General features: G+C 68.4%; 45 protein-coding genes, 2 tRNA genes and 3 pseudogenes (1 of these 50 cut by a window edge). 28 read left to right on the top strand and 22 right to left on the bottom strand.

Annotation, left to right across the window (positions count from 1 at the left end):
* Positions 1-43, top strand: partial view of a LacI family DNA-binding transcriptional regulator gene (locus RV045_RS09490; RefSeq protein WP_423235543.1) — the 3' portion only. It extends 1,010 nt beyond the left edge of the window; only the last 43 of its 1,053 coding nucleotides appear in the window; its start codon lies beyond the left edge, outside the window; it ends in the stop codon at positions 41-43.
* 15 nt (positions 44-58) lie between these two features.
* On the opposite strand, the gene RV045_RS09485 is transcribed toward RV045_RS09490, so the two are convergent.
* On the bottom strand, positions 59-667 hold the full coding sequence (locus RV045_RS09485) for a YceD family protein (RefSeq protein WP_423235542.1): 609 nt from the start codon (positions 665-667) through the stop codon (positions 59-61).
* A gap of 20 nt (positions 668-687) precedes the next feature.
* Between RV045_RS09485 and RV045_RS09480 the strand changes: the two genes are divergently transcribed.
* On the top strand, positions 688-2,232 hold the full coding sequence (locus RV045_RS09480) for a Maf family protein (RefSeq protein WP_423235541.1): 1,545 nt from the start codon (positions 688-690) through the stop codon (positions 2,230-2,232).
* Here RV045_RS09480 and RV045_RS09475 read toward each other — a convergent pair.
* A complete protein-coding gene (locus RV045_RS09475) occupies positions 2,209-3,747 on the bottom strand; it encodes a DEAD/DEAH box helicase (protein ID WP_423235540.1) in 1,539 nt (512 codons plus the stop codon). The genes RV045_RS09480 and RV045_RS09475 overlap by 24 nt on opposite strands.
* Positions 3,748-3,914: 167 nt before the next feature.
* Between RV045_RS09475 and RV045_RS09470 the strand changes: the two genes are divergently transcribed.
* From RV045_RS09470 to RV045_RS09445, 6 genes are read left to right on the top strand one after another with little or no spacing between them, the layout of a single operon-like run.
* Positions 3,915-5,933, top strand: coding sequence for an SLBB domain-containing protein (locus RV045_RS09470; RefSeq protein WP_423235539.1), 2,019 nt, complete (start codon positions 3,915-3,917; stop codon positions 5,931-5,933).
* Between the two features lie 9 nt (positions 5,934-5,942).
* Positions 5,943-6,788, top strand: a complete 846-nt coding sequence (locus RV045_RS09465) for an AAA family ATPase (protein WP_423235538.1) — start codon at positions 5,943-5,945, stop codon at positions 6,786-6,788.
* Between the two features lie 3 nt (positions 6,789-6,791).
* Positions 6,792-7,616, top strand: coding sequence for a metallophosphoesterase family protein (locus tag RV045_RS09460; RefSeq protein WP_423235537.1), 825 nt, complete (start codon positions 6,792-6,794; stop codon positions 7,614-7,616).
* Between the two features lie 37 nt (positions 7,617-7,653).
* Entirely contained in the window at positions 7,654-8,853 is a 1,200-nt protein-coding gene (locus tag RV045_RS09455) for a vWA domain-containing protein (RefSeq protein ID WP_423235536.1), read from the top strand.
* Entirely contained in the window at positions 8,850-10,763 is a 1,914-nt protein-coding gene (locus RV045_RS09450) for an autotransporter assembly complex protein TamA (protein WP_423235535.1), read from the top strand. Before RV045_RS09455 ends, RV045_RS09450 begins: the two co-directional genes overlap by 4 nt.
* 7 nt (positions 10,764-10,770) lie before the next feature.
* Positions 10,771-15,501 carry a translocation/assembly module TamB domain-containing protein gene (locus RV045_RS09445; protein ID WP_423235534.1) on the top strand — a complete coding sequence of 1,577 codons (4,731 nt, stop codon included), beginning with the start codon at positions 10,771-10,773 and terminating at the stop codon, positions 15,499-15,501.
* 38 nt (positions 15,502-15,539) lie between these two features.
* Here RV045_RS09445 and RV045_RS09440 read toward each other — a convergent pair.
* Both RV045_RS09440 and RV045_RS09435 read right to left on the bottom strand, forming a co-directional pair.
* Positions 15,540-15,614: transfer RNA gene (locus tag RV045_RS09440), tRNA-Arg, on the bottom strand.
* Between the two features lie 45 nt (positions 15,615-15,659).
* Positions 15,660-17,459, bottom strand: a complete 1,800-nt coding sequence (locus RV045_RS09435; RefSeq protein WP_423235533.1) for a D-alanyl-D-alanine carboxypeptidase/D-alanyl-D-alanine-endopeptidase — start codon at positions 17,457-17,459, stop codon at positions 15,660-15,662.
* Positions 17,460-17,638: 179 nt separating this feature from the next.
* On the opposite strand from RV045_RS09435, the gene RV045_RS09430 reads away from it, so the two are divergent.
* From RV045_RS09430 to RV045_RS09410, 5 genes are read left to right on the top strand one after another with little or no spacing between them, the layout of a single operon-like run.
* Positions 17,639-18,274 (top strand): LptA/OstA family protein, encoded by a 636-nt coding sequence (locus RV045_RS09430; protein ID WP_423235532.1) that lies wholly within the window; start codon positions 17,639-17,641, stop codon positions 18,272-18,274.
* On the top strand, positions 18,274-19,044 hold the full coding sequence (gene lptB / locus RV045_RS09425; RefSeq protein WP_423235531.1) for an LPS export ABC transporter ATP-binding protein: 771 nt from the start codon (positions 18,274-18,276) through the stop codon (positions 19,042-19,044). Before RV045_RS09430 ends, lptB begins: the two co-directional genes overlap by 1 nt.
* A 16-nt stretch (positions 19,045-19,060) precedes the next feature.
* A complete protein-coding gene (gene rpoN, locus RV045_RS09420) occupies positions 19,061-20,869 on the top strand; it encodes an RNA polymerase factor sigma-54 (protein WP_423235530.1) in 1,809 nt (602 codons plus the stop codon).
* 23 nt (positions 20,870-20,892) lie between these two features.
* Positions 20,893-22,251 carry a THUMP domain-containing class I SAM-dependent RNA methyltransferase gene (locus tag RV045_RS09415; RefSeq protein ID WP_423235529.1) on the top strand — a complete coding sequence of 453 codons (1,359 nt, stop codon included), beginning with the start codon at positions 20,893-20,895 and terminating at the stop codon, positions 22,249-22,251.
* A complete protein-coding gene (locus RV045_RS09410) occupies positions 22,248-24,248 on the top strand; it encodes a bifunctional chorismate-binding protein/class IV aminotransferase (protein WP_423235528.1) in 2,001 nt (666 codons plus the stop codon). The genes RV045_RS09415 and RV045_RS09410 overlap by 4 nt, the downstream gene beginning before the upstream one ends.
* An 11-nt stretch (positions 24,249-24,259) precedes the next feature.
* On the opposite strand, the gene RV045_RS09405 is transcribed toward RV045_RS09410, so the two are convergent.
* Together RV045_RS09405 and trxB are read right to left on the bottom strand one after the other, a co-directional pair.
* A complete protein-coding gene (locus RV045_RS09405) occupies positions 24,260-25,822 on the bottom strand; it encodes a YifB family Mg chelatase-like AAA ATPase (RefSeq protein ID WP_423235527.1) in 1,563 nt (520 codons plus the stop codon).
* Positions 25,823-25,909: 87 nt separating this feature from the next.
* Positions 25,910-26,875, bottom strand: a complete 966-nt coding sequence (trxB, locus tag RV045_RS09400; protein WP_423235526.1) for a thioredoxin-disulfide reductase — start codon at positions 26,873-26,875, stop codon at positions 25,910-25,912.
* A 178-nt stretch (positions 26,876-27,053) separates the two neighbouring features.
* Between trxB and RV045_RS09395 the strand changes: the two genes are divergently transcribed.
* The 9 genes and pseudogenes from RV045_RS09395 (at position 27,054) to RV045_RS09355 (ending at position 36,502) form a co-directional block, all read left to right on the top strand.
* A complete protein-coding gene (locus RV045_RS09395) occupies positions 27,054-27,728 on the top strand; it encodes a Crp/Fnr family transcriptional regulator (protein ID WP_423235525.1) in 675 nt (224 codons plus the stop codon).
* 97 nt (positions 27,729-27,825) lie between these two features.
* Positions 27,826-28,446 (top strand): annotated as a pseudogene (locus tag RV045_RS09390) (DNA translocase FtsK 4TM domain-containing protein); the annotation flags it as partial.
* 576 nt (positions 28,447-29,022) lie between these two features.
* A pseudogene (locus RV045_RS09385) lies at positions 29,023-30,576 on the top strand (DNA translocase FtsK); the annotation flags it as partial.
* Between the two features lie 17 nt (positions 30,577-30,593).
* A complete protein-coding gene (lolA, locus tag RV045_RS09380) occupies positions 30,594-31,289 on the top strand; it encodes an outer membrane lipoprotein periplasmic chaperone LolA (RefSeq protein WP_423235524.1) in 696 nt (231 codons plus the stop codon).
* A 17-nt stretch (positions 31,290-31,306) separates the two neighbouring features.
* Positions 31,307-32,683: a replication-associated recombination protein A gene (locus RV045_RS09375; protein ID WP_423235523.1), complete on the top strand. Its 1,377-nt coding sequence runs from the start codon at positions 31,307-31,309 to the stop codon at positions 32,681-32,683.
* A 212-nt stretch (positions 32,684-32,895) separates the two neighbouring features.
* Positions 32,896-33,825 carry a branched-chain amino acid ABC transporter permease gene (locus RV045_RS09370; RefSeq protein WP_423235522.1) on the top strand — a complete coding sequence of 310 codons (930 nt, stop codon included), beginning with the start codon at positions 32,896-32,898 and terminating at the stop codon, positions 33,823-33,825.
* Between the two features lie 12 nt (positions 33,826-33,837).
* Positions 33,838-34,929 (top strand): ABC transporter permease subunit, encoded by a 1,092-nt coding sequence (locus RV045_RS09365; protein WP_423235521.1) that lies wholly within the window; start codon positions 33,838-33,840, stop codon positions 34,927-34,929.
* A 10-nt stretch (positions 34,930-34,939) separates the two neighbouring features.
* Entirely contained in the window at positions 34,940-35,731 is a 792-nt protein-coding gene (locus RV045_RS09360; RefSeq protein WP_423235520.1) for an ABC transporter ATP-binding protein, read from the top strand.
* Between the two features lie 24 nt (positions 35,732-35,755).
* Positions 35,756-36,502, top strand: coding sequence for an ABC transporter ATP-binding protein (locus tag RV045_RS09355; RefSeq protein WP_423235519.1), 747 nt, complete (start codon positions 35,756-35,758; stop codon positions 36,500-36,502).
* Positions 36,503-36,624: 122 nt separating this feature from the next.
* Here the strand turns inward: RV045_RS09355 and RV045_RS09350 are convergent, their stop codons facing one another.
* The 11 genes from RV045_RS09350 to RV045_RS09300 all read right to left on the bottom strand — a co-directional run bounded on the left by RV045_RS09350 (position 36,625) and on the right by RV045_RS09300 (position 47,963).
* A complete protein-coding gene (locus tag RV045_RS09350; RefSeq protein WP_423235518.1) occupies positions 36,625-37,362 on the bottom strand; it encodes an amino acid ABC transporter ATP-binding protein in 738 nt (245 codons plus the stop codon).
* Between the two features lie 15 nt (positions 37,363-37,377).
* The gene (locus RV045_RS09345) at positions 37,378-38,043 is read right to left on the bottom strand and encodes an amino acid ABC transporter permease (RefSeq protein ID WP_423235517.1); all 666 of its coding nucleotides are present in this window, start codon (positions 38,041-38,043) and stop codon (positions 37,378-37,380) included.
* Position 38,044: 1 nt separating this feature from the next.
* Entirely contained in the window at positions 38,045-38,803 is a 759-nt protein-coding gene (locus RV045_RS09340) for an amino acid ABC transporter permease (protein ID WP_423235516.1), read from the bottom strand.
* Positions 38,804-38,889: 86 nt separating this feature from the next.
* Complete coding sequence (locus RV045_RS09335; RefSeq protein ID WP_423235515.1) at positions 38,890-39,792, bottom strand: transporter substrate-binding domain-containing protein; 903 nt, start codon at positions 39,790-39,792, stop codon at positions 38,890-38,892.
* 124 nt (positions 39,793-39,916) lie between these two features.
* Positions 39,917-41,056, bottom strand: coding sequence for a tRNA guanosine(34) transglycosylase Tgt (gene tgt, locus RV045_RS09330; protein ID WP_423235575.1), 1,140 nt, complete (start codon positions 41,054-41,056; stop codon positions 39,917-39,919).
* A 76-nt stretch (positions 41,057-41,132) separates the two neighbouring features.
* The gene (locus RV045_RS09325) at positions 41,133-41,723 is read right to left on the bottom strand and encodes an IMPACT family protein (RefSeq protein WP_423235514.1); all 591 of its coding nucleotides are present in this window, start codon (positions 41,721-41,723) and stop codon (positions 41,133-41,135) included.
* 16 nt (positions 41,724-41,739) lie between these two features.
* Complete coding sequence (hemB, locus tag RV045_RS09320) at positions 41,740-42,762, bottom strand: porphobilinogen synthase (protein ID WP_423235513.1); 1,023 nt, start codon at positions 42,760-42,762, stop codon at positions 41,740-41,742.
* A gap of 53 nt (positions 42,763-42,815) precedes the next feature.
* Positions 42,816-44,684, bottom strand: coding sequence for an ABC transporter ATP-binding protein (locus tag RV045_RS09315; protein ID WP_423235512.1), 1,869 nt, complete (start codon positions 44,682-44,684; stop codon positions 42,816-42,818).
* Positions 44,681-45,853, bottom strand: a complete 1,173-nt coding sequence (locus tag RV045_RS09310; RefSeq protein ID WP_423235511.1) for an alpha-hydroxy acid oxidase — start codon at positions 45,851-45,853, stop codon at positions 44,681-44,683. The genes RV045_RS09315 and RV045_RS09310 overlap by 4 nt, the downstream gene beginning before the upstream one ends.
* 50 nt (positions 45,854-45,903) lie before the next feature.
* On the bottom strand, positions 45,904-47,361 hold the full coding sequence (gene argH, locus RV045_RS09305) for an argininosuccinate lyase (RefSeq protein ID WP_423235510.1): 1,458 nt from the start codon (positions 47,359-47,361) through the stop codon (positions 45,904-45,906).
* A gap of 44 nt (positions 47,362-47,405) precedes the next feature.
* Positions 47,406-47,963 (bottom strand): hypothetical protein, encoded by a 558-nt coding sequence (locus RV045_RS09300; protein ID WP_423235509.1) that lies wholly within the window; start codon positions 47,961-47,963, stop codon positions 47,406-47,408.
* A gap of 102 nt (positions 47,964-48,065) precedes the next feature.
* On the opposite strand from RV045_RS09300, the gene RV045_RS09295 reads away from it, so the two are divergent.
* A complete protein-coding gene (locus RV045_RS09295; RefSeq protein WP_423235508.1) occupies positions 48,066-49,079 on the top strand; it encodes a sensor histidine kinase in 1,014 nt (337 codons plus the stop codon).
* The gene (locus RV045_RS09290; RefSeq protein ID WP_423235507.1) at positions 49,076-49,855 is read left to right on the top strand and encodes a LytR/AlgR family response regulator transcription factor; all 780 of its coding nucleotides are present in this window, start codon (positions 49,076-49,078) and stop codon (positions 49,853-49,855) included. Before RV045_RS09295 ends, RV045_RS09290 begins: the two co-directional genes overlap by 4 nt.
* Before the next feature lie 24 nt (positions 49,856-49,879).
* Here the strand turns inward: RV045_RS09290 and RV045_RS09285 are convergent, their stop codons facing one another.
* Positions 49,880-51,028, bottom strand: a complete 1,149-nt coding sequence (locus tag RV045_RS09285; protein ID WP_423235506.1) for a DUF533 domain-containing protein — start codon at positions 51,026-51,028, stop codon at positions 49,880-49,882.
* A gap of 50 nt (positions 51,029-51,078) precedes the next feature.
* Between RV045_RS09285 and grxD the strand changes: the two genes are divergently transcribed.
* The 4 genes from grxD to RV045_RS09265 all read left to right on the top strand — a co-directional run bounded on the left by grxD (position 51,079) and on the right by RV045_RS09265 (position 54,274).
* The gene (grxD, locus tag RV045_RS09280; RefSeq protein ID WP_423235505.1) at positions 51,079-51,399 is read left to right on the top strand and encodes a Grx4 family monothiol glutaredoxin; all 321 of its coding nucleotides are present in this window, start codon (positions 51,079-51,081) and stop codon (positions 51,397-51,399) included.
* Positions 51,400-51,403: 4 nt separating this feature from the next.
* Positions 51,404-52,567: a bifunctional nicotinamide-nucleotide adenylyltransferase/Nudix hydroxylase gene (locus tag RV045_RS09275; RefSeq protein WP_423235504.1), complete on the top strand. Its 1,164-nt coding sequence runs from the start codon at positions 51,404-51,406 to the stop codon at positions 52,565-52,567.
* A tRNA-Ala gene (locus RV045_RS09270) sits at positions 52,558-52,633 on the top strand. The genes RV045_RS09275 and RV045_RS09270 overlap by 10 nt, the downstream gene beginning before the upstream one ends.
* A gap of 297 nt (positions 52,634-52,930) precedes the next feature.
* The gene (locus RV045_RS09265; protein WP_423235503.1) at positions 52,931-54,274 is read left to right on the top strand and encodes a hypothetical protein; all 1,344 of its coding nucleotides are present in this window, start codon (positions 52,931-52,933) and stop codon (positions 54,272-54,274) included.
* Between the two features lie 13 nt (positions 54,275-54,287).
* Here the strand turns inward: RV045_RS09265 and RV045_RS09260 are convergent, their stop codons facing one another.
* From RV045_RS09260 to RV045_RS09245, 4 genes and pseudogenes are all read right to left on the bottom strand, one after another.
* Positions 54,288-54,740, bottom strand: coding sequence for a hypothetical protein (locus tag RV045_RS09260; protein ID WP_423235502.1), 453 nt, complete (start codon positions 54,738-54,740; stop codon positions 54,288-54,290).
* Positions 54,737-56,086, bottom strand: a pseudogene (locus RV045_RS09255) (recombinase family protein). Before RV045_RS09255 ends, RV045_RS09260 begins: the two are co-directional and overlap by 4 nt.
* Entirely contained in the window at positions 56,083-56,559 is a 477-nt protein-coding gene (locus tag RV045_RS09250) for a DUF2924 domain-containing protein (protein WP_423235501.1), read from the bottom strand. Before RV045_RS09250 ends, RV045_RS09255 begins: the two are co-directional and overlap by 4 nt.
* A gap of 60 nt (positions 56,560-56,619) precedes the next feature.
* A partial coding sequence (locus RV045_RS09245) for a hypothetical protein (RefSeq protein ID WP_423235500.1) occupies positions 56,620-57,040 on the bottom strand: 421 nt, incomplete at its 5' end.

Below are 57,040 nucleotides of genomic sequence, written 5' to 3'. Positions count from 1 at the left end.
GCGCGGGGGGGCGGGCGTGGCGGATGCCGCGGTCGCAGCCTGAGCTGCACTCAGCCTGTCAGCTTTTTTTCAGCTTTTCCAGTACCGCGAACGGGTTGGGCTTGAGCCCGGCCAGCGGATCGTCGCTGGGCGTGTGCCCGGCGATCTGGCAATCGTCGTGGCGCGGCGCAATCGGCAGCGCCAGGATCAGCTCGTCTTCCAGCCAGTCCAGCAGCGGCCAGCCGGGTTCGAGCAGCAGCGCCTCGTCGTCGCTGTCGATTTCGTCGAAAACCGCTTCGACGCGGTCGAGTTCGGCCTCGGTGTGGACAAAGCGGAAGGCCTTGCTCACGTCCAGCACCGCGTCGGTGCGCTCCAGGCAGCGCTGGCACTGCAGCGCGATGCGCGTGTGCAGCGTCATGTCCACCCAGAGCTGGTCCGCGTCGCCCGGCGCCTGGCGCACGCTGGGCACAAGGCGCCAGGTCACCGTCTGCGCCGCCTGCTCGGGCCAAACGCCCCGGTAGGTGCACAGGCGCCGCAACTGCGCCAGCGGCAGCTCGCCCGCGAGCGGCTGGCCCTGACGGCACAGGACGGAAATGTCCAGACGCTGCGTGGCACTGGCCTCTGGGACAGGCCCAGTGGCGGACTCAGAGGCGGACTCAGGGGGGGATGACGGACGGTTCATCGTCATATTCTAGTATCGTGGCGGGCATGAATTCTGCTGATCTGACCCCGCCCGCGCTGCTTCTGGCCTCGGGCTCCCGCTACCGCCAGGCGCTGCTGCGCCGTCTGGGCTGCGCTTTTGGTGTGCTCTCCCCCGATATCGACGAAAGCCTGCGCCCGGGCGAAGCCGTGCGCGACGCCGTCCAGCGTCTGGCGCAGGAGAAAGCGCAGGCCGTGGCCGCCCTGTGCGAACGGCGCTGGCCGGGTAGGCTATTCTGGATCATTGCGGGCGATCAGCTCGCCGACCTCGATGGCCAGGCGCTGGGCAAGCCCGGCAGCCACGAGCGCGCCGTGGCGCAGTTGCGCCAGCAGTCGGGGCGCACGGTGCTCTTTCACAGCGCGCTGCATCTGATCCGGCTGGACGCGGACGGGGCGCAGCAGCCGGTGGCGCATCTGGATTCGGTGGCGGTGCGCTTTCGCGCGCTGGACGACGCCAGCATCGAGCGCTATCTGCGTATCGAGCAGCCCTACGACTGCGCGGGCAGCGCCAAGTGCGAGGGCCTGGGCATCGCGCTGCTGGAATCCATCACCACGCTCGACCCGACGGCGCTGGAAGGGCTGTCGCTGATCGCCGTGCGCCGCCTGCTCGCCACGCTGGATTTTGACGTGCTGGCGCAGGCCTCTGCCGGCCCGCTCGCTGTGGTCCGGCTGCAGGATGAATCCCCCGCTGATGCGCCTGTGCTGGGGCGTCTGGTGCTGGTGCCCAATGCCCTGGATCTGGGCAGCGTCACCCAGCCGCTGCAGGGGCAGCTGCCGCCCGACAGCCTGGCGCAGGCGGCCCGCCTGCGGCACTGGGTGGTGGAAAACGCCCGCTCGGCGCGGCAGTTCCTGGCGCGGGTCCAGGCCAGCCAGCCGCTGGCGGCGCGTGTGCAGGATCAGCAGATTATCGAGCTGCCCCGTCCGCCCAAAGGCCGCCCCGGCGCGGGGCTGGATGCGGCGCAGATCGAGGCCCTGCTGGCGCCCACGCGCGCCGGGCACGATGTGGGCCTGCTGTCCGAGGCCGGGCTGCCGGCCGTGGCCGATCCGGGCTGCGAGGTCGTCGCCGCCGCGCACCGTCTGGGCCTGACCGTGCACGTGCTGCCGGGCAGCAACGCCATGGTGCTGGCGCTGGCGGGCAGCGGCCTGCCGGGGCAGTCGTTTGCGTTTGCGGGCTACCTGCCCGTTGATGCGCAGGAGCGCCGTACGCGCATCCTGGCCCTGCAGGATCAGGCACAGCGCCTGGGCCAGAGCCAGCTCGTCATGGACACGCCCTACCGCAATCGCGCCCTCTTGCAGGCGCTGATCGACACCCTGGCCCCCACCGCCTGGCTGGCGGCCGCCTGCGGGCTGACGCTGCCACAGGCCTGCGTGCGTGCGGGAGCGGTGGCGCAGTGGCGCACCGGGAAGCATGGACTGACGCTGGACGCCCTGCCGCTGGACCTGCCCGCTGTGATGGCGTTTGGCGCGGCAGGCTCGGCAGTGGTTTCTGGCCCTGCTCAGGCACCGCCCGGGCGCAAGCCGCGGGAAGGATCAGACCGTCGCGGGCGCGTCTGAGGCCATTTCGGGCGCAGGCGCCACGAACAGCGCAGGCAGCTTGCGCCGCGTCCGGATGTTGGGCGACAGGCGGTTGCGCAGCTGCGCGGCCTGCGCCAGCGCGGCTTTGGGGTCCACCGTGCGCTCCCAGGCGGCGGGTTCGCTGCGCTCGGGCTCGCGATAGGGCTGATCGAAGAAGGGATCAGACGGCGCTGGGCGCGGGCGCCAGGCCGGTGCTTCGCTGCGGGCCGCAGCCCCTGGGGCGTCGTGGCGGCGCGGCGGCGCGGCGCTGTCGTCGCGGCGCGGTCGGGCCGTGGCCTCGAAGGCCGGACGATGGCGTGGCAGGCCGCGAACCTCAAAAGGCGCCCATTCCACCGGCTTTTTGAGCAGCTTTTCCAGGTCGCCGATCAGGCGCTCGTCGCGGACCGACACCAGCGTCACCGCCAGGCCTTCAGCGCCCGCGCGGCCCGTGCGGCCGATGCGGTGCACATAATCTTCGGCGTGAAAAGGCACGTCGTAGTTGAACACGGCGGGCAGATCGGCCACGTCCAGCCCGCGTGCGGCCACGTCGGTGGCGACCAGCAGGTGAACTTCGCCGCGCTTGAAGGCGTCGAGCGCCTTGGTGCGTTCGTCCTGCGATTTGTCACCGTGCAGCGCAGCGGTGACCAGGCCGTCGCGCTCCAGCGCACGCGCCAGGCGCGCAGCACCCAGTTTGGAGTTGACGAAAACGATGGCCTGCGTGAGATTCTCGTCGCGCACCATCTGCACCAGCGCCGCGTGTTTGAAATCCTCGTCGACCTTGATGAAGCGCTGCGTCACCTTGGTGGCGGTGGCGTTGGGACGCGCCACTTCGATCACCTGCGGCGATTGCAGATAGCTTTGCGCCAGCTTTTTGATGTCGCCCGAGAAGGTGGCCGAGAACAGCAGCGTCTGGCGCTGCTTGGGCAGGTGGCTGAGGATGCGCTGCAGATCGGGCAGAAAGCCGATGTCCAGCATGCGGTCGGCCTCGTCGAGCACCACGAACTCGACCTGCGCCAGGCTGCAGTTCCTGGCCTGCAGGTGATCCAGCAGACGGCCCGGCGTGGCGATGACGATCTCCACGCCCTGACGCAGCGCCATGGCCTGCGGTTTCATGTCGATGCCGCCGTAGACCACCAGCGAGCGCAACTGCGTGTGGCGCGCGTAAGCCGCGACGTTCTGTGCCACCTGGTCGGCCAGTTCGCGCGTGGGGGTCAGGATCAGGGCGCGCACCGGGTGGCGCGCAGGGGAAGCGCTGGAAGTTTCGTGACGCAGCATGCGCTGCAGCAGCGGCAGCGAGAAAGCGGCGGTTTTGCCGGTGCCGGTCTGCGCCGCGCCCATCATGTCGCGGCCCGCCAGAACCACGGGCAGGGCCGCGGCCTGGATGGGCGTCATGGTGCTGTAGCCCTGGTCGTGAACGGCACGGACCAGTTTGGCGTCCAGGCCGACGGCGTCAAAGCGCAGCGGGGCCGACGGCGGCGCGGGGATCTCTGGGATCGCTTGAGGGGTGTCTTGCATGGGGCAGGATTATCCCGCATTTGCCCCGCAGGCGGGCGCGAAAGCGGGCAGAAAAGTCGCTGCCGGGCGCTGCCAGGTCCTTGTTTTCAGTAGAATCCCGCTCTGGCCATACTTTACCGCGCCAGTGGGCGTGCGCGCGCAGGTCCACCCTCAGCCCTGAGTCTCTTATGTCCCACACTGTCCTTCCCCGCCCGCAGGCCGCTGCCCGCTGTTTTGTGCTGAACCTGATTCCCGTTTTTCTGCTGCTGGTCACGCTGCTGATGGCGGTTCCGGCGCACGCGCAGGTTTTCAGCGAAGAAAACATCCAGCGTGCCTTGGGCGGCAACACGGGCCCGGCGGCGGCCTCGTCGTCGCGTGCCGGTGCGCAGATCACCACCGGGGCAGCGGATGCGGCGGGCGTCGCTGGTCCGGTCCAGTTGCGTTCCGGGTCGTCTGGCGTTCCTTCGACCGTGCGTCTGGGCAGTGCGCAGGATCCGGTCACGGCGGATCGCCTGCTGGCGCCCGCCCCTGTCTCCGAGTTCACGCGCTACGTGCGCGAACTCGTCAGGGCCAAAAACGACGGCATGGCCGATGCCAAGGGCCAGCGCCCGATCGCCCCGCTGGGGTCGGACCTGGTTCTGTCGGCGGATGACGCGGGTGTGGGCCCGGCGCAGGACAGCGCGGTGCCGCCCGATTACCGCATCAAGGTGGGCGATACGCTGGCGCTGACCATCTGGGGTTCGGTCGAGGCCGACCTGCGCCTGGAGGTGGATCGTGCCGGGCGCGTTTCGGTGCCGCGTGTGGGCACCATTGCGGTGGCGGGCGTGCCTTATGCCAAGCTGGCCAGCGTGATCCGCCAGCGCGTGGGCACGGTGTTCCGCAACTTTGATCTCAGCGTCACGCTGGGCAACATCCAGGGCATCCGGGTCTTCGTGACCGGTTACGCCGAGCGTCCCGGCAGTTATGTGGTCAGCGGGTTTTCGACCCTGTCGCAGGTGCTGTTTGCGGCGGGTGGGCCGTCGGCGTCCGGCAGCTTTCGCAACATCCAGCTCAAGCGGGGCAACCGCGTGGTGTCGCGCTTTGACCTGTACGACCTGCTCGCCCGGGGCGACCGCAGCGGGGATGTGAGCCTGCAGTCGAACGATGTGATTTTTGTCGGCTCGGTCGGCCCGCAGGTGGCGCTGATCGGCAGCGTCAACCGCCCTGCGATCCTTGAAATCCAGCCCGGTGAAACCGTGCGCGACGCCCTGCAGATGGCCGGCGGTTTTGCGCCGTCGGCCGACACCTCGCGCCTGACGCTGCAGCGCATCGCCGACCGCAACACCGGCCTCTACACCCCGCTGCGCATGCCGCAGGACGCCAGCCTGCGCCTCTCGCAGGGCGACGTGCTGCAGGCTTACAGCGCGGTGGAAGTCCGTCCGTCGCTGGACCGCCAGAACAAGCGCGTCCTGCTGGAAGGCGAGGTGCTGCGCCCCGGCCAGTACGTGCTGCCGGCCAATGCCACGCTGGCGGATGCCGTCCAGATGGCTGGCGGTCTCACGCCCGGTGCCTATCTTTACGGCACGCAGTTCGTGCGTGAATCGGTGCGCAAGGACCAGCAGCAGAGTTACGCGCAGGCGGTGCAGGATTTCGAGGTCGAAATGCGCCGCAACATCGTCACCCAGCGCGTGGACACCGGCGACCAGGCCACGGCCCAGACCGGCCAGATGCAGGCGCTGACGACCTTGGTCCAGCGGCTGCAGGAGGTCAAACCCAGCGGGCGTCTGGTGCTGCAGCTGCAGCCGGGCAGCGGGGATGTGGGCCAGCTGCCCGCCATGCTGGTCGAGGACGGTGACCGCCTTTACATCCCGGCGCGCCCCAGTTCGGTGGGCGTGTTTGGCAGCGTGATCAGCGCGGGCAATTTCCTGGCCGACCAGCCGCGTCCGCTGTCCTACTTCCTGGCGCAGGCCGGGGGCCCCACGCCGGGCGCCGACAGCAAGGGCGTGTTTGTGCTGCGTGCCAATGGCCAGGTGGTCAGTGCGCGGCAGGTGGCGACGGGCTTCTTTGGCGGCAACAGCTTTGGCAGCACGATGGTCAACCCGGGCGACACGATTTTCATGCCCGAAGAGGCCAACAAGACCTATTTCCTGCGCAATGCCAAGGACTGGACGCAGATCATCTCCCAGTTCGGACTGGGCGCCGCCGCCATCAAGGCGCTGGGCTTCTGACCGCCTGACATGAGCGACGCCGTCTTTCGCGGGTCGGACCGCTACATCGCCACCCCCGACCTGCTGCTGTCGGTCAACGCGGCGCTGCGCCTGCAAAAGCCGCTGCTGATCAAGGGCGAGCCCGGCACCGGCAAGACGCTGCTGGCCGAAGAGGTGGCGCGCGCACTGGATCGGCCGCTGTTTCAGTGGCACGTCAAATCGACCACGCGCGCGCAGCAGGGGCTGTGCGAGTACGACGCCGTCAGCCGCCTGCGCGACGGCCAGCTGGGCGAGGCGCGCGTGGCCGACATCGGTCACTACATCGTGCAGGGCGTGCTGTGGCAGGCCTTCGAGTGCGAGCAGCCCGCCGTGCTGCTGATCGATGAAATCGACAAAGCCGACATCGAGTTCCCCAACGACCTGCTGCGCGAACTCGACCGCATGAGCTTCTCGGTTTACGAGACGCGTCAGATCATCACCGCGCGCCACCGGCCGCTGGTCATCATCACCTCCAACAACGAAAAAGAGCTGCCGGACGCCTTCCTGCGCCGATGCTTTTTCCACTACATCCGCTTTCCGGACACCGACACGCTGCGCCGCATCGTCGCCGTCCACCACCCGGACGCGCAGCAGCGCCTGGTCGACGCCGCACTGCGCCAGTTCGACACGCTGCGCCAGATCGGTGGGCTCAAGAAAAAGCCCGGTACCTCGGAGCTGATCGACTGGCTGACGCTGCTGATGGCCGAATCCATCGCGCCCGAGCAGCTTGATGCGGCCGCAGGCGAGATGCCGCCCTACGTGGGCGCGCTGCTCAAGAACGAGCAGGACACCGGCCTGTTGCAGCGTCTGCTGCAGATGCAGCAGCAGCGCCGCTGAGCCATGACCACGCCCCGCGACCTGCGCCTGGCGGTGCTCAGTGACATCCACGGCAACCTGCCCGCCCTGCAGGCGGTGATGGACGATCTCTCCCGCCGCCAGGTGGATGGCGTGCTGACTGGCGTACTGACGCTGGGCGATCACCTCTCCGGCCCGCTGTGGCCGCTGGACACTGCCCGGCGGCTCATGGCCCAGACCGGCTGGCTGCAGATCGCGGGCAACCACGAGCGCCAGATCCTGCAGCCCGGTCCCTCGGGCCAGCGCGGAGCGTCCGACGCCTTCGCACACGCGGCGCTGGGCGAAGAGGAACTGGCGTGGCTGGCCGCGCTGCCCGCCACCGCGTTGTGGCGTGATCCAGCCGCTGATGCCGATGACACCAGCGGCGGCGTGCTGCTGTGCCACGGCACCCCCGATGACGACATCACCGGCCTGATGGAGACCCTGGACGACCGGCCTGGCCGCCACCCCCGCCTGGCCAGCGCGCAGGAGCTGGATGAGCGCCTGAGCGGCCCCTCCGGTCTGGCCCCCGATGTCGGCGTGGTGCTGTGCGGTCACACGCACACGCCCCGGGCCATGCGCTGGCGCGGCCGTCTGCTGCTCAATCCCGGCAGCGTGGGCCTGCCGGCCTACAGCGCGGGCGGTGCACAGCCGCACAAGGTAGAGACCGGCTCGCCTGACGCGCGCTATGCGCTGCTGGAGCGCCGCAGCGGCATCTGGTCGGCCCTGCTGATCGCCCTGCCCTACGACTACGCCGCCGCAGCCCGGCAGGCGCAGGCCAACGGCCGCCCCGAGTGGGCGCACGCGCTGGCCACCGGCTTCATGCCGTGAGCCGTTCCGAGAGCTGCCGCCGCGCCGCGCACACCCCATGCTGATCGCCTTTTTCCAGGTGCTGCGCCAGCACCGGCTGCCGGTCTCGCCGCGCGAGCTGCTGACGCTGATCGAGGCGCTGCTCGCGGGCGTTCTCGATGCGGATCAGGGCGGCCCAGGCCCCTCGCTGGACGCGTTTTACCACCTGGCGCGCGCCACGCTGATCAAGGACGAATCGCTCTACGACCGCTTTGATCTGGCCTTCGCGCAGTACGTGCGCGGCGGCGTGGCGGACGGTGTCGCGCACGCTGATCTGACGCGCGACATTCCGCTGGACTGGCTGGTGCAGCGCCTGCAGTCGCTGCTGTCTGACGAGCGCAAAAAGAACGCCCCGCTGATCCACTGGGACGATCTGCTCAAGACCCTGAACGAGCGCCTGAACGAGCAGAAAGGCCGCCACGAAGGCGGCAGCAAGTGGGTGGGCACGGGCGGCACATCGCCCTTCGGGCACGGCGGCCACAACCCGCAGGGTGTGCGCATCGGCGGCCCGGGGCGGCAGCGTCAGGCGGTCAAGGTGTGGGAGCAGCGCGAGTTCCGCGACTATGACAGCGACGCCGAACTGCACCCGCGCACCCTGCAGATGGCGCTGCGCCGCCTGCGCCGCTTCGCCCGCCAGGGCCAGGCCAGCGAGCTGGCGCTGGACGCCACGGTGCGCGCCACCGCCGCCAACGCGGGCTGGCTGGATCTCAAACTGGTGCCCGAGCGGCGCAACGCTGTCAAGGTGCTGCTGCTGATGGACGTCGGCGGCAGCATGGACGACCACGTCCAGGCCGTGCAGAACCTGTTCTCGGCGGCACGATCCGAGTTTCGGCAGCTGGAGTTTTTCTACTTCCACAACTGCGTTTACGAGCACGTCTGGCGCAGCCGCGCGGGCTCCAGCCAGCGGCTGTCCACGCAGGAGCTGCTGCACACTTACAACAGCGATTACCGCCTGATCCTGGTCGGCGACGCCACCATGAGCCCCTATGAAATCACCCATGTGGGGGGCAGTGTGGCGCACCACAATGCCGAACCGGGGGCGGTCTGGCTGGGCCGCCTGCTGCAGGCCTGGCCGCGCCATGTGTGGCTCAACCCGGAACCGCAGGGCGTCTGGACGTATCGACCCAGCATAGGTCTGATCCGCGAGCTGGTATCCCAGCGCATGTATCCTTTGAGTTTGCAGGGGCTGGAAGCCGCCATGGGGAGTCTGAGTCGATGAAGCACAAACGGCCATCACGTGTCTGGGCCCGGCGCATGGCGCTGGGTCTGCCTCTGGCCGTCGCGGCGCCCTGGCTGGCAGCGCAGGAGGCTGCACCTGCGGCCACGGCGGCCAATGCGGTGACGGCGGCGGCCGCTGCTCCCGCCTCGGCCCTTCCTGCCCCCGTGGACGATCCCGGTGCCACCAGCCCGTTCGACGATGTGCGTCTGAGCTACGACATCCAGCCAGACAACAGCGCCGCGCGCAAGCTGCTGGAATCGGGGCTGGATGTGCTGCGCGTCAAGGCGCTGTCCGACGGCGCGCCGCTGTCGCCCGACGAATGGCAGCGCCTGATCAGCGAAGTGCCCCAGCAGTCCGAGGCGCTGCTGCAGACGCTGGGCTATTTCAACGCCGACGTGCGCCTGGACCTGCAGCCGCTGGACGGCCGCATCCAGCCCATGACGCTGGTGGTGCAGTTGGGTCCGCAGGCCCGGGTGGGCAAGGTCAAGCTGATCCTGCAGGGCGATCTGCAGGACCGCGCCGACGCGGGCGACGCAGCCGCCCAGGCGCTGGCGCAGGATCTGCCCAAAGACTGGCCTCTGCCCAGTGGCACGCCCTTCACCAACGACGCCTGGAGCAGCGCCAAAAGCGCCGTGCTGACCCGCCTGCGTGCGCAAGGCTATGCGGGCGCGAGCTGGCTGGGCACCAGCGCCACGGTGCAGGCCAGCAAGGACACGGCCGATCTTTACCTGGTCGCCGACAGCGGCCCGCTGTATCGCCTGGGCGATCTCCAGGTCAGCGGCATCCAGCGTCAGGACGAGGATCTGGTGACGCGCCTCTCGGGCCTCAAGCCCGGCGACGCGCTGACTGAAGATCGCATGCTGTCCTATCAGGAGCGCCTGCAGCGCACCGGCGTGTTTGAAAGCTCGCTGGTCACATTTGATCCCAGCCTGGGCGAGGTGGCCGATCCGTCCCGAGTGCCGCTGCAGGTGCGCGTCAAGGAAAACGACATCAACCAGATCACGGTGTCGGCGGGCGTGGCCACCGAAACCGGCCCGCGTCTGCAGATCGAGCAGACGTCGCGCCGCCTCTTCGGGCGGGCGCTGACGGGCAGTTACAACCTGGTGCTGTCGCGGCCCCAGCTGCTGCTGCAGGCCGATGTCAGCACGCTGCCGGGCAGCACCTACTGGCGCAATGTGTTTGGGGGCTCGCTGGAGCGTCTGGACAGCAACGGCGTGATCACGCTCAACCAGGGGCTGCAGCTGTCGCGACGCCTGGAAACCCGCGATCACGACCGGTCCTATTTCCTGGCCTTCGACCGCACCAGCCTGCGCGACAGCGGCCTGCCCAGCGTGGGCACGCGCGCTGTCACCGTGAACGCCACCGGCGTGTGGCGCCGCCTGGACAACATCGCCCTGCCCACGCAGGGCTACGCCGTGTCGGCGGCGGTGGCAGGCGGGTGGGCGCAGACCGATGCGGGCGAGCGCTCGGGCCTGGTGCGCCTGCTGGGGCGTTACACCTGGTTTCGGCCGCTGCCCGCGCAAGTGCTGCTGACGGCGCGCGCCGAGCTGGGCACCATCTGGGCCAAGCCCATCCTGCTGCCGGACAGCATCGCCTTTCACGCGGGCGGCGACAACTCGGTGCGCGGCTATGGCTACCGCGGCCTGACGCCCGTGGGCGGGGGCTCGCACCTGTTCACCAGCAGCGTGGAGCTGTCGCGGCCCATCCTCGAATCCCTGCCCATCCTGCTGGGCGCCGTCTTTGTCGATGCCGGGCGCGCCGCCAACTCCTGGGGCGAACTCAGACCCGCTCTGGGCTATGGCGTGGGCGTGCGCGTGCGCAGCCCGATTGGCGCCTTGAGCATCGACGTGGCCAAAGGCAACGAATCCGCCAAACCGCGCCTGCACCTGAACGTGGGCATGACCTTCTGAGGCCCGCATGGCGAGCAGCACCCCTGATTCTTCCGATCCCCGCACCGACAACCCGTCGCCGTCCGCCCACGTCCCCGAAACCGTGCGGCGGGGCCGCTGGCGCTGGTGGCTGGGCGTGCCGCTGGGGCTGATCGCCGGGGTTTTGCTCGTCATCCTGGGCCTGACGGCGTGGGTGCTGGGCACCGAATCGGGCACGCGCCAGGCGCTGGACCGTCTGCCCGCGCTCTTGGACAAAGTGCCCGGCGCGCCCAAAGTGGCCATCACCGGCGTCAGCGGCGCACTGACCGACGCCAACTTCAGTGCCAGCGAGATCCGCGTCAGCACCGCTGGCGCCGATGTGCTGCTGGAAAAGCTCGCCTGGCGTGGCGCCCAGTGGAACTGGCGGCCGGCCCAAGGCGCGTGGCTGGGGCTGAATCTGCCCGCGCTGCAGGTGGATCGCGTGGTCGTCAAAACCCGCCCGGTGCCGCCGACCCCGGCGCAGCCCGCCCCGACCAGCCTGCGCCTGCCGGTGCAGCTCAAGCTCGATTCGGTGCGCGTGCGGGAAATCGCCGTGGACGACCTGCCGCCGGTGCGCGGTCTGGATTTCAGCCTGCAGACGGGCGATGTGCACCGCATCACGCTCAACCAGGTCGAGTGGGAGCGCGTGCGCGCTGCCGCCCAGCTCAGCGTGGGCGCTGACGCGCCGCTGCCGGTGTCGCTGTCCTTCAAGGCGGGGCCTGCGCAGGACAGTGGCGCCGCCGACGCCGTCCGCTACACCGGCGCGCTGGCCGATTTCGACTGGTCGGCGCAGGCCAGCCTGAACGGCCCGCTGACCGATCTGGCCGCGCAGGCTGGGCTGCAGGCGCAGCCGCGCACGGCGTCTCAGGCGCTGGATCAGGCGCCCTCGCTCAAGGTGCAGGGCCAGATTCAGCCGTGGGCGCTGTGGCCGGTCAGCGCGCTGGATGCGCGTCTGGCGGCGCTGGACCTGAGCCTCTTCAGCGCGCAGGCGCCGCGCACGCGGCTGGGCGGCAGCGTCACCGTGGGCAGCACGGGGCTGAAGGCGCCGATCGCGCTCAAGGCCGATCTGGACAATAGCCAGCCCGGCGCCTGGCCGGATCAGCGCCTGCCGGTGCGCTCCGTCCAGCTCGATGGGCAGGTTGTTCTGCCGCAGAAAGGCGAGGCGGCCAGCGCCCTGCAGGTGACGGTGAACAGCCTGGTCGCCCGCCTGGGACTGGCCAGCAGCGAGGCCGGGCGCATCAGCGCCAGCGGGCGCTGGGCCGATGCCCAGGCGCAGGCCACTGTGCAGCTTGAGGGCGTTCAGCCGCGTGTGTGGTCCCCAGCCGCGCCCGCCGGAGCGATTTCAGGCGATCTGAAAGCGCAGGCCGATCTGGACGCCGCGCAGTTCGCCACCGACCCGCTGCTGGCCCTGAGCCAGGCCGCTCTGGACAGTGATCTGCGTCTGACCGCGCCGGGCCAGGCGCCCGCACGGCTGCAGACGCAGGCGCGCTGGCAGGGTCGCACGCTCAATGCCACGCTGGGGCTGGACCAGCTTCAGCCCCGGGCGCTGGCGGCGCAGGCGCCGGCCGGATCGCTCAGTGGCACGGTCAAGCTGCAGGCGCTGGTGCCGGGCGGTGCCGATCTGGCCTGGCCGCAGCGCTGGTCCACGGCGCTGGCGCAGGTCGACCTGAAAGGCACGCTGGGCGTGGGCGCGGCCCGCGATCTGGCCCTGAAGCTGCAGGCGCAGGCGCGCAACGCCCCGAAAGTGGGCGAGGCCCAGACCGTGGCGCTGCAGAACCTGCAGCTCGCCTGGGGGCCCAAAGCGCGCCTGAGCGCGCAGGGCCAGCTGGGCTGGCTGCCGGGCACGGCGACACGACCGCACGGGCTGGCTTTGGGCCTGAAGGCGCAAAGCCGCGATCTCGATCCGCTGCTGCTGCTGGCCACGCTGCAGGGCCAGGCCGCGCCCGCGCAGGCCAGTGCGGTCAATGCCGACATCGATCTGAGCGGTCAGGGCTCCTTGCCCGCGCTCTGGCCCAGCGATGAAGCCGCCCGGCGCAAGGCGCTGGACGCCGCACTCTCGGCCTGGCAGGGTCAGGTTCAGGCCAGGCTGCTGCCCGGGCAGTGGCAGGGTCTGCCGTTTTCGGGCGACATCCAGGCCCGCCGCACGGCCGGGCGCTGGCAGCAGATGCAGGGCCAGGTCAACGCCGCCGGCAACAGCGCCCAGTGGGTGGTGGACACCGCGGCGCGGCCCGTGCGCGTCGCGCTGGTCGATGGCCTGAACCTGCCCGCACCGCTGCGCGATCTGCTGGGGCTGCCGCTGCGCGCGCAGATTCAGGCGCCCGACCTGTCGCGCGCCAATGCGCTGCTGCCCCCCGGCAGCGCCTTGCGCCTGGGCGGTCAGGTCCAGGGCGATCTGCGCTGGAACCCCGCCCAGCAGCGCCTGCAGGGCGATCTGAAAGCACAAAAGGTGCGCGCCACGCCCTGGAGCCTGGCCAGCGCGGATGCGGTGGTGGACCTCAGCCTCAACCCGCGCGAGCCCTTCACCGCCCGCGCCCGCGTGCAGGCGCTGACGCAGCAGCAGGGCGACAAAGCCGTCGATATCCTGCGCAGCGCCGCGCTGGACACCACGGGCACACTGGCCGATCACCGCCTGAACCTGTCGGTGCGCAGTGATACGCCGCTGCCGCCGCAGCTGCTGGACCTGATCGCGCGCCCGGTATCGACGCAGGCCGCTGTCAAACCGGTCCAGACCGGCAGCACCGCGTCCAGCCGTCAGGTGGTGCGCAGCGTGGCGGCGGCGGCTCTGCCGGTGCCGGCCAGTTCGGGCACGGGGCTGGATGTGCAGCTCTCGGGCCGCTGGGCCGCAGGCACGGCGTCCAGCTGGACCTGGGACAGCCAGATCCAGCAGTTGCGCGTGCTGGCCCTGCCACAGGACGACGTTAAACCCGGGCAGAAACCGGGTCAGACGCTGGTGGCTGCGCAGGTGGATCCGGTGCGCGTCCAGCTCGCCGGGCAGGGCACCGCGCCGCGCAAGGCCACGCTGACGCCGACCACGCTGCGCGCCATCGGCGTTGCGCTGGATCTGAAGGCTGCGAGCTGGGAAGCCGCCCCCGCAGGCGGCACGCCGCGCTGGGCCGTGGACGCCGCGCTGACCCCCATCGCCATCCAGCCTTGGGTGCAGCGCCTGTCGCCGGGCGTGCAGTGGACGGGCGATCTGCGCATGGGCGCGAAGATTCTGGCCAGCCAGGGGCCGCGCGGCATCCAGGTCGACGCCAGCCTGCGCCGCGACAGTGGCGACATTGGCGCCCCCGAAATCGGCCTGACCTCGCTGGGCCTGAGCGACTGGCAGATTGCGCTGCAGGCCAGCAACGGCGTCTGGACGCTCAAACACACCCAGCGCGCCACGCGCGTGGGCGCTATCGATGCCGATCTGGTCGTGCGCACGCCGCCGCAGGCCTTCCCGCAGCCGGATTCGCCGATGTCGGGCAACCTGGTGCTGGATATTTCCGATCTGCGCAGCTTCTCTGGCGCCCTGCCGCCGGGCTGGACGCTGGGCGGCCGTCTGGACACCCGCGCCCGCGTCAGCGGCACCGTGGGCGCGCCGCTGCTGCAGGGCGAGCTGAGCGGGCGCACGCTGTCGGTGCGCAACGTGCTGCAGGGCGTCAATCTGACCGATGGCGAGCTGGATCTGGCCATGAACAACACCACCGCCACGCTGCGCAGCCTGCGCCTGCGCGGCGGCCAGGGCGAGCTGACGGCCACTGGCACGGCGCAGCTTGGCGCCAGCCCGACGCTGTCGCTGAACGCCATGGCGCGCGAGTTCCAGGTGCTGGGCCGGGTGGACCGGCGCGTCTCGGTGTCGGGGCGCAGCACGGTCAACATCAGCGCCGAGCGCATCGCGGTGCAGGGTGATTTCCGCGCCGATGAGGGCCTGATCGACATCAGCGGCCTGGGCGGCGCGTCCGCACTGGACGACGATGTGCGCGTGGTTCGTGTGAACGATCCGCCGCCCACCGACGACAGCACCGCTGCGCGGCCTGCGGCGCGCAAGCTGGATCTGCAGGTCGGCGTCGATCTGGGCCAGAAGCTGCGCCTGCGCGGGCGCGGCATCAACACCCTGCTGCAGGGCCAGTTGCGCATCACCAACCCGAACGGCCGCCTGGCGGTCAACGGCGAGGTGCGCACCGAAGGCGGCACCTACAAGGCCTACGGACAGGATCTGCTGATCGACCGCGGTGTGATCAGTTTCGTCGGCCCGCCGGCCGCGCCGCGTCTGGACATTCTGGCGCTGCGCCGCAACATGGATCAGCCGGTGGGCGTGCGCATCACCGGCTCCAGCAGCAACCCGCGCGTGGCGCTGTACTCCGTCCCAGACCGCAGCGATGTGGACAAGCTCTCCCTGCTGATGCTGGGCCGCGAGCCCGACAACCTGGGCCAGGACGAGACGGCGCTGCTGCAGAAAGCTGCGCTGGCGATCCTGTCCGGCGAGGGCGGTTCGCCCACCGACAGCCTGCTCAAGCAGATCGGTCTGACCGATTTTGGCATCGGCCAGACCGACAGCAATGGCGTGCGCAGCACCGTGGTGACGCTGGGCAAGCAGATCGGGCAGAACCTGTACATCGGTTACGAGCGCGGTCTGAATGCCTCGGAAGGCTCGTGGCAGCTGCTCTACCGGCTGGGCAAAAACTTCCGGCTGCGCGCCCGGGCGGGCTCGGAGAACTCGGTGGACATCAGCCGGGGCTGGAGCTGGAATCCCGAGTGAGAGCGGGGTGTCGGTGCGGCTGTGTCGCAGAAAAAGGCTGGCGTCCCCGGCCGGAATCGAACCGACATCTAATTCTTAGGAGGAACTTGTTCTATCCATTGAACTACGGGGACGTTGCCGCGCGCCAGTATATACGGGCGCCCGGCTTGGGGGGTGTATCAGGGGGCTGAAGCGGCTGGTGCTGCAGGGGCCGCTGGCGGTGTGGCCACAGCCGGCGGCGCGGGCGCCTGGCTGGCGTAGCGCGCCACCCATTCCACCCAGCGCTGCAGCGCGGGCATGGCGCGGTGGGCGTTCGGGCTGACTACAACCACGCTCAGCGCCACGGGCAGGCCGTTTTTGGGCGTGACCACCCCGGCCAGCGCGCGCACGCCGTTGAGCGTGCCGGTTTTCAGATGCGCAATGCCCTGCGCGGACGAGCCTTTGAAGTAACGCGCCAGCGTCCCATCCTCGCCCGCGACGGGCAGCGTCTGCAGGATCAGCTTCTGCTGCGCGGGCTTGGCCCACTGCAGCGCGACGAATCGCGCCAGATCCTGCACCCGCGCCTGCTCGCTGCGCGCCAGGCCCGAGCCGTTGTCCAGCGCGATGGCGTTTTTGGCCAGACCCTGCCTGATCAGCCAGTCCTGCACGCGCTGGCGGGCGGCGGCCAGACGCGCGGGCTGGGCTGGGAAGCCAGGCGCCAGGCTCAGCAGCAGGTGACGGGCGTACAGGTTGTCGCTGGTCTTGTTGGTGTGGCGGATCAGCTGGGGCAGGGGCTCGGAAGCCAGCGTTGCCCAGGCCTTGGGCGGACGCACGCGCTGCGCCTTGCGGCCTTTGACGGGCTTGGGCGGTGGCGCAGGCGTGGCCCAGACGACGTGGCCGTCGAGCTCACCGCCCGCCGCTTCCCACGCCGCGCGCGTCAGACCTGCGCTGGACAGCGGGCTAGGTCGCAGCACCACTGTCCGGGGTTTGTCCACGCAGTTCTTTCCGCCCAGACCCATCAGCAGCACGCCGGTGGGGTGGGGCGCATCCTGCGGCAGCCATTGCGCGCGCGGCGAGCACCGGCTGTCGCTGGCGATGGTCAGCGGCACATCGGGCAGCGCGGGGCTGAACTGCCACTCGGGGGCAGGGCGTGCCAGTTGAGCTGGCGCGGCAGGGGCTGCCGGGGCTTTCAGCGCCCGCGCGATGGCGGCGTCGGCGATGGCCCCGTCGCTGCGCGGGGCGCTCGCAACTGATCCCGCAACGGCTCCCACAGCCGCTCCGGCCGCAGGAGCAGCCGTCGGCGCAGCGCGGCTGAGCTGGTAGGCGCTGGTGTTGACAATGTAGGCATCCGGCCAGGTGTGCAGCGGGCTGTTGGAGCTGGGCCCCGGCGTGGCCGCCATGTCGGCGGGCGTGATGGCAAAGGCGCGGTCGTCCAGGATGATCTGCCCGGTGATGCGCTTGAGCCCGCGCTTTTGCAGCTGCACAAACCACTGGCGCAGTCGCTCGTAGGTCAGCGAGGCGTCGCCGCCACCGATCAGGCGCAGATCGCCGCTCAGCACGCCGCCGCTCAAAGTGCCCTCCAGCACCGCCTGCGTGCGCCAGGCAAAACGCGGGCCCAACAGCTCGTTGGCCGCCAGCGTGGTCACCAGCTTGGTGGTTGAGGCCAGCATCACGGGCTGGTCCGAGCGGTAAATGGACACCGCGTGCCCGCCCGGCGTGCCGTCCAGGCGCAGCACGGCCCAGCTCACGCTGTCAGCGCTGATGCCCGCCTGAGCCAGACGGCGGAAGATATCGGTCAGCTCGGCGCGCGCGGCGTCGCTGGCGGCGGGTTCAGGGTTCGTCGCCGGGTTCGCAGGCAGGGCTGGGGCGGCCAAGGCCAGCGGCTGCGCGGCCAGCAGCGCACCCAGCACCACACCCGCCAGCACGGCGCTGGACACACTGCGGCGCGCCGGGGAAAAGAAGAATCGGGACAGGGCGCAGGGAAACAGAAAATCAGTCATGGCACTTTCGTGCCCCGGCAGGGGGCGGCAAGCGCCAGAATGTAGCGCACAACCGCCCCGCACCGTCCCCCAGTCGGGGGAGGGGCTGCGGGTTTGTGATCAAGGACGCACAGGCACAGGGCGATGTTGCCGTGACACAATAAAGGCTTTGCCGGATCGGCCAGAGTGAAGGACGTGCAGTGATCACGACGGGTCTGCGAAAAGCGGTGGTGGGGGGGGCGATGCTGCTGGCGGCAGGCACGGGGCTGGTGTGTGCCCAGAACGCCCACGCCCAAAGTGCCCAGACCCCGCCGTCTGCCGCGGGCGGCCCGAGCGCTGACCGCCGCCAGCCGCTGGTGATCGAAAGCCAGGGCCTGGAAGACAGCACCGTCGATCTCGACCCTCAGCGCGTGCGCCTGCGCGGCCAGGTCAGCCTGCGCCAGGGCGGTTTTGTCCTGCTGGCCGACAGCGTCGAAGTGCGCAAGGTCGATGCGGGCGAAGTCGTCGCCACCGCGCTGGCCGGGCGCGGGCAGGTGCCGCAGTTCACGCAGGCGCTGCCGGGTGGCCAGAATGTGACAGGCACCGCGCAGCGCATGGTGTTTGACAGCCGCACGCGCCAGGTCACCTTCAGTGGCGATGCCCGCTTCGTGCGCACCCAGGGCGGCGTCACGCGCGAAGACGCCCGTGCGCCCGCGATGGTGTTCGATATTGCCTCCAGCCGCGTCTCGCTGCAGGGCCAGCCCCGCGCCAGCGCGGCCGCGCCTGCGCCCGCCACCCCGGGCCGCGTGCGTATCGTCATTACCCCGGACGCCGCCACGGGCCCGGGCACGCCCTGATGGCTGCTGCCGCGCCCGCGCCCCATCCCCCGTCGGGGCTTTTCGCCCAGGATCTGCGCAAGGCTTACGGCCCGCGCGAGGTGGTGTCGCGCGTCAGCCTGTCGGTGGCCCCCGGCGAAGTCGTCGGCCTGCTGGGCCCCAACGGCGCGGGCAAGACGACGACGTTTTACATGGTCGTCGGCCTGGTCGGCGCCGATGCGGGCCGCATCCTGATCGACGGCCGCGACGTGACGCAGCAGCCCATCCACCAGCGCTCGCGCCTCGGCCTGTCTTATCTGCCGCAGGAGGCGTCGATTTTCCGGCGCCTGAATGTTGAGGACAACATTCTGGCCGTGCTGGAGCTTCAGCGTGACGCGGACGGACGGCCGCTGTCCAGGGCCCGCTGCGCCGAGCTGCTGGAGGGCCTGCTGGACGATCTGAGCCTGGGCCGCGTGCGCCACAGCCCCGCCCCGGCGCTGTCGGGCGGTGAGCGGCGGCGGGTGGAAATCGCCCGCGCGCTGGCCACGCAGCCGCGCTACATCCTGCTCGACGAGCCCTTCGCCGGGGTCGATCCCATCGCCGTGATCGAGATCCAGCGCACCATCGCCTTCCTGCGCGACCGGGGCATCGGCGTGCTCATCACCGACCACAACGTGCGCGAAACGCTGGGCATCTGCGACCGCGCCACCATCATCAGCCAGGGCCATGTGCTCGCCGAAGGCCAGCCTCAGGCGCTGGTTGAGGACCCGCGCGTGCGCGAGGTCTATCTGGGCGAACATTTCCGCATGTGATGGCTGGAGCCCCCGCGTGAAGCCCAGCCTGCAGGTCCGCACCGCCACGCAGCTGACCCTGACGCCGCAGCTGACGCAGGGCATCCGCCTGCTGCAGCTCTCGGCGCTGGAGCTGCAGCAGGAGCTGGCGCAGGCCGTGCAGGACAACCCTTTTCTGGAGCTGGAACTCGCGCCCGGCATCGACGCGCCTGACGCCGCACCGTCTGCGGCCGAAGCTGCGGCCGAAGTTGCGACCGATACAGCGTCCGATCCGGGCACTGACAGAGATGGCGGCGATGGCGAAGCGTCCGCTGCGCTGGACACACTGGTCTCCTTCGACGCGATGGGCGGCGGCTGGGACGGCGACAGCCGCAGCGACGAGCGCCAGAGCGGCGGCGGCGGCGATGGCCCGGACGAGGCCTACGCCAGCGCCGAAGCCCCGCTGCCTGCGGCCGGCGACGACGCCTGGCTGGAAGGCCTGAGCGCCTACACCCCCGGCCAGTCCGACGACGATGACGAGGGCGACGGCGCCGCTCACAGCGCGCGCGGCCAGCCGGGCCCCACGCTGGCCGAGCACCTGCGCGGCCAGGTGCGCCACCTGCGCCTGTCGCGGCCCGACGCACAGGCGCTGCTGTGGCTGATCGACGCCCTGAACGACGACGGCTACCTGACCGAGCCGCTGGACGAGCTGGCGCAGGCCATGGCGGAGCAGTTTCCGCCGGACGAGGTCGACCCGGACGACGGCACAGACGACGGCACAGATGGCGAGAACCCGTGGCTGCCCCGCCTGCAGTGCGCGCTGGGCTGGCTGCACAGCCTGGAGCCTGCGGGCGTGGGCGCGCGCGACCTGGCCGAGTGCCTGGTGCTGCAGCTGCGCGAAGCGCCGCGCAGCCCCGAGCAGGCGCTGGCCGTGCTGCTGTGCCGCCATCTGGACGCCGTCGGCCGCCGCGACTGGAAGAAACTGGCCGCGCTGACCGGCACAGAACTGGCCGACGTGCAGGCCGCTGCGCAGCTCATCCGCCGCTGCGAGCCCAAGCCCGGCCGCCGCTTTGCCGACGTGCAGGCGCAGGTGGTGGTGCCCGACGTGATCGTGCGGCGCAGCCGGGGCGCTCTGGCGCCCAGCGTCAACCACGCGCTGGTCGATGGCTGGCTGGTGGCGCTCAACCCGGCGGTGATGCCCCGGGTGCGCGTCAACGAGCAGTACGCGCAGTGGATGCGCCCGCCGCGCGGCGAGCGCTCCAGCGCCCGGGCGGCAGCGGCGCCCGAGGCTTCTGCCCCGGTCAGCAGCGCCCCGCCTGCGGACGCCAGCCGCCCTGATGGCGCAGAGAGCGGTGCAGCCCAGCGCCCCCCGCGCCCGGCCAGCATGGGCGACTGCCTGCAGGAAGCGCGCTGGCTGGTGCGCAATGTGCAGCAGCGCTTTGACACCCTGCTGCGCGTGGCGCAGGCCATCGTCCACCACCAGGCGGGGTTTTTCGAGCAGGGCCAGTCGGCGCTGCGCCCGCTGGTGCTGCGCGAAATCGCCGCTGAAGTCGGCCTGCACGAATCGACCGTCTCGCGCGTGACCAGCGGCAAGTACATGCAGACGCCGCACGGCACGGTCGAACTGAAGTTCTTTTTCTCGTCCAGCCTGGCGCGCGAGGATGGCGGCGAAGCCATGTCCAGCACCGCCGTGCGCCAGCACATCGCCCGTTTCATTGCGGCCGAAGACCCGCAGCGGCCGCTGTCCGACAGCCAGCTCGCCGCGATGCTGGGCGCCGAGGGCATTCAGGTCGCCCGCCGCACCGTGGCCAAATACCGCGAAGCGCTGAAAATCCCGGTGGCCAACCTGCGCCGTCCGCTGGACTGATCCTCTTTTTTCCGAAAGTGCCCATGAACCCGACGACGATGCCGATGTCTTCCCAGGCCGACTGGCAGTGCCTTTTCCTGCCCTGCGCCGCCGGGGTCGAACCCCTGCTGCTGCGCGAAATCAGCCCCTGGCTGCCCGCCACACTGGCGGCGCTGACGGGCAAGGGCGGCGTCTGGGTCCAGGCCGCTGAGAACGCCAGTCCCAGTCTGGCCGAGGTCATGCGCGTGGCGCTGCGCCTCAACCTGCACAGCCGCCTGGCGCAGCGCGTGCTGTGGCAGCTGGCGCATGGCGCTTACAGGGTTGAGGACGACATCTACACCCTGGCCGAGCAGGTTGACTGGCCGGCCTGGATCAGCCACCGCCAGACGATGCGGGTGGATGTCAGTGCGCAGCGCAGTCCGCTGCCCAGCCTGAATTTTGTCGCGTTGCGCGTCAAGGACGCCGTTTGCGACAGCTTGCGCCGCGCCGTCGGGCAGCGCCCCAGCGTGGACACGCGCCGCCCGGACGTGGCGCTGGTGCTGCACCTGAACGCCGATCACGCCTGGCTGTCGGTTGATCTGTCGGGACAGCCGCTGTTCAAGCGCGGCTGGCGCGACGCCAAAGGCGGCACGACCGAGGTCAAGGGCGAGGCGCCGCTCAAGGAAACCCTGGCCGCCGCCATGATCGCCGCCAGCGGCTGGACGGGCCAGGACGGCGTGGCCCTGCTCGACCCCTGCTGCGGCGCGGGCACCATTGCCATCGAGGCCGCGCAGATGGCCTGCGGCATGGCGCCGGGCCTCAACCGCCGCTTTGCTTTCGAGCGCCTGCTGCCTTTCGCGGGCCAGGAGCGCGCCTGGGCCGACGAGGTGGACGCCGCACGCGCCGCCATCCACACGCCGCGCGCGCCCGTGTTTGCCGCCGACATCGCCTTCCGCCTGAGCGATTTCGCCCGGCGCAACGCGCAGGCGGCGGGCGTGGCGCACGCGCTCACGGTCCACACCGGCGACGCACTGCAGCGCCTGCCCCCGGCGGACGGCGGCGTGATGCTGCTCAACCCGCCCTACGGCGAGCGCATCGCCGCGCGCGGCTCGCTGCGTCGCCGCCAGGACGTCCGCCCCGACACGCCAGCCCCCGCCCCGCGCGAGGTCGCCAGCGAGGCCTTTGCGGGCGGACAGAATGCCGCGACCTTCTTCTCGCTGCTGGCCGCGCACTGGAAGCGCCACTACCCCGGCTGGAGCGCCTGGGTGCTGACGCCCGAACTCAAACTGCCCACGCTGATGCGCCTGAAAGAATCGGCCCGCGTGCCCATGTACAACGGCGCCATCGAGTGCCGCCTGTTCCGCTTCGACATGGTGGCGGGCTCTTTGCGGCGTCCGCCAGCGGGCGCTGCTGACGCGCCATGACTGAACCGGCGCCCTTCGCGCTGCTCGACGACGCCAGCAGCGGCCTCGGCGACGTTGCGCTGGCTCGCAGCCGCTGGTACAGCGGCTGGCGCCACGCCCATGTCAGTCTGGGTCCGCAGGATCTGGCGGCTTGCTGCGAGCGTCTGCAGGCCGATCTGGCCGCCGGGCGCCACGCGATCGTGCTGGCCGATTTCGAGTGGGGCATGGCGCTGCAGGGCGTGGCCGTACCGCCCGCCTGGCTGGCCGACAGCCCGCGAGCGCCCGCGCTGGTGTTCCATGTTTTTGACCATCTGCAGCGCCTGAACCCGGCGCAGGTGCAGCAGCGCCTGCAGCAGATTACGCCCGCCGATGAACCCGCTGACGTCGTGGGCTGGACCACCGATCAGGACGAAACCGCTTACCGCCAGGCGGTGCTGGACATCCACGAGGCCATCCGCGCGGGCGAAACCTACCAGGTCAACCACACGCGGCGCCTGCACGGGCGGCTGGCGGGCGGCCCAGTGGCGCTCTTCGCCCGCCTGCGCCGCGCCCAGCCCGTGCCCTATGGCGCGCTGCTGGCGCTGCCGGATGTGACGGCGCCAGACGGCAAGCGCGACGCCCCGACGGAACTGTGCTGGGTGCTGTCGCATTCGCCCGAGCTGCTGGTGGCGCAGCAGGGCGGGCAGCTCCGCGCCCAGCCCATGAAGGGCACCGCGCCCGCCGACAGCGACCCGGCAGTGCTGGCCGCCGACCCCAAGAACCGCGCCGAGAACCTGATGATCGTCGATCTGCTGCGCAACGATCTGGGCCGCGTGGCGCAAACCGGCTCGGTGGCGGTGAGCGATCTTTTCGCCGTGCAGCGCCACGCCACGCTGCTGCAGATGACCTCGACCATCACCGCCACGCTGCAGCCGCAGGCCACGCTGGCCGATCTGCTGCGCGCGGTCTTCCCCTGCGGCTCGATCACCGGTGCGCCCCGGCGCCAGACGCTGCGCTGGATCGCCCGGCTGGAGCACGCGCCGCGCGGCCTTTACACCGGCGCCATCGGCTGGGTCGATGCGCCAGGCCGCGCAAAAGACTGCGCCTGCCCGGATCTGATGCTGAATGTGGCCATACGCACGCTGTCGCTCTCGCGCGGCGCGCAGCACAGCCCGGCGCGGCCGGACGTGCGCGCCACGCTGGGCGTGGGCGGCGGCATCGTGCTGGACAGCGATCCGGCCTCTGAGTGGGCCGAATCGGCGCTGAAAGCCCGTTTTGTGCAGGGCGCCGACCCCGGCTACACCCTGTTTGAAACCCTGCTGGTCAAGCAGGATGCCGCAGGCGTTTGGCAGGTGCAGCACCTGCCTCAGCACCTGGATCGCTTGCGCGCCAGCGCCCACGCGCTGGGTTTTGAAGCGGCCCCGCTGGACGATGCTGCGGCGCTGGACGCGCTCTGGCGCCAGGCCGTAGCGCAGGCCGAGTCCCAGGCTGTGGGTGCCGCCGGGCTGCAGTCTTTGCGCTTGCGCCTGGATTTGCCGCGCAGTGGCGCGCTGAGGGCGGTGGCCCAGCCGCTGGCGCCGCTGCCTGAGCCCGCCCGCCTGATCTGGTCGCCCACGCCGCTGTTTTCGCCGGATCAGCCCCTGGTGCAGGCCGCCCTGACTGCGCACAAAACCAGCTGGCGCCAGCTCTGGGACGCCGCGCTGCAGCAGGCCATGGCGGCGGGCGCTTTCGATGCCCTGCTCTGGGGACAGGATCATCCCGGCGAAGCGCCTTTTGGGGTGGACGGCGCGCGCAGCACGGTTTACGCCCGTGTGGACGGGGTCTGGATCACCCCGCCTGCGGCCGATGGCGCCCTGCCCGGCACGGTGCGCGCCCGCGTGCTGGCCGGACAGGACGAAGCGGCGCTGCATTTGGGCCTCGTGGCGGTGCGCGAGCAGCGTCTGAGCCTGCACGCCGCCCGCCGCGCCGACGCCTGGGCCGTGAGCAACGCCCTGCGCGGCGTGCTGCCGGTGCTGGGGCCAGCCACCTGGCCGATTTGACCGAGACGCCATCAGTTCACCCCGACCAATGCGCGGCGGTACTGGATGGCTTCGGCCACGTCCACCGCGCCGACGGTGTCGCGCCCGGCCAGATCGGCCAAGGTGCGCGCCACCTTGATCGCCCGGTGCAGGCTGCGACCCGACCAGCCCAGGCGCTCGGCGGCGCTGCGCAGAAAGGGAGTGGCACCGTCGTCCAGGGCGCAGTGCACGGGAATCTGGCTGGGCGCCAGAGCGGCATTGGCGCAGCCCTGGCGCTGCCAGGCGCGCTCGCGGGCCTGCGCCACGCGCTGGGCGACGCGCTGCGAAGGCTCGCCCACGGCGTGAGCCAGCAGCTCGCCAGGCGGCACGGGCTGGACCTCGATCTGCAGATCAATGCGGTCGATCAGCGGGCCGGACAGGCGGCCCTGGTAGCGGGCTACCGTCTGTGGCGGGCACTGGCAGACGCGGCCGGTGCCCAGCGCCGCGCCGCGCCAGCCGCAGGGGCAGGGGTTCATGGCCGCGACCAGCTGGAAATCGCAGGGGAACTCGGCCCGCCGCGCGGCGCGCACGATGCTGATGCGCCGGGTTTCCAGCGGCTCGCGCAGCGCTTCCAGGGCCTGGCGGGGGAATTCGGGCAGCTCGTCCAGGAAGAGCACGCCCGCGTGCGCCAGCGAGACCTCACCCGGACGCGGCGGCGATCCGCCCCCGACCAGCGCCACGCTGCTGGCGCTGTGGTGCGGCGAGCGCCAGGGGCGCTGGCCCAGCGCGGGCGTGTCGTCCCCCGACTGGCTGGCCAGCCCCGCCAGCGCCGCGCTGGCCAGCGCTTCGTCGGGTCGCATGGGCGGTAGCAGGCCCATCAGGCGCTGCGCCAGCATCGATTTGCCGCTGCCCGGCGGCCCGACCAGCAGCAGGCTGTGGCCGCCTGCGGCCGCGACCTCCAGCGCGCGCTTGGCCGGGCCGTGGCCCTTCACATCCAGCAGGTCGGGCCAGGTGGGGGGCGCCGCTGCGCTGGCCAGCGGCAAGGCGGCGGGCAGATCGCGGGCGTGCGCGTCTTTGGCCTGCAGTGCCAGCACCAGCTCGCCCAGGTGCTGGCTGCTGCGCACGTTCACGCCCGGCACCTGCGCGGCCTGCAGCGCGCTGGCGGTGGGCAGTACCAGCAGCGGCGGATTTTGGCCGCTGGCGCCGCTGGCGTCGTGATCGCGCCGCACGGCCAGCGCCAGCGCCAGGGCGCCGCGCACCGGGCGCAGATCGCCCGCCAGCGACAGTTCACCCGCGAACTCGGCGCCGTCCAGCGCTTCCGGTGCCAGGTGGCCGCAGGCCACGAGGATGCCCAGCGCGATGGGCAGATCAAAGCGGCCGGATTCTTTGGGCAGATCGGCGGGCGCCAGGTTGACGGTGATGCGTTTGTTGGTCGGGTAGGGCAGATCGCAGCTGAGCAGCGCTGAGCGCACGCGTTCGCGCGCCTCTTTGACCTCGGTGTCGGCCAGGCCGACCAGCGTCAGGCTGGGCAGGCCGTTGACGACATGGACCTCGACCGAGACGCGCGGCGCATGCAGCCCGTCCAGGGCCCGGCTGTGGATGACGGCCAGCGACATGGCGGGCTCCGGTGGCAGATGACGGTTGCATCATCCGGCCCAGAGCCCGCAGCGGGCAAGAGGGGCCCCCTGCGGAGGGGGCGCGCCTCAGCCTTCCAGATTCTCCAGATAGCGCTGCGCGTCCAGCGCCGCCATGCAGCCCGTTCCGGCGCTGGTGATGGCCTGGCGGTAAATGTGGTCCTGCACATCACCGGCCGCGAAAACGCCTTCCACGCTGGTCATGGTGGCCATGCCCTGCAGCCCCGAGCGCGTGACGATGTAGCCGTCCTTGAGCGTGAGCTGCCCGTCGAACAGGCTGGTGTTGGGCTGGTGGCCGATGGCGATGAAGCAGCCGTCAAGTTTCAGATCGGTCGTCGCGCCCGCCTGCACCGGGTCGGTCGAGGCGATGCGCACGCCCGTCACGCCGCTGGCGTCGCCCAGCACTTCGTCCAGGGTGTGGTGGGTGTGCAGCACGATTTTGCCTTCGGCCACACGCGCCATCATTTTGTCGATCAGGATGGGTTCAGCGCGGAACTTGTCGCGGCGGTGAATGACGTGGACCACGCTGGCGATGCCCGCCAGGTAGAGCGCCTCTTCGACCGCCGTGTTGCCGCCGCCGACCACGCAGACCGGCTTGTTCTTGTAGAAAAAGCCGTCGCAGGTGGCGCAGGCACTGACGCCGCGGCCCATGAAATCGGTCTCGCTGGGCAGGCCCAGGTATTTGGCGCTGGCGCCGGTGGCGATGATGAGCGCGTCGCAGGTGTAGCTGCCGTTGTCGCCCGTCAGCGTGAAGGGGCGCTGCGACAGGTCGACCGAACTGATGTGGTCGTAGACGATGTCGGTGGCGAAGCGCTCGGCGTGGGCCTGGAAGCGCGCCATCAGCTCGGGACCTTGCACGCCGTCGGTGTCGGCCGGCCAGTTGTCGACTTCGGTGGTGGTCATCAGCTGGCCGCCCTGGGCCATGCCGGTGATCAGTCGCGGCTGCAGGTTGGCGCGGGCGGCGTAAACGGCGGCGGTGTATCCGGCGGGGCCGGAACCCAGGATCAGCAGGCGGCTGTGTTGGGACGTGCTCATGGAGAGGCCTTGTGTGAGTCAGTGAGGAGATTGAGCGATTCTATCGATTCGGCGCCAACCGCAGGATGAAAGGGGCCGGATTGAATCGGTTTGCCATGGTTTATCATGACTTGCCACGGTGCGGGCGGTTGTGACGCGCCGGTAGAATGGGTCTCAAACAAACCCCGGGGAACGCGCCATGTCCATGCTATCGAATCTCGACCTGATCCGTCGGGTGCCGCTGTTTTCGATGTTGACCCGCGATCAGGCCCAGGCCATCGCCGACAGCGTCGTCAAGCGGCGTTTCCGTCGGGGTGAAATCGTGGTCGAGCAGGGGCGTAAATCCAACGCGCTGTTCATCCTGCTCAACGGCAAGGCCCGCGTGCTGACCGCCGACGAGCGCGGCCGCGAGGTCATCCTGGCGGTGCTCGAGGGCGGCGACTACGTCGGCGAAATGAGCCTGATCGACAACGAACCGCATTCGGCCACCGTCCGCGCCGAGGTCCAGACCGACATGCTCATCCTGGGCCGCACCGAATTCGCGCGCTGCCTGCCCGAGAACTCCAGCCTGGCCTACGCCATCATGCGCGGCCTGGTGCAGCGCTTGCGCCACGCCGACCGCCAGATCGAATCGCTGGCCCTGCTGGACGTTTACGGCCGCGTCGCCCGCGCCCTGCTGAACATGGCCGAGGACATCGACGGCCAGCGCATCATCCGCAGCAAGGTCTCGCGCCAGGACATGGCCAAGATCGTGGGCGCTTCGCGCGAGATGGTCAGCCGCGTCATGAAGGATCTGGAAGACAAGGGCGTGATCGATACCCTGGAAAACGGCTCCGTGGTGATCCGCGAGCTGGCTTCGGCCCCCGATCAGTGAGCCCGCGCCGGGTCGGCGGCTAGAATGCCATTGGACCTCGCCGGACGATCCGGCGGGGCACTGTGCTTTGCCGCTGCGCGCCCAAACGCGCTGGACTATGCCGATAACCCGAGTTTCCGCAGCCCCGGCTGCCAGCGGCGCCCGCGCCGACATCCGCTACACCCCCGACCGGCCTGGCTTCACGCACCGGCTGGTGCTGCTGCTTTACGTGCTGCTCTCGCTGGCCGCACTGGTGGCCCTGTTGCGCCACGATCCGGGTGATCCGGCCTGGTCCACTTCGGGCACGCACGAGGACATCCGCAACCCGCTGGGCGTCTGGGGCGCCTGGGGCGCCGACATCGGCCTGACGCTGCTGGGCTATTCGGTGGGCTGGCTGCTGGTGCTGGCCTTCCGCCAGTGCCTGTCGATGACGGCCGACCTGATCCGCCCGCATGACACGCCGGTGCCTGCGCACGAGGTCTCGCCCGGACGCCGCGCGCTGGGCCAGCTGCGCTTCTGGGGCGGCGTGGTGCTGCTGCTGTGCAGCAGCTGTGCGCTGGAGTGGACGCGCCTGGCTTACACGCCTGGCAATCTGCCTGACCACGCGGGCGGCGTACTGGGTTACGTCCTGGGCCGCTGGAGCGTGGGTTTGATGGGCCCGGACTGGGCGGGGGTGATGTGGGTCTGCGTGCTGGTGCTGTCGGTGTCCTGGGCGCTGTCGTTTTCCTGGCTGCGCCTGGCCGACGGTCTGGGCGGCTGGCTGGATGTGCGCCGTGACGAGAAAGTCCACCGCGAAGCCGCCGCCCTGGACGAGCGCCTGGGCGCCGCCGCGCTGCGCGAGCGCGAACAGGCCGACCGCCCCGAACCTGCGCTGGGCCTGAGCCACAGCCTGGCGCGCGACGCCGAGCTGCTGCAGCAGGACCGCGCGCGGCTGGAAGCCGCCGCCCTGCGCCCGGCCGCGCCCGTGGCGCCTCCGCCCTCCATCGACGATCTGCCGCTGTTCGCGCCCAAGCCCGGCGCGCACCCGCTGCAGTCGGCGGGGCAGGTGTCTGCCAGCGCGGCCATGGCGCCTGCCGCGTTGCCGCTGTGGACTGACGAGCCCGCGCCGATGCCCGCGCCCTTGCCCGAGCACTTGCCCGAGCCTCTGGCTGTCCCGCCCTGGATGGATGCCGCCCCGGCGCCGGCCTGGGCGCCAGAACCTGCGCCGGTTTCCGGCTCTGAACCCACAGCCGCGCTCGCTGATCCGCCCGAAACGCCCACTTGGCAGCCGCCAGCCACCGCCTCCGCCGCCCCGGCGCGCGTCTTTGGCGGCGCGCCCGCCCGCATCGTGCCCAGCGCCCGGCTGATGCAGGAGCAGCAGTCCAGCCTGCTGGCCGACGACGGCCACGCCCACCCGCTGCCGCCGCTGCGCCTGCTGGACCCGGCGCCCGAGCAGATCCAGACCGTGGACGCCGACATGCTGGAAATGACCAGCCGCATGATCGAGAAAAAGCTCAAGGATTTCGGCGTCGCCGTCAGCGTGGTCGCTGCCTACCCGGGCCCCGTCATCACGCGCTACGAGATCGAACCCGCCACCGGTGTCAAGGGCTCGCAGATCGTCAACCTGGCCAAGGACCTGGCGCGCTCGCTGGCGCTGATGTCCATCCGCGTGGTCGAAACCATCCCCGGCAAGAACTGCATGGCGCTGGAGCTGCCCAATGCGCGGCGCAGCAAGATCACGCTGTCGGAAGTCATTGGGTCAGACGTTTACGACCGCAGCGCTTCGATGCTGACGCTGAGCCTGGGCAAAGACATCGTCGGGCGCCCCGTGGTGGCGGATCTGGGCCGGATGCCGCACTGCCTGGTCGCCGGGACGACGGGTTCGGGCAAATCGGTGGGCATCAACGCCATGATCGTCAGCGTGCTGTACAAGGCGCGCGCCGAAGACGTGCGCATGATCCTGATCGATCCCAAGATGCTGGAACTGAGCATCTACGAAGGCATCCCGCACCTGCTGTGTCCGGTGGTCACCGACATGAAGCAGGCGGGCAACGCGCTGAACTGGTGCGTGGCCGAAATGGAGCGCCGCTACAAGCTGATGAGCCGCATGCAGGTGCGCAACATCGCGGGCTACAACAAGAAAGTGGTCGATGCCAAGGCGCGCGGCGAGCTGCTGATGAACCCGCTGAGCTTCAACCCCGAGGACCCGGAGCCGCTGGACACGCTGCCCTTCATCGTCGTCGTCATCGACGAACTGGCCGACCTGATGATGGTCGTGGGCAAGAAGGTGGAAGAGCTGATCGCGCGTCTGGCGCAGAAGGCGCGCGCAGCCGGCATCCACCTGATCCTGGCGACGCAGCGGCCCAGCGTGGACGTGATCACGGGCCTGATCAAGGCCAACGTGCCCACGCGCCTGTCCTTTCAGGTCAGCAGCAAGATCGACAGCCGCACCATCCTGGACCAGATGGGCGCCGAGGCGCTGCTGGGCATGGGCGATATGCTCTTCATGCCGGCCGGAACGGGCATGCCCGACCGCGTCCACGGCGCTTTTGTCAGCGACGAAGAGGTGCTGCGCGTGGTCAGCTTCCTGAAGGAGCACGGAGAGCCCAATTACATCGAAGGCCTGCTGGAAGGCGGCACACTGGACGACGAAGGCGGCGCCAGCGAGGACGCGATGGGCGGCGATGCCGAGGCCGATCCGCTCTACGACCAGGCGGTGCAGATTGTCATCACCGAACGGCGCGCTTCGGTGTCGTTTGTGCAGCGCAAACTGCGCATCGGCTACAACCGCTCCGCACGCCTTCTGGAACAAATGGAAGCCGCCGGGATCGTATCGGCCATGTCGGGCAGCAATAACCGGGACATCCTGGTGCCGCCCCCCTCCCACTGAACCCGGACGATTTCACCATGCGCTTTGCCCCTTTCACCCCGGTTTTTCACCGACGATGCCGCACGCTGGCGCTGACCGCGCTGGGCAGCCTGACGCTGGCCCTGGCCGCTCCGGCGGCGGTGCTGGCGCAGACGGCGGCACCCGCCGCGCAGACAGCGCAGAGCGGCAGCGCCGCGCTCAAGGCCTTCCTGACCACCGTGCAGTCGGGCCAGAGCACCTTCACCCAGACCGTGCTGGGCCGCGACGACAAGCCCAAATCGACCTCGCAGGGCGAGTTCAGTTTCGTGCGCCCCGACCGCTTCCGCTTCGTGTACACCAAGCCCTACCAGCAGACCATCGTGTCTGACGGCCAGACGCTGTGGTTCTACGACCAGGACCTGGCGCAGGTGACCAAACGCAAGGCCAGCGAGGCGCTGGCGTCCACGCCGGTGGCCGTGCTGGCCGGGGGCGACCTGGAAAAATCGTTCGAAATCAAAGATCTGCCCGCGCGCGACGGCCAATCCTGGGTGCAGGCCACGCCGCGCCAGGAAGGAGGCAGCGTCAAGACCCTGCGCATGGGCCTGAAAGACGGCGGCCTGGCCACGCTGGAGATCGACGATGCGCTGGGCCAGCGCTCGGTGATCCGCTTCGAGCGCTTCCAGGCCAATGCGCGCGTCAATACCGCTGATTTCCGCTTCACCCCGCCCAAAGGGGTGGAAGTGCTCAGCCAGTAAGCGCGGGCGGCAGCGGCATGGCGCCTGACCTGTTCGGCGACGAGGCGCCACCGCCTGCGGCCAAAGCCGGGCTTCCGGCAGGCCCGGGACCGGGCGCCCATTCGCCGCTGGCCGAAGCGCTGCGCCCGACGCATCTGGATGAGGTCATCGGGCAATCTCATCTGCTGGGCGAAGGTCGCCCGCTGCGCCTGGCGTTTGAATCGGGCCAGCCGCATTCCATGATTTTCTGGGGCCCGCCGGGCGTGGGCAAGACCACGCTGGCGCGGCTGACGGCGACGGCGTTCGACTGCGAATTCATCGCCCTCTCAGCCGTTTTTTCGGGTGTGAAAGACATCCGTGCGGCCATGGAGCAGGCCGCACAGAACCAGGCGCGGGGCCGCCAGACGCTGCTGTTTGTCGACGAAATTCACCGCTTCAACAAGGCGCAGCAGGACGCGCTGCTGCCTTTTGTCGAGAGTGGGCTGGTGATTTTCATTGGCGCGACGACCGAAAACCCGTCTTTTGAAGTCAATTCGGCGCTGCTGTCGCGATCGCAGGTCTACGTGCTGCAGTCGCTGTCTGAGGCCGAGCTGTTGCAGCTTCTTCAGCGCGCGCAATCTGAGGCGCTTGACGGGCTGGAGCTGGACGAGCTCGCTCGCGCCACCCTGGTCGGTTACGCCGATGGCGACGCGCGCCGCCTGCTCAACCTGCTGGAGCAGACGCGCACGGCCGCCCGCGCCGCCGGGGTGGCCGAAGTCACCGCCGCCTTTCTGGAGCAGGCGCTCAGCCTGAACGCGCGGCGCTTTGACAAGGGCGGTGACAATTTCTACGACCAGATTTCGGCGCTGCACAAATCGGTGCGCGGCTCGCACCCCGACGCGGCGCTGTACTGGCTGACCCGCATGCTGGACGGCGGCGCCGACCCGCGCTATCTGTCGCGCCGCATCGTGCGCATGGCCTGGGAGGACATCGGCCTGGCCGACCCGCGCGCCCTGCAGATCGCCAACGACGCCGCGCTGACCTACGAGCGTCTGGGCAGCCCCGAGGGCGAGCTGGCGCTGGGCCAGGCGGTCATTTACCTGGCCGTCGCGGCCAAGAGCAACGCCGGTTACAACGCCTACAACCAGGCCAAAGCCTTCGTGAAGCGCGACGGCAGCCGTGAGGTGCCCGTCCAACTGCGCAACGCGCCCACCCGGCTCATGAAAGAGCTGGGCTACGGCCATGACTACCGCTATGCCCACGACGAGCCCGGCGCCTACGCCGCTGGCGAAACCTACCTGCCCGACGGCCTGCCCGAACCGCGCTGGTACCAGCCCGTGCCCCGCGGGCTGGAGCTGAAAATCGCCGAGAAGCTCGCCCAGTTGCGCGCGCTGGACGCGGCCGCGCGAGAGGCGTCGGCGGGCGGTAAACCCTGAATCGGCGGTCGATCCGGGCCCAATTCAAGGGAAATTACCAGGGCCCTGGCCCACGTTGCCGGGGGATGAAAGCGCAAACTCTCGCCTTACAATCCAGCCCTCACTGGTCGGTCGAAAGGCTGGTCTGACCCAAAAGGTCCGGTGGGGGCAAAACCGAAGCCAGCCTATCGGCCCCGGCTTTTTGTGGATTTCGCTGACTGACAGGGATTTTTATGGACATTTTTGTACAGCAGATCATCAACGGTCTGGTCCTGGGCAGCATGTATGCCCTTGTAGCCCTCGGTTACACCATGGTGTACGGCATCATTGGCCTGATCAATTTTGCCCACGGCGAAATTCTTATGGTGGGCGCGATGGTGGCCTGGTCACTGGCTACCGCCCTGCAGGATCACGGTCTGCCGCCCTGGCTGCTTCTGCTGCTGTGCATGGTCGTCGCGTCTGCGGCTTGCGCCACACTGAACTTCGTGATCGAAAAAGTGGCCTACCGGCCGCTGCGCAATTCGCCGCGTCTGTCGCCACTGATCACCGCCATGGGCATGTCGCTGCTGCTGCAGACGCTGGCCATGATCATCTGGCGGCCCAACCCCAAGCCCTTCCCGTCCATCCTGCCGCTGGATGTGATTTCCCTGTGGACGGACGGCCCTGTCATCACCAACACGCAGATCATGATCCTGGCACTGACGGCTTTCGTGCTGGGTGGGCTGCAGTGGCTGGTCAACAGCACCAAGCTGGGCCGGGCCATGCGCGCCACGGCCGAGAACCCCCGCGTCGCCGGTCTGATGGGGGTCAAGCCCGATACCGTCATCTCGGCGACCTTCATCATCGGTGCTGTGCTGGCCGCGCTGGCCGGCATCATGTGGGCGTCCAACTACGGCACCGTGCAGCACACCATGGGCTTCCTGCCGGGTCTCAAAGCCTTCACGGCGGCGGTGGTGGGGGGCATTGGCAACCTGTCCGGCGCCATGGTGGGCGGCCTGCTGCTGGGCCTGGTCGAAGCGCTGGGCGCCGGTTATCTGGGCCAGCTGACCAACGGGGTGTTTGGCAGCCAGTACGTGGACGTGCTCTCCTTCCTGATGCTGATTCTGGTGCTGACCCTGCGGCCGTCCGGTCTGATGGGCGAACGCGTGGCCGACCGCGCCTGACAGGAGAAACCCATGACAAACAGCAAAACCTCCAAACTGGTTCTCTTTGTGATCGCGGCCATCGCGCTGGCGGCACTGCCGCTGGTCGTCGGCCACTTCGGCCAGGGCTATGTGCGCGTGATGGCGCTGGCGCTGCTCTACGTGATGCTGGCGCTGGGCCTGAACATCGTGGTGGGCTACGCCGGTCTGCTCGATTTGGGCTACGTCGCGTTTTATGCCATCGGCGCCTACATGTACGCCTGGCTGTCCTCGCCGCACCTGACCAAGAACTTCGCCTGGATTGCGGCCATGTTCCCCAATGGCCTGCATCTGCCCATCCTGCTGGTGATCCCGATGGCGGCGCTGCTGGCCGGGATGCTGGGCATGCTGCTGGGCGCACCCACGCTCAAGCTGCGCGGCGACTACCTGGCCATCGTGACGCTGGGCTTTGGCGAGATCATCCGCATCTTCATGAACAACATGGAGCAGCCGATCAACCTGACCAATGGCCCGCGCGGCATAGACCAGATCGATCCGCTGCACCTGGGCGGCTTCAATTTCGGGCAGACGCAGCACCTGGGCAGCCTCACCATCACCTCGGTCGAGATGTATTACTACCTCTTCCTGGTGCTGGCGGTATTCTGCGTGATCATCAGCTCGCGGCTGGAGCGCTCCCGCATCGGCCGCGCCTGGATGGCCATCCGCGAGGATGAAATCGCCGCCAAGGCGATGGGCCTGAACACGCGCAACCTCAAGCTCGCCGCTTTCGGCATGGGCGCGACGTTTGGCGGCGTGTCCGGCGCCATGTTCGCATCCTTCCAAGGCTTCATCTCGCCGGAATCGTTCAGCCTGATGGAGTCCATCATGATCGTCGCCATGGTCGTGCTGGGCGGTATTGGCCACATTCCGGGCGTCGTCATTGGCGCCATCCTGCTGGCCGCGCTGCCCGAACTGCTGCGCTACATGCTGGGCGATCTGCAGAGCATGACTGGGGGCCGCATTGATACGGCCATCGTGCGCCAGCTGCTGATTGCGCTGGCCATGATCACCGTCATGCTGGTGCGCCCGCGCGGCCTGTGGCCCTCCAAAGAGCACGGCAAGGCCGCGCCCGTCAAAACCGCCTGAGGACTGCGTCATGACTGACACCCAAACTGCTCCTGAAGTCCTCAAGGTCACCAACGTTTCCAAGCGTTTCGGCGGCCTCCAGGCCCTGTCCGGCGTCGGCATCACCATCCGCAAGGGCCAGGTTTTTGGCCTGATCGGCCCCAACGGTGCTGGCAAGACGACTTTCTTCAACGTCATCACCGGGCTGTACACGCCCGATTCGGGCACTTTCGAGCTGGGCGGTAAGCCCTACCAGCCCACGGCGGTGCACGAGGTGGCCAAGACCGGCATCGCGCGCACCTTCCAGAACATCCGCCTCTTTGGCGAGATGACGGCGCTGGAGAACGTCATGGTCGGGCGCCACGTGCGCACGGGCTCTGGCATCCTGGGGGCCATCCTGCGCACGCCGTCCTTCCTGCGCGAAGAGGCCGAGATCCGCGACCGCGCCCAGGAGCTGCTGGATTACGTGGGCATCGGCAATATGTCGCAGCTGCGCGCCCGTACGCTGTCTTACGGCGACCAGCGCCGTCTGGAGATCGCCCGAGCGCTGGCCACCGATCCGCACCTGATCGCCCTGGACGAGCCTGCCGCCGGCATGAACGGCACCGAGAAAGTCGTGCTGCGCGAGCTGATCGACCGCATCCGCAACGACGGCCGCACCATCCTGCTGATCGAGCACGACGTGAAGCTGGTGATGGGTCTGTGCGACCGCGTCACCGTGCTGGATTACGGCAAGCAGATCGTGGAAGGAACCCCGGCTGAGGTGCAGCGCAACGAGCAGGTGATCGAGGCCTATCTGGGCGCCGGTCACGCGGCCCACTGACGAGACGGGAACAGGACGTCCCTTATGACCAATCAAGCATCCCCATCCTCTTCCAGCGCCCCGGTGCTGCTCAAGGCCACCGACCTGCGCGTGGCCTACGGCGGCATCCAGGCCGTCAAAGGCATCAGCTTTGAAGTTCGCCAGGGCGAACTCGTCAGCCTGATCGGCGCCAACGGCGCGGGCAAGACGACGACGCTCAAGGCCGTCACCGGCACCCAGCCCATCCTGTCGGGCACCATCGAGTCCATGGGTCAGAGCATCGCCCGCCAGGGCCCCTGGGATCTGGTCCGCCAGGGCCTGGTGATGGTGCCTGAAGGGCGCGGCACCTTCACGCGCATGACCATCACCGAAAACCTGCAGATGGGCGCCTACATCCGCAACGACAAGCAGGGCATTCTGGATGACATCGACAAGGTGTTCGCCATTTTCCCGCGCCTGAAAGAGCGCCGCAACCAGCTCGCAGGCACCATGTCGGGTGGCGAGCAGCAGATGCTGGCCATGGGCCGCGCCCTGATGACCCAGCCCAAGGTGCTGCTGCTGGACGAGCCTTCCATGGGCCTGTCGCCCATCATGGTCGACAAGATTTTCGAGGTGGTCGCCGATATTCACCAGCGCGGCGTGACCGTGCTGCTGGTCGAGCAGAACGCCACGCGCGCCCTGCAACTGGCCGACCGGGGTTACGTGATGGATTCGGGCGAAGTGACCATGACGGGCACCGGCCACGATCTGCTCAGCGACCCACGCGTGCGCGCCGCTTATCTGGGTGAGTGAGGTGGGCGCATGACCGCGACTCTCGGGTCCTGAAATATAAAACCCGGCACCGCAAGGTGGCCGGGTTTTTTGTGGGCGGGCCAGGCGTGCCGGGTGGGGGGACACGGGCGCCGCACAGGCAATCAGTGCTGCAGGATCTTGCCCAGGAAATCCTTGGTGCGAGCCTGACGGGCGTCGGGGTTCTGGAAGAACTCGTCGCGCGAGCAGTCTTCCAGGATGCGGCCGCCCACGTCCATGAAAATCACCCGGCTGGCCACTTTGCGCGCAAAGCCCATTTCGTGCGTGACGCACATCATGGTCATGCCTTCGTTGGCCAGGCCCACCATCACGTCCAGCACTTCGCCGACCATTTCCGGGTCCAGCGCCGAGGTGGGTTCGTCAAACAGCATGACGATGGGGTCCATGGACAGCGCCCGTGCAATCGCCACGCGCTGCTGCTGGCCGCCGGACAGCTGTCCGGGGAACTTGTCCTTGTGCGCCATCAGGCCCACACGGTCCAGCATTTTCAGACCGCGCGCGGCGGCGTCACTCGGGTTGCGGCCCAGCACCTTGACCTGCGCCTGCGTCAGGTTCTCGGTCACCGACAGGTGGGGGAAGAGCTCGAAATGCTGGAACACCATGCCCACGCGTGAGCGCAGCTTGGGCAGGTTGGTTTTGGGGTCGTGCACAGCAACGCCGTCGACGAAAATCTCGCCCTTCTGGAAGGGCTCCAGCGCGTTGATGGTCTTGATCAGCGTGGATTTGCCTGAGCCCGACGGGCCGCAGACCACCACCACTTCACCCTTGGCGATCTGCGTGGTGCACTCGTTGAGCACCTGCACCTTGCCATACCATTTGGAAACCTGTTTGAGTTCGATCATGACTGCTCCAGGCCATCAGCGGATGATGGCAATCTTCTTGTTCAGGCGTTTGACCAGCGTGGACAGGCCAAAACAGATGACGAAATACACCACGGCGGCGATCAGGTAGGCCTCCACCGGGCGGCCCAGGTTCTTGCCGGCCGTCTCGAAGCCCTTGAGCAGGTCGTAGGCGCCAATGGCATAAACCAGCGAGGTGTCCTGGAACAGGATGATGGTCTGCGTCAGGAACACCGGCAGCATGTTGCGGAAGGCCTGCGGCAGCACCACCAGCTGCATGTTCTGGCTGTAGGTCATGCCCAGCGCCTGCCCGGCGTGGATCTGCCCGCGCGGGATGGACTGGATACCCGCCCGCACGATCTCGGAGAAATACGCTGCCTCGAAAGCGATGAAGGTGATGATGGCGGAAGGCTCGGCGCCCAGCGGGCGGCCCAGCAGGAAAGGCATCAGCAGGAAGAACCACAGGATCACCATCACCAGCGGGATCGAGCGCATGCCGTTGACATAAACGGTGGCTGGAATGGCCAGCACCGCTTTCCCTGACAGACGCATCAGCGCCAGCACCGTGCCCAGCGCGACGCCGCCCAGGGTGGCGATCAGCGTCAGCTGGATGCTGAACCAGAAGCCCTTGCTGACGTACTGGGAGAGCAGGTCCCAGTTCAGTACGCTCCAGTCGAGTGTCATGTCAGTGTCCTCCGCCCATGCCGCCCGCAGCGACAAAGCCCGGCACGCGTGCGCGCTTCTCGATGAAGGCCATCACGCGGTTGATGAACAGCGCCGTGATGATGTAGAGCGTGGTCACCGCCAGATAGACCTCGATGCCGCGCGAGGTCTCTTCCTGCACCTGCATGGCGTACATGGTCAGCTCGGCGATGGACACCGCAAAAGCCACCGACGAGTTCTTGACGATGTTCATCGTCTCGCTGGTCAGCGGCGGAATGATGATGCGGAAAGCCATGGGCAGCAGCACATAACGGTAGGTCTGAAAGGTGGTGAAACCCATGGCCATGCCCGCATAGCGCTGGCCCTTGGGCAGCGAGAACACACCCGCACGCACCTGCTCGGCAATGCGCGCCGAGGTGAAAAAGCCCAGTGCAAACACCACCATCACGAAGCCGGGAATGGCCTGCAGCGAGGGGAAAATGGCCGGCAGCGCGTAGTACCACAGGAACAGCTGGACCAGCAGCGGGATGTTGCGGAACAGCTCGACCCAGGCGTCACCGATGAAGACCAGCAGGCGGTTGCCCTGCAGCGTGCGCAGCGCGCCCACCAGCGTGCCGACAATCAGCGCGACGGCCAGCGCCGAGAAGGCCACTTTGGCCGTCCAGCCCCAGGCCGACAGCAGCCAGTCGAGGTAAGTGTAATCCTGACCCTTGCCCAGGCAGCTGGCGACCAGCTCCCCGGTGATGGTGTCATTGCAGATGAAGTGCCAGTCCAGGGCCATGGCGATTCCTTCAGAACATCAGGCGCAGCAAAAGAAAATCCCCGCAGGGGCTGTCAGACAGCTCCTGGGGGATGCTGGAGCCAGAATCACTTGGCTGCTGCGTAGTCCTCAGCCGGCTTGTCGTTGGGGCTGGCGATGACCTTTTTCATGTTCTCGGACATCGGCAGGTTCAGCTTCACGCCTTTGGGCGGGATGGGGTTCAGAAACCACTTGGTGTAGAGCTTTTCCAGCTCACCGCTCTTGGCCAGCGCGACGATGGTGTCGTCAGCGGCTTTCTTGATGCCTGCGTCGTCCTTGCGGAACATGATGGCGATGGGCTCCACGCTCAGCGGCGCGCCAACGATCTTGAACTCGGCCGGGTTGGGCGAGTTGGCGATGTTGCCCGCCAGCAGCGAACCGTCCATCACGAAGGCGTCGGCGCGGCCTGACGACAGCAGCAGGAAGCTGTCTGCGTGGTCTTTGCCAAACACTTCCTTGAAGTCGATGCCACGGGCGCGTTCGTTCTTGCGCAGCGTCTGCACCGAGGTCGTGCCGGTGGTGGTCGCCACCGTCTTGCCATTCAGGTCGGCGATGCCGTTGATGCCCGAGCTGGCCTTGACCGCAACGCGCACTTCCTCGACGAAGGTGGTGTCGGCGAAGGCTACGTCTTTCTGGCGGGTCAGGTTGTTGGTGGTGGAACCACACTCGAGGTCCACGGTGCCGTTCTGCACCAGCGGGATGCGGTTCTGCGAGGTGACGGGCTGGTACTTGACCGTCAGCTTTTTGCCGACCTGTTTTTCGATGTTGTCGATGATGCGCTGGCAGATTTCGACGTGGTAGCCGGTGTACTTGCCGTCGCCCAGCGTGTAAGACAGGGCGCCGGACGAGTCGCGCACGCCCATGGTGATGGTGCCGGATTCCTTGACCTTGTCCAGGGTGGACGCAGGCTGGGCGATGGCCGAGGTGGCGGCCGCCAGCAGGGCAACAGTGAACAGGCTTTTCTGGAACATGGCAGTTCTCCTTGAAAGAATAAAACGGATCCGTGGGCAGAGTCAGGCTGCGAATGCAGCGCAGTATAGTGATGGGAGACGTCAGTTTCGCGCAAGGCCGCCTTCGGCCAGGGAAAGCCCCTGGTCAGACCGCTGAATCAGGGCCCCGCGCGCGATCGGCGTGAAACTGCGCGCGCCAGGCGTCAAAGGTGCCCGCGTCGAGTGCGTCGCGCATCTCCTGCATCAGGTTCAGGTAGTAGTGCAGGTTGTGCACGGTGGTCAGCATGGGGCCCAGCATCTCGCCGCAGCGGTCCAGGTGGTGCAGATAGGCGCGCGAGAATTGCGCGCAGGTGCTGCAGGTGCAGCTCAGGTCGATGGGGCGCTCGTCGGTCTTGTAGCGCGCATTGCGCAGGCGCAGATCGCCAAAGCGGGTGAACAGGTGGCCATTGCGCGCGTTGCGCGTGGGCATCACGCAGTCGAACATGTCCACGCCCTGCGACACGCCTTCGACCAGATCTTCGGGCGTGCCCACGCCCATCAGGTAGCGCGGTTTGTGCGCGGGCAGCTGGTGCGCGATGTGGGCCTGAATGCGCTGCATGTCCTCTTTGGGCTCGCCCACCGACAGGCCGCCGATGGCGTAGCCGGGCAGATCCAGCTCGGCCAGCCCGGCCAGCGAGGCGTCGCGCAGGCCCTCGAACATGCCGCCCTGGACGATGCCAAACAGCGCGTTGGGGTTCTCCAGCCGCGCGAATTCGTCCTGGCAGCGCTTGGCCCAGCGCAGGCTGAGTTCCATGCTGGCGCGTGCTTCGCGCTCGGTGGTGATCTGCCCTTTGGTTTCGTAGGGCGTGCACTCGTCGAACTGCATGACGATGTCCGAGTTGAGCACCGTCTGGATCTGCATGCTGGTTTCGGGCGTCAGGAAGAGCTTGTCGCCGTTGACGGGGCTGGCGAATTTCACGCCTTCTTCGCTGATCTTGCGCATGGCGCCCAGTGACCAGACCTGGAAACCGCCCGAATCGGTCAGGATGGGTTTGTCCCAGGCCTCGAAGCGGTGCAGGCCGCCGAACTGGCGCATCACGTCCAGCCCCGGACGCAGCCACAGATGAAAGGTGTTGCCCAGAATGATCTGCGCGTTCATGGCGCGCAGGCTGTCGGGCGCCACGCCCTTGACGGTGCCGTAAGTGCCTACCGGCATGAAAATGGGCGTCTGCACCACACCGTGGTTGAGCGTCAGCGTGCCGCGCCGCGCCTTGCCGTGGGTTTTGAGAAGCTGGAAGTTGAGCATGGCCAGAAAAAGGAGGTGAACTGCGCAAAAAAGGGGGCCGTGGCCCAGCAGCGCAGAAGTATCGCCGATCTTGGCCTCAGCCCGTGTTCCCCGCATTCACCCAGCCCCAGCGCTGCGCCAGTTCGGGCTGGTGGGCCAGCGGCAGGCTGATCTGCAGGGTGACGCTGGCGTCGAAAAGGCGCTCCAGAATCTGGCCGTCGAGCGCGGCGAGTTCGCGCTCGAAAGGGGCCAGGCGCGCGTAGTCCAGCCGCACCTGGCCCAGCGCCTGGGCGATCCAGGGCTGGCTGCCCGCCGCGTCCAGCGCCAGGCGCGCGGTGCCCGCGTAGGCGCGCACGAGGCCCCCGGTGCCCAGCTTGATGCCGCCAAAGTAGCGCACGACAGCGAGGGCGGTGTTGATGAGCTCGCGGCCTTCCAGCAGCTGCAGCACGGGTTTGCCGGCTGTGCCGCTGGGCTCGCCCGCGTCCGAAAAGCGCTGCTGCAGGCCTTGCGGGCTCAGGCGCCGCCAGGCGTGGGCGATGTGGCGCGCATCGGGGTACTGCGCCTGGACGCCGTCCAGGAAATCCTGCGTGGCCTGCGCGCTGTCGCAGGGCTGGACCAGCGCGATGAAGCGCGATTTGCTGATGATCTGCTGCGCCTGCGCAGCCTGCACCAGCACGCAGTGCGGCATGGCGGGGCGCGGCCGCTCAGGCGTGGTCGCGCAGCCAGCGGGCGGCGTCCAGCGCGAAATAGGTCAGTACGCCATCGGCGCCCGCGCGGCGGAAGGCCATCAGCGATTCCATCATCACCGCGTCGTGATCCAGCCAGCCGTTGGCGGCGGCGGCCTTGTGCATGGCGTATTCGCCGCTGACCTGGTAGGCGTAGGTCGGCACGGCAAAGGCGTCCTTGACGCGGCGCACCACGTCCAGATAGGGCATGCCCGGCTTGACCATGACCATGTCAGCGCCTTCGGCCAGGTCCTGGGCCACTTCGCGCAGGGCCTCGTCGCTGTTGGCCGGATCCATCTGGTAGGTTTTCTTGTCGCTTTTGCCCAAGTTGCCGCTACTGCCGACCGCATCGCGGAAGGGGCCGTAGTAGCTGCTGGCGAACTTGGCGCTGTAGGCCATGATGGCGGTGTGAATCTGCCCGGCGCCTTCCAGCGTCTGGCGGATGGCGCCGACGCGGCCGTCCATCATGTCGCTGGGCGCGACGATGTCGGCCCCGGCCTGCGCCTGCACCAGCGCCTGCTGGCGCAGCACAGCCAGGGTTTCGTCGTTCAGGACGTAGCCACTGGCGTCGATCAGGCCGTCCTGGCCGTGGCTGGTGTAGGGGTCCAGCGCCACGTCGGTCAGCAGGGCGATCTGGGGAAAGCGCTCCTTCACCGCGCGCAGCACGGTGGGCACCAGGCCTTCGGGGTTGAGCGCCTCGGCGCCGTCAGGCGTTTTGCGGCTGGCGTCGATCACGGGGAAGAGCGCCAGCACGTTCACGCCCAGTTCGGCGCAGCTTTCGGCCACGCGCAGCAGGCCGTCCAGGCTGTGGCGGCTGACGCCGGGCATGCTGGTCACGGGCTCGCTGCGGCCGCTGCCCTCCAGCACGAAAACGGGGTAGATGAGGTGATCGGCGCTCAGGCTGTTTTCGCGCGTCAGCGCACGCAGCGTGGGCGTGCGGCGCAGGCGGCGCGGGCGGGCGGCGGGGTAGAGAGCGGCGGCGGGAGCGGAAAAATCAGTCATGGCAGAAACTTGGGCAGAGATGACGGCATTATCGCGCTGGCCGCTGCGCAGCGTCAGTCCTCGCCCAGGAAGCCGCCGCTCTGGTGCGCCCACAGGCGCGCGTAAATGCCGCCCAGCGCCAGCAGGCTGGCGTGGTCGCCTTCCTCGGCGATGCGGCCTTCGTCGAGCACGATCAGGCGGTCCATGGCGGCGATGGTGGACAGGCGGTGCGCGATGGCGATCACCGTTTTGCCTTCCATGAGCTGGTCCAGGCTGGCCTGGATGGCGACTTCAACCTCGCTGTCCAGCGCGCTGGTGGCCTCGTCCAGCACCAGCACCGGCGCGTCCTTCAGAATGACGCGGGCGATGGCGATGCGCTGGCGCTGGCCGCCCGACAGCTTCACGCCGCGCTCGCCCACATGCGCGTCAAAGCCGGTGCGGCCCTTGGCGTCGGCCAGGTTGGGGATGAAGGCCGAGGCCTGCGCGCGCGCTGCGGCTTCGACCATCTCGGCCTCGCTGGCGTCCGGGCGGCCGTAGAGGATGTTGTCGCGCACCGAGCGGTGCAGCAGCGAAGTGTCCTGCGTGACCATGCCGATGTGCGCGCGCAGGCTGTCCTGGCTGACGGTGCGGATGTCCTGGCCGTCGATCAGGATGCGGCCGCTTTCGGGGTCGTAAAAGCGCAGCAGCAGGTTGACCAGCGTGGATTTGCCCGCGCCGGAGCGCCCGATCAGGCCGATTTTTTCGCCCGGGCGTATGGTCAGATCCAGGCCATCGACCACCGCCTGTTTGCCGCCGTAGGCGAAGGTCACGGCCTCGAAGCGGACCTCGCCGTGCGGCACGGTCAGGGGCTGGGCTTGGGGGGCATCGACCACGGTGTGCGGACGGCTCAGGGTGTTGATGCCGTCCTGCACGGTGCCGATGTTCTCGAACAGCGAGCTCATCTCCCACATCACCCAGTGCGACATGCCGTTCAGGCGCAGCGCCATGGCGGTTGCAGCGGCCACCGCGCCCACGCCCACAGCGCCTTGCCCCCACAGCGCCAGCGCCACACCGGCGGTTCCGGCGACCAGCGCGATGCTCAGGGCGTGGTTGACGACCTCGACTGCGCTGACCAGGCGCATCTGGCTGTGCGCGGTCTGCATGAATTCCTGCATGGCGCTTTTGGCGAAATCGGCCTCGCGGCGCGCGTGCGAGAACAGCTTCACCGTGGTGATGTTGGTGTAAGCGTCGGTGACGCGGCCCGTCATGAGCGAGCGCGCATCGGCCTGCGCGCGCCCCACACGGCCCAGGCGCGGGACGAAATAGGACAGCGCCAGCACATACAGCGTCAGCCAGAGGGCAAACGGCAGCACCAGCCACAGATCGAAACCGCCCAGCACCGCGACCAGAGTGACGAAGTAAATGGTGACGAAGACCAGGATGTCGCCCAGGATGAACCAGCAGTCGCGCACCGCCAGCGCCGTCTGCATCACCTTGGCGGCGACGCGTCCGGCGAACTCGTCCTGGTAAAAGCCCATACTCTGCGCCAGCATCAGGCGGTGGAAACGCCAGCGCAGCCGCATCGGAAAGTTGGCCGCCAGCACCTGGTGCTTGATCAGCGTGCCCAGCGCCACCAGCACCGTGCTGGCCAGCAGCAGCACCACAAGGCCGACCAGCGTGGCGCCCTTGTCGTCCCACAGCCTGGCGGGGTCCAGGTGGCCCAGCCAGTCGACCAGCTGGCCCATCAGCGCGAACAGCACGGCCTCGAACACGCCGACCAGTGCGGTGCACAGTGTCATGGCGGCCAGCCAGCGGCGGCTGCCTTTGGCGCAGTCCCATAAAAAGGCAAAAAAGCCCGTGGGAACGGGCTGCTGTTGGGCGCTGGTGAGCGGCGCATCGTCGGGGTATGGCCAGAGCTGTCGCTCGAAGGCCTGCCCCAGACGGCGGGCAAGGGCTGAAATCATGGTCTCTTCATTTGCGGGGGATGGCGAAGGATATTGTGATTCACCTGCTGGATGTCGCGATAACCGCACAAAGCCATGGTGACATCGAGCTCTTTGTGAATGATTTCCAGGGCTTTGGTCACCCCGGCCTCGCCCATGGCGCCCAGGCCGTACAGGAAAGCGCGGCCGATCATCGTGCCTTTGGCGCCCAGCGCCCAAGCCTTGAGCACGTCCTGGCCCGAGCGGATGCCGCTGTCCATCCAGACCTCGATGCGGTCGCCCACCGCCGAAACGATCTCCGGCAGGATCTCGATGGCGGGTGCCGCGCCGTCCAGCTGGCGGCCGCCGTGGTTGGAGACGATCAGCGCGTCGGCGCCGGAGTTGGCCGCCAGCACGGCGTCATCGGCGTCCAGAATGCCCTTGATGATGAGCTTGCCGCCCCACTGGTCCTTCACCCACTGCACGTCGTCCCAGTTCAGGCTGGGGTCGAACTGGTCGGCGGTCCAGCTGGACAGCGAGGACATGTTCTCCACGCCCGTGACGTGACCGACGATGTTGCGGAACTCGCGGCGCTGCGTTTTGGCCATGCCCAGGCACCAGCGCGGCTTGGTCGCCATGTTCAGGATGTTGCGCACCGTGAGCTTCGGGGGCGCGGACAGGCCGTTTTTCAGATCCTTGTGGCGCTGGCCCAGAATCTGCAGATCCAGCGTCAGCACCAGCGCCGAGCACTGCGCGGCTTTGGCGCGCTGGATCAGGCGCGACATGAAATCGCGGTCCTTCATCATGTACAGCTGGAACCAGAAGGGCTTTTGCGTGTACGAGGCCACGTCCTCGATCGAGCAGATGCTCATGGTGGACAGGCAGAAAGGCACGCCGAATTTTTCCGCGGCGCGCGCGGCCAGAATCTCGCCGTCGGCGTGCTGCATCCCTGTCAGGCCCGTGGGTGCCAGCGCCACCGGCATGCGCACCGGCAGGCCAACCATGGTAGTGGCCGTGCTGCGGTTCGTCATGTCCACGGCCACGCGCTGGCGCAGCTGGATGTCCTGGAAGGCGCTGGTGTTGCTGCGGTAGGTGTGCTCCGTCCACGAGCCCGAATCGGCGTAGTCGTAGAACATGCGCGGCACGCGGCGCTGGGCCAGGCGGCGCAGGTCTTCGATGTTGGTGATGGTCGGGTTGCAGCAGGGCAGCATGGAATGTCTCCTTGGGATGTTGTTGGAATGAAGTTATTCAGGCCGCTGCTTCAGGCCCCCGCCAGGCGCGCCTGGTGGCGGGCGATCTGCTCGCGCACGCGCACCGGGGCGGTGCCACCCACGACCTGGCGGGCGGACAGCGAGCCCTCCAGCGTCAGCACGGACAGCACGTCGTCGCCGACCTGCGGGTGCAGCGCTTTCAGGTCAGCCAGCGGCAGTTCGGCCAGGTCCAGGCCGCGTTCCATCGCCAGCTTGACGCCGTGCGCGACCACCTCGTGCGCGTCGCGGAAAGGCACACCGTGCTTGACCAGGTGGTCGGCCAGATCGGTCGCGGTGGCGTAGCCCTTGAGCGCCGCGCTGCGCATGGCCTCGGGCTGGACCGTCAGGCCCGGGTTTTTCGGATCGACATCGCCGGTCGCCGGATCGATGGCGCCGCCGACCATTTCGGCCATGATGCGCAGCGTGTCGCGCACCGTGTCCACGGTGTCGAACAGCGGCTCCTTGTCTTCCTGGTTGTCCTTGTTGTAGGCCAGCGGCTGACCCTTCATCAGGGTGATCAGGCCCATCAGGTGGCCCACCACGCGGCCCGATTTGCCGCGCGCCAGTTCGGCCACGTCGGGGTTGCGCTTCTGCGGCATGATCGAGCTGCCGGTGCAGTAGCGGTCGGACAGGTTGATGAAGGCGAAGTTCTGGCTCATCCACAGAACAATCTCTTCGGCCAGGCGCGACACGTGCACCATGACCAGCGAGCCAAAGGCGGTGAATTCGATGGCGAAATCGCGGTCGCTGACGGCGTCCAGACTGTTTTCGCACAGCGCATCAAAGCCCAGCTCGGCGGCGACGCTGGCGCGGTCCAGCGCGTAGCTGGTGCCCGCCAGAGCGGCCGCGCCCAGCGGCAGGCGGTTGACGCGCTTGCGCAGGTCGGCCAGGCGCTCGGCGTCACGCGCAAACATCTCGACATAAGCCAGCAGGTGGTGCGCAAAGCTGACCGGCTGCGCCACCTGCATGTGCGTGAAGCCCGGCAGGATCACGTCCACGCTGCGTTCGGCCACGCGCAGCAGCGCCAGCTGCATGGCCGCCAGCAGCGAGGCCAGGCCGTCGATCTCGTCGCGCAGCCACAGGCGGATGTCGGTGGCGACCTGGTCGTTGCGGCTGCGCCCGGTGTGCAGGCGCTTGCCCGCATCGCCCACGCGCTGCGTCAGCGCGGCTTCGATGTTGAGGTGGACGTCCTCCAGGATCAGCTTCCATTCGAAGCGACCGGCTTCGATCTCGGTGGCGATGTCGGCCAGACCGCGCTCGATGTCGGCCACGTCCTGGGCAGAAATCAGCCCCTGGCGGCCCAGCATGCGCGCGTGCGCCAGCGAGCCCCGGATGTCGGCGCGCCACAGGCGCTGGTCGAAGCCGACGCTGGCGGTGTAGCGCTGGACGAGCTCGCTCATGGGTTCGGAAAACAGCGCGGACCAGCCTTGGTCCTTGCGCTGCAGCTGGCTGTCAGAAGATGCGTTCATGGTTCTCGGGGGCGTTGTACGTTGTGCGTGATTCGGGCGGATCTTCAACCAGGCAGGCCGTCCACCCAGTCCTGCTGGCGGCGCATGTGCGCCAGTTTGTCGATGCGGCCGTGGCGGATCTCGGTCAGCGTGCGCTGAAGATCGCCCAGCGTCAGCGGTTCGCGGCGCGGCGCCGTCCAGCACCAGCCGATCACGTCCAGCACTTCGTCACACAGGCTCGGGGCCATTTCGGCGAAGGCCTGCGGATCGACGGGCAGGGCGCGCAGTTCGCGACCCCGCCAGCGCAGCCAGGCCATGGCGATGGCCAGCATCACCAGCGTCCAGACCAGCACCACCGCGCCCCACAGATAAGGGCTGGCGCGCTGCAGTAAGCGGGTGATCTGGCCGTCCATGGCCTGTATCGTGTCGTAAGTCAGGCTGCTGCCCAGCGCCAGAAGTTCGCGGGCGACCCAGTACCACAGCGCCGCAAGAACAGCCACGCCGATCAGGGCAAAGGCGCGGTGCGGCAGCGCCTGGCGGTTGATCTGCGCGCGCAGTCGCTGGCTGTCGGTCCGGACCTGATCAACGGCCAGGTTTTCAGGTTTCGCATCGGGATCGGTCATGGCGGGGAAGCCGTCGCGGCGCAGTATTGGTCAGACCATTCTAGCCGCAGCCCGCCGCGACTCAAGCCCCCCGCTAAAATTCGTCAGCATCCCGGACACACCATGCCCTCGTCACCTTCACCCGCTGCCGCGCTCTACCGCCCCGCCCTGGCGCAGGCGACGGGCCTGCTGCGCGCGCTGGCGCTGACGCTGGGCAGCAGCGTGCTGGCCCTGCTGGCCATGGCGGACGGGCGGCCCACGCTGGACGTTCTGGCCGCCAGCGGCTTCGCGCTGTGGCGCATCCTGGTCGGCACGCTGCTGGTCTGGCTGGGGCTGGCCGCCAGCCAGCGCCTGTGGCCGGCCTGGCCGCCCCGGGTGCGCTGGGGCGGGCTGCTGCTGCTGTGCGCGCTGGTGGCGCTGGGGGTGGACACGGCGGGGGGCCTGATCCAGATTCCGCCGCAGCCCCTGCTGGCTGTGGCACTGGCCTGGGCCTGGGCGACGCCGCTGGCGCTGTGGCAGGACGCTGCCCTGCGCGTGCAGCCGCCGCTGGAAGCGCAGCGCCGCCTGGACGAGCTGCAGGCGCGCATCCGGCCGCACTTTCTGTTTAACACGCTCAACAGCGCGCTGGCGCTGGTCACGCTGGACCCGCCGCGCGCCGAGCGCGTGCTGGAAGACCTGTCCGACCTGATCCGCGCCACGCTGGACCAGCCCGCCAGCGCTGTCACCCTGGCCGACGAGCTGCGTCTGGGCCACCAGTATCTGGACATCGAAACCCTGCGCTTTGGCGACGGCCGCTTGCGGGTTCAGTGGACGGTCGACGAATCTGTCACCCACGCCCGCCTGCCCGCGCTGACGCTGCAGCCGCTGCTGGAAAACGCCGTGCGCCACGGCGTCGATCCCGATCCGGCGGGGGGGGAGATCCGGGTTCAGGTGCGTCGCCACCTGGGCGCAGCCGAGGTGCTGATCCGCAACTCGCGGCCCGACCCGGCGCTGCCTGCGCCGCCCCCCGGGCGCGGCATGGCGCTGGACAATGTGCGCCAGCGCCTGCGCCTGATGCACGACCTGGCTGCTGCGCTGGACGTGCGTCAGGCCGCCGATCACTTTGAAGTGCGGCTGGTGCTGCCGCTGGACGCATGAGCGCCGCGCCCGCTTCTACCGCCCCCGCTGCCGCCGCGCCCGTTGCGCTGCTGGTGGACGACGAACCGCTGGCCCGCGCCCGTCTGGCCCACCTGCTGAGCGAGGCCCAGCCCGGCCTGCGCCTGATCGAAGCCGCCAGTGCGCACGAGGCCCAGAGCCTGCTGGGCGAGCCTGGGCTGGCGCTGATCTTCCTGGACATCCACATGCCGGGGCTGGATGGCATGAGCTGGCTGGCGCAGATGACCCCGATGTCGCCTGAACTTCGCCCGGCCGTGGTGCTGGTCAGCGCCGACCCGGCCCAGGCGCTGCGCGCTTTCGAGCTGGACGCGCTGGACTATCTGACCAAGCCCGTGCGCCGCGAACGCCTGGCGCAGTGTCTGGACAAATGGCGCCGCCAGATCGCCGGGGCTGCCGTGCCCCGGCCGGCCGATGGGGCGGGCGATCTGCAGGTGCTGCTGCAGGACAGCCAGCGCGTGCTGCGCCTGCCGCTGGCCGAGGTGCTGTACTGGCGCGCCGACAGCAAGCTGCTGGAGTTGCAGACCACCACCGCGCGTCATCTGCTGGACGGCAGCCTGCAGGCCTGGCAGGACCACCTGGGCGACCGCGTGCTGCGCGTGCACCGCAACATGCTGGTGCCGGTGCATGCGCTGCGTCAGCTCAAGGCCAGTTCGCAGGGCTGGATCCTGCAGATTCAGGCGGGCACTGCGCCCGCCTGCTGGGTGCCGGTGTCGCGCCGCCAGCTCGCGGCGGTCAAGGCAGCGCTGGGCGCGTCCTGAAGGCGGCCTGCGGGGGGAGGGGGTTCAGCCGCCGCGCACCTGCGCCAGAATCTGCTGCAGGTTGAGCGTGCGGGCGCGCTCCTGCATCTGCGGCAGGTATTCGCTGCGCAGGCTCTGCGCGCTGGCCGTCATGTCACTGAAAGCGGCTTTCAGCGACGCCCCATCCAGCTGGCGCCCGCCCGCGTAATAGCGCCAGGCGACGTGGCCCAGCGCGTAGGTGCTCACAAACGACATCGCCGAACTGGCCGTCTGCTGGCCCACGCCCCGGCCCAGTTTGCCGCCCAGCGAACCCAGCAGGCCGCCCAGCAGCTTGCGCCCGAACTGCTCGACGTATTGCGAGGTCAGCCCCACACCCACCGTGGCCAGGAAATCCTTGATGTGGCCGCGATCCATCTCGTAGCCGTGCGCCTGGCCCACGCGGTACACCAGCCGCGTCTGCAGGGGAATGATGGCCATGCTGGCCAGGGTTTCGGGCAGCAGTTCCAGCGCCCCGTTCAATATGGAAGCGTTCAGGATCATGCTGCGCAGCTCGGTGGCGGGCAGGCTGCTGGGCCGCTCGCCGCTGCTGGCGGGCTGCGGCGAGCGGCCCGCATCGCCCGTCCCTGTGGCGTCGCTGCCCGCCCCCGTCTGCGGGGCGAGCACCAGCGGCCAGGGGCCGTCCAGTGGCGCGTCGGCCAGCGCCGCCTGCTGGGCCACGGCGTGGGCGGGCGCTGTGGCATCGCTATTCAGGCCCAGCGCGCTGGCCAGACGCTGCAGAAAATCGGCCTCGGCGGGCGAGGTGCTGCCGTCGGCTTCGCACACGCCCAGCGCCATTTCGTAAGCGAGCTGGCGCTGGCTGGCGTCGCCCAGCTGCGCGGCGCAGGCGGCCAGGTCGGCGCGGCCCAGCAGCACGTCCTGCATCAGGGGCATGACGTCGATGGGCTGTTCGCCCTGGCCGGACAGGCTCTGGGCAATGCGGCGAATGTGTTCGCGCTCGGGCGTGTTCTGGCCCGCGTCGGCAAAAGCCGCCATCAGGCACAGGGTGAGCAGGGCGCGTTGCTGGTCGTGGGTCATGGCTTGGGGCTCCGGGGGGTGGACAGTTGCCAGTATGACCCCGCCGATGCGCGGGGGTTCAGCCCCGGGCTTCGGTTTTGCCTGCCCCTGATTGCGGCAAGGCCGCAGGGCCTCGCGCATAATCGCGCCATGTTCCACCTGATCGCCAGATTGTTCTCTGGCCCCGCATCATGAGCGATACCCGCCAGCGCATCGAGCAGCTCGTCACCGAAAACCCCGTCGTCCTGTTCATGAAAGGCAGCGCGCAGTTTCCGCTGTGCGGCTTTTCCGGCCGCGCCATCCAGCTGCTGAAATCGGCCGGCATCCAGAAAGTCGTCACCGTCAACGTGCTGGAAGACGACGCCATCCGCCAGGGCATCAAGGATTACGCCAACTGGCCGACCATTCCGCAGCTGTACGTCAACGGCGAGTTCATCGGCGGCTCGGACATCATGATGGAGATGTTTGAAAGCGGCGAACTGCAGGCGCTGGCTGAAAAAGTCCAGTCCTGATGCCATGAACCGGCCCGCGCCCGCGCCCGAGCCCGCACACAAGGCGGCCGTCCTGATCGGCCGTTTCCAGCCCTTTCACCGGGGACACGGCCAGTTGCTGGAGCACGCTCTGGCGCTGGCCGACCGGGTGGTCGTGGTCATAGGCAGCGCCCACCAGGCGCGCACGGCCAAGAACCCGTGGTCGTGGTCCGAGCGCGCCGAGCTGATCCGTCTGGCGCTGCCCGAAGCGCAGCGCGAGCGGGTGCTCTTCCTGCCGGTGCGCGACTATTACAACAACGCCCGCTGGACGCAGGCCGTGCGCAGCGGCGTGGCCGCTTGCCTGGCCGATGCGGGCGTGGCAGTCGATGAAGCGCAGGGCGGCATCGCGCTGGTCGGCCACTTCAAAGACGCCAGCAGCCAGTATCTGGCGCAGTTCCCCGGCTGGGTGTTGCACCCGGTGGCGCGCAGCATAGACATCGACGCTACGGCCATCCGCGCCAGCTATTTTGACGCCGCGCAGGTGGCGCCGGGCGTGTGCCGCACCGATCATCCGGCCTTCGCGGCGCGGCTGCAGGCGGCGCTGGCGGCCTGCGCCGATACGCTGCATGACAGCACGCGCGAGTTCCTGCGCGCCTGGACGCACCGGCCCGATTACACCCGGCTCGCCGCCGAGTGGGAGATGCTGCGCGAGTATCAGCTCTCCTGGTCCGGCGCGCCCTGGCCACCGGTTTTCGTGACGGTGGACGTGCTGGTGCGCTGCGACGACGCCGTGCTGCTGGTGCAGCGCGGCCAGGCGCCGGGGCAGGGGCTGTGGGCGCTGCCCGGCGGTTTCATCGACCCGCGCGAAACCACCTGGCAGTCGGCCCTGCGCGAACTGCGCGAAGAGACGGGCCTTGAGCGCAGCATTGACGACTGGCGCGCCGCCCACCGCGGCCAGGCGGTGTTCGATCACCCCGACCGCAGCCTGCGCGGGCGCACCATCACGCACGCCTTCTATTTCGATCTGGGCGCCGGGCCGCGCCCGCTGGTCGAAGGCGCCGACGACGCCGCGCTGGCGCGCTGGATGCCCGTCGCCAGCCTGCCCGCGCTGGAAGCGCATTTTCTGGACGACCATTTCCACATGCTCGACCACTTTCTGGGCCTGACACCGCCAGACGATGCTAGAATTTTGACCGCAGTGGGGGGGTAGCTCAGCTGGGAGAGCGCGTCGTTCGCAATGACGAGGTCGGGAGTTCGATCCTCCTCCTCTCCACCATACACAAGGGCTCGGAAATTCTCCGGGCCCTTTTTCTTGCCTGAAATCCCCGCGCCACGCGGGGTTCCGGCAATCAGTGCTGCGGGTGACCAACCGCCGAAATGCCTGAAATCGGCCACTTTCCCCGCCAGAGCCGTCTCTATTCTCCGTTTGGCCTGCGGGTAGGCGCAGATGCAGGTCTAGCGAAATCAACAACTTACGCGCGCCGGTTCATCGTCAACCAAGGTCACCAGAGCACCGGATCGACCACTCACATTACCCTTGTGTCCATCAAGATCGATGACGAAGGGGTCGAAAATGGTGACGAGGGAAGAACTCTACGAATTGGTATGGTCGACGCCAATGATCAAGGTTGCCGAGAAGTTCGAGGTCTCGGGAAGTTACCTCGCCCGAGTGTGCACTGAGCTTCGCGTGCCCCGTCCTGAACGCGGCTACTGGGCCAAGTTGGCCGTGGGCAAGGCGCCGCAGCGGCCGGCGCTACCAGAGCCGCTGCCGGGTGATCCCGTGGTGTGGTCGCGCGCCGACGGATTACCGGCACCGGCAATGCCGAAGCCGCGCCTGGCGTCCACGCCTCGCATTCCACGTCCAGCCCGGCCCGTCGTTGGCATTCATGGCTTGATCCGGGGCGCTAAGACCCGCTTCCTGGCAGGCCGCAAGGTCGATGATGAAGTCCATCTGAAGCCCTACAAGAAACTGTTGGTCGACATCACCGCATCTCGTTCCGGGATTGACAAGGCATTGGACTTTGCCAATGACCTGTTCAATGCCCTCGAGTCTGCAGGCCACCGCGTGGTGATTGCGCCGCCGGACGCTCAGTTTCGCCGGGAGCACATCGACGAGAAGGAAGTGCCGCCAAAGAAAGAGCCCCGATACGACCCATACGGGTACAACCGTCCCTGGTCCCCCTTTCGGCCGACGGTCGTCTATGTCGACTCGATTGCCTTCGGGCTGGCGGTCATTGAGATGACAGAGTCAGTCGAGATGCGGTACGTCAATGGCAAGTACATCCGTGAATCGGAGCACGTGCCCCCAAAGACCAGGCGCAACGTCGACCACACATGGACGACCACTCGAGATCTGCCGTCCGGTCGCATGCGACTGGTCGTCTACTCACCATACCGCAGCGTTTCCTGGTCGGCCCCATATCACGAGACCAAGGCTCGAACTCTGACACAGGACATTCCTCAGATCGTGACGTCCATCGAGCGGGAAGTCGCACCCATGATCGAAAAAATGCAAGAGGCGGAGCGCCAGGCGGAAATCTGGCGGCTGGAGCGACTTGCAGAGGAAGAACGTCGTCGACAGGAAGATGACCGGCGCCGCATCGCGCTGTCAGTGAAAGAGAGCCGGGAGCAGCTCGAACAAGTCATACAGGCCTGGTCGAAGGTCATCCGCCTTGAAGAGTTCTTCCGAGGCGTCGAAGATCGGGCCCAGCCCCTTCCGGCGTCGGAACGTCGGGCTGTCCTTGAACGACTCCGACTCGCCCGGGAGTTCGTCGGCACCCAGGATCCCCTGGACTTCTTTCGAGGGTGGAAGACCCCGCTCGAACGTTACGTGCCGCTATCCAAGCGATCACCAGAGACGCAGCCCACGCAGGGTGACGACGATGATGACGAAAACTTTGATGAAGCGGGCTGGTGACCTCCGGTTCGGATCATCGATCAAACCCTGCCACCACCTCCCGCTGCGCCACCCAGTCGGTCGGCAGCGGATTCCGCTGGAACCACAGCAGGCTCATGCACTTGGGCTGCTGCCCGGCCAGGATGCTCTGGATGATGGCGGGCTCTAGAAGGGTTAGCCGCAGCAGTTCGTTGACCGTCGAGTGGTGCAGGCCTTCGCGCTGGGCGATGTCGCTGCCGCTGCCGACCACGCCATCGTCGAGCAGTTGCTGCCAGTAGAAGGCCCGCGTCAGCGCCACCAGCAGGGGTTGGTCGATCTGGGTGGCGACCATGCCCGGCGACTCGACCACCCCATCCGGCCGCACCACCACCTTGCTGGCGCCGCGCTTTCTGATCTTCAGCGGGATGAAGGTGGACAGCTTGACTTGGCCGCCATCCCGGCGTTCGCTGGCGATTGCTGCCCCCAATGGCTGCACTTTCGGCTTCATGCCTCCACCTCCTGCTGCTCCCACTCCTGCAATTCCGCGCCGATGGTGCCGGGCATCAGTTCCCCGGCCAGTTCCTGCCAGCCCTGATCGCGCCAGATGATTTCCAGCCCGCCGTCGGCAATCACCACGCGCTCGATCAGCAACTGCGCCATTCGACACTGTTCGGCGGGGAACAGCTGTTGCCACAGGCCCGCCAGATTTCGCATCGGAAGCACGACCTCAGGCTCCGACAGGTCTGGGCGGGCTGTCCGAATCCGATCCTACACCGACTGCACGATGTGCGGCGCTGACAGCGCCGCCACGATTTGCTGCGTCACCAATTCCTCAATGGGCACCGCTGGCAACGGCCCGTGGCTGCTGGCCCAGGCGCCGAAGCGCCGGTGCTTGTTCGGCGTGTAGTAGCGGTAAGTCTTGCCCTTCTTGACCGTGTAGCTGGGCACCAGCCGTTCGCCATCGGGTGAGAACAGCAGGCCGCGCAGCAGCACCGGTTCGCGGATGCGGTCGTTGGTCTCGCGCCGCCGCTCGATGCCATCGGTGGCGATTAGCGCGTGAACCGCATCCCACTGTGCCTGGGTGATGATGGCCTGGTGCTGTCCGGGGAAGCTCTGCCCCTTGTGGACGATCTCGCCCAGGTACATCCGGTTGTGTAGCATCTTGTAGATGGTCTGCTTGGTGAAGGGCTTGCCTCCCTTGGTGACCATGCCTTGCGCGCCGTAGGTCTTGGCCATCAGGGTGGCCGAGCGCACGGTCACAAAGTCATCGAAGATTCGGCGCACCAGCTTGGCTTCTGTTTCATTCACCATGAGCAGCCGATCCCGAACGTCGTACCCCAGCGGCAGCGGCCCGCCCATCCACATCCCCTTGGCCTTGCTGGCCGCGATCTTGTCGCGGATGCGCTCGCCGGTCACTTCCCGTTCGAATTGCGCGAAGGACAGCAGCACGTTGAGCATCAACCGGCCCATCGAGGTGGCCGAGTTGATCTGCTGCGTGACCGCGCTGAAGCTGACCCGGTGGCGGTCGAACACATCGACCATCCGCGCAAAATCCGCCAGCGAGCGTGATAGCCGGTCGATCTTGTAGACGACCACGATGTCGACCTTGCCCATCTGGATGTCCGCCATCAGGCGGCGCAGGGCGGGCCGCTCCATGTTGCCGCCAGAGAAACCGCCATCGTCGTAATCATCGGCCACCGCGATCCAGCCCTCGTGGCTCTGGCTCTTGATGAAGGCGTGCCCAGCTTCCTTCTGGGCATCGATGGAATTGAAGGACTGATCCAGCCGTTCGTCGCTGGAGACACGGCAATACACCGCGCAGCGTTTCGGTGGCACAAGCAGGGGCGCGTTCATTGACCATCTCCCTTGCCGCCCCGCAGACCAAAAAACTTCGGCCCATTCCAGCGGGTGCCGGTAATGTGGCGGGCCGCCGCCGACAGGCTCTTGAATACCTGGCCATCCAGGGCATACAGGCCATCGGGCGTGACCGTCACGCGGTACTCGCGCTCGTTCCATTCCCGAATCAGCGTGGTGCCGGGCATCAGCAGGGTTTGCGCGCTGCGACCGGCGGCGGACTTGATCTTGGAATGCCTGGCACCGGCCTCAACCAGCATCTTGCGGATGTTGGTGGGCAGCGCGCCGTAGGTCAGCTCCTGGATGCGGTAGGCCAGACGCGATTCGACGTAATTACGATTGCGGTGGCTGGGCAGCCGGGGAAAGTGCTGATCCCACAGCGCCCAGAGCTCGGCCATGGGCAGGGATGGCAGCGCGGCCAGCTGGGTCGAGATGGGCGTGGCCTGGATACCCGTGTTCTTGTTATCTGTCATTGCACAAAATCCTGTTGTTGAGACAGGTCCATGAACGCGCTGTGGCGACCAGAAGCCAAGTCAAACCGCGCTCTGTTCGGGGTCGTCGACTTGCCCTGTCGCTACATCGAAACGCTCGCCCAGCAGCGTCTGCGGTTTGCCGGTACGCCGGTCCTTAATACCCAAGATGTAGATCTCGCCGTCCCACACCCCGCAGGCCACGTCGGTGTCGGTGGCTGTGGCAGGCATCAACCAGCCGGTGATGCCGTTGGGCAACTGCAACAGGTCTTCCATCTCGTGGATAGGCCAGCGCATGGCCTCCTGGTAGTGGTCGGCAAACTCCAGCAGTTGCTGGGGCACGTCCGGGAAGTTCTCCTGGCTGAGGATGGGAATCCAGACCAGCGGCTGGCCGCTGGCAAACCAGCCTTGCACGCGCTGCTCGACTTCGGGGTTGTAGTGCTGCAGGCGTTCTGACCTTGTCCCTGAAAAACGTATCCCTTGT

This window comes from Amphibiibacter pelophylacis (assembly GCF_037688875.1).
In the GTDB taxonomy this organism is placed as follows: Bacteria; Pseudomonadota; Gammaproteobacteria; order Burkholderiales; family Burkholderiaceae_C; genus Amphibiibacter; species Amphibiibacter pelophylacis.
Note: the sequence above shows the minus strand (reverse complement) of the source record. Positions and strands in the feature narration are given on the sequence as shown.

Bases quoted from the DNA above. Each gene is read 5' to 3' on its own strand.
- RV045_RS09455 (WP_423235536.1), top strand. From the start codon at position 7,654: ATGCTGATCGCCTTTTTCCAGGTGCTGCGCCAGCACCGGCTGCCGGTC.
- RV045_RS09460 (WP_423235537.1), top strand. From the start codon at position 6,792: ATGACCACGCCCCGCGACCTGCGCCTGGCGGTGCTCAGTGACATCCAC.
- RV045_RS09265 (WP_423235503.1), top strand. From the start codon at position 52,931: ATGGTGACGAGGGAAGAACTCTACGAATTGGTATGGTCGACGCCAATG.
- RV045_RS09335 (WP_423235515.1), bottom strand. From the start codon at position 39,792: ATGTTCCAGAAAAGCCTGTTCACTGTTGCCCTGCTGGCGGCCGCCACC.
- RV045_RS09325 (WP_423235514.1), bottom strand. From the start codon at position 41,723: ATGCCGCACTGCGTGCTGGTGCAGGCTGCGCAGGCGCAGCAGATCATC.
- RV045_RS09410 (WP_423235528.1), top strand. From the start codon at position 22,248: ATGACTGAACCGGCGCCCTTCGCGCTGCTCGACGACGCCAGCAGCGGC.
- RV045_RS09445 (WP_423235534.1), top strand. From the start codon at position 10,771: ATGGCGAGCAGCACCCCTGATTCTTCCGATCCCCGCACCGACAACCCG.
- RV045_RS09365 (WP_423235521.1), top strand. From the start codon at position 33,838: ATGACAAACAGCAAAACCTCCAAACTGGTTCTCTTTGTGATCGCGGCC.
- RV045_RS09285 (WP_423235506.1), bottom strand. From the start codon at position 51,028: ATGCGCGAGGCCCTGCGGCCTTGCCGCAATCAGGGGCAGGCAAAACCG.
- lptB (WP_423235531.1), top strand. From the start codon at position 18,274: ATGGCTGCTGCCGCGCCCGCGCCCCATCCCCCGTCGGGGCTTTTCGCC.
- hemB (WP_423235513.1), bottom strand. From the start codon at position 42,762: ATGACTGATTTTTCCGCTCCCGCCGCCGCTCTCTACCCCGCCGCCCGC.
- RV045_RS09350 (WP_423235518.1), bottom strand. From the start codon at position 37,362: ATGATCGAACTCAAACAGGTTTCCAAATGGTATGGCAAGGTGCAGGTG.
- RV045_RS09290 (WP_423235507.1), top strand. From the start codon at position 49,076: ATGAGCGCCGCGCCCGCTTCTACCGCCCCCGCTGCCGCCGCGCCCGTT.
- RV045_RS09485 (WP_423235542.1), bottom strand. From the start codon at position 667: ATGACGATGAACCGTCCGTCATCCCCCCCTGAGTCCGCCTCTGAGTCC.
- RV045_RS09250 (WP_423235501.1), bottom strand. From the start codon at position 56,559: ATGACAGATAACAAGAACACGGGTATCCAGGCCACGCCCATCTCGACC.
- RV045_RS09355 (WP_423235519.1), top strand. From the start codon at position 35,756: ATGACCAATCAAGCATCCCCATCCTCTTCCAGCGCCCCGGTGCTGCTC.
- trxB (WP_423235526.1), bottom strand. From the start codon at position 26,875: ATGAGCACGTCCCAACACAGCCGCCTGCTGATCCTGGGTTCCGGCCCC.
- RV045_RS09480 (WP_423235541.1), top strand. From the start codon at position 688: ATGAATTCTGCTGATCTGACCCCGCCCGCGCTGCTTCTGGCCTCGGGC.
- RV045_RS09340 (WP_423235516.1), bottom strand. From the start codon at position 38,803: ATGGCCCTGGACTGGCACTTCATCTGCAATGACACCATCACCGGGGAG.
- RV045_RS09370 (WP_423235522.1), top strand. From the start codon at position 32,896: ATGGACATTTTTGTACAGCAGATCATCAACGGTCTGGTCCTGGGCAGC.
- RV045_RS09360 (WP_423235520.1), top strand. From the start codon at position 34,940: ATGACTGACACCCAAACTGCTCCTGAAGTCCTCAAGGTCACCAACGTT.
- RV045_RS09260 (WP_423235502.1), bottom strand. From the start codon at position 54,740: ATGAAGCCGAAAGTGCAGCCATTGGGGGCAGCAATCGCCAGCGAACGC.
- RV045_RS09295 (WP_423235508.1), top strand. From the start codon at position 48,066: ATGCCCTCGTCACCTTCACCCGCTGCCGCGCTCTACCGCCCCGCCCTG.
- RV045_RS09405 (WP_423235527.1), bottom strand. From the start codon at position 25,822: ATGTCGCTGGCCGTCATCCACAGCCGGGCCCTGGACGGGCTGCATGCG.
- RV045_RS09375 (WP_423235523.1), top strand. From the start codon at position 31,307: ATGGCGCCTGACCTGTTCGGCGACGAGGCGCCACCGCCTGCGGCCAAA.
- RV045_RS09450 (WP_423235535.1), top strand. From the start codon at position 8,850: ATGAAGCACAAACGGCCATCACGTGTCTGGGCCCGGCGCATGGCGCTG.
- RV045_RS09315 (WP_423235512.1), bottom strand. From the start codon at position 44,684: ATGATTTCAGCCCTTGCCCGCCGTCTGGGGCAGGCCTTCGAGCGACAG.
- RV045_RS09415 (WP_423235529.1), top strand. From the start codon at position 20,893: ATGAACCCGACGACGATGCCGATGTCTTCCCAGGCCGACTGGCAGTGC.
- RV045_RS09345 (WP_423235517.1), bottom strand. From the start codon at position 38,043: ATGACACTCGACTGGAGCGTACTGAACTGGGACCTGCTCTCCCAGTAC.
- grxD (WP_423235505.1), top strand. From the start codon at position 51,079: ATGAGCGATACCCGCCAGCGCATCGAGCAGCTCGTCACCGAAAACCCC.
- RV045_RS09275 (WP_423235504.1), top strand. From the start codon at position 51,404: ATGAACCGGCCCGCGCCCGCGCCCGAGCCCGCACACAAGGCGGCCGTC.
- tgt (WP_423235575.1), bottom strand. From the start codon at position 41,056: ATGCTCAACTTCCAGCTTCTCAAAACCCACGGCAAGGCGCGGCGCGGC.
- lolA (WP_423235524.1), top strand. From the start codon at position 30,594: ATGCGCTTTGCCCCTTTCACCCCGGTTTTTCACCGACGATGCCGCACG.
- RV045_RS09475 (WP_423235540.1), bottom strand. From the start codon at position 3,747: ATGCAAGACACCCCTCAAGCGATCCCAGAGATCCCCGCGCCGCCGTCG.
- RV045_RS09465 (WP_423235538.1), top strand. From the start codon at position 5,943: ATGAGCGACGCCGTCTTTCGCGGGTCGGACCGCTACATCGCCACCCCC.
- RV045_RS09470 (WP_423235539.1), top strand. From the start codon at position 3,915: ATGTCCCACACTGTCCTTCCCCGCCCGCAGGCCGCTGCCCGCTGTTTT.
- RV045_RS09395 (WP_423235525.1), top strand. From the start codon at position 27,054: ATGTCCATGCTATCGAATCTCGACCTGATCCGTCGGGTGCCGCTGTTT.
- RV045_RS09310 (WP_423235511.1), bottom strand. From the start codon at position 45,853: ATGCTGCCCTGCTGCAACCCGACCATCACCAACATCGAAGACCTGCGC.
- argH (WP_423235510.1), bottom strand. From the start codon at position 47,361: ATGAACGCATCTTCTGACAGCCAGCTGCAGCGCAAGGACCAAGGCTGG.
- RV045_RS09300 (WP_423235509.1), bottom strand. From the start codon at position 47,963: ATGACCGATCCCGATGCGAAACCTGAAAACCTGGCCGTTGATCAGGTC.
- RV045_RS09435 (WP_423235533.1), bottom strand. From the start codon at position 17,459: ATGACTGATTTTCTGTTTCCCTGCGCCCTGTCCCGATTCTTCTTTTCC.